Origin of the sequence: Neisseria sicca (assembly GCF_017753665.1) — a bacterium.
In the GTDB taxonomy this organism is placed as follows: Bacteria; Pseudomonadota; Gammaproteobacteria; order Burkholderiales; family Neisseriaceae; genus Neisseria; species Neisseria flava.
The window spans coordinates 1,956,800-2,013,285 of the sequence record NZ_CP072524.1; the positions used below are offsets into that span (position 1 = coordinate 1,956,800).

Consider the following 56,486-nt stretch of genomic DNA (forward strand, 5'->3'; position numbering starts at 1 on the left):
GCTTGGCTTACCCAATTGACCAGTTGCGTTTTGCATACGTAAGCCAAATTGAGCTTTCAACAAGTCCAACAAATCTGCATTTAATTGCTCAATAGATTTGTCTTTCAATTCATTTGCTTTCATTATTGACCTACCTGTCTTACTACAAAGGTCGTAGGAATAGGCAATTTGGCAGCAGCCAATTCAAATGCTTCACGAGCCAAAGCCTCTGGAACACCGTCCATTTCATACAACACTTTGCCTGGTTTGATTTCGGCAATGTAATATTCCACGTTACCTTTACCGCCACCCATACGAACTTGAATAGGTTTTTCAGTAATTGGTTTATCAGGGAATACACGAATCCAAATACGACCACCACGTTTAATGTGACGAGTCATTGTACGACGAGCAGCTTCGATTTGGCGGGCAGTCAAACGACCACGACCAACGGCTTTCAAACCGAACTCACCGAAACTTACTTTGTTACCGCGAGTAGCAATACCAGTATTGCGACCTTTTTGTTGCTTGCGGTATTTCAGTCTAGTTGGCTGCAGCATTACGTCCACCTGCCTTTCTTTGTTTCTTTTCATGCTCAGGTTTAGCTGAAGTCTTTACATTACCTTCAGTATAGACCCAAACTTTCAGACCCAGCACGCCATAAGTGGTATGGGCTTCGCTAGTCGCATAATCTACGTTGGCACGCAAAGTATGCAGAGGTACACGACCTTCACGATACCATTCGCTACGAGCAATATCTGCACCATTCAGACGACCTGAGGTCATAATCTTGATACCTTTTGCTCCTGAACGCATAGCATTTTGCATAGCGCGCTTCATAGCACGGCGGAATTGAACGCGTTTTTCCAATTGCTGAGCAATACCATCAGCAATAATTTGTGCATCCAATTCAGGTTTACGGATTTCTTCGATATTCACATGAACAGGCACGCCCATCAAGGCTTGCAAATCACGTTTCAGAACTTCGATATCCTCACCTTTTTTACCAATTACTACTCCTGGACGGGCAGAGTGGATGGTAATGCGTGCAGATTTTGCAGGACGTTCAATAACTACGCGACCAACAGAAGCATTCGCCAATTTTTTACGCAGGTAGTTACGAACATCAATGTCTTGTTTCAAAACAGCAGAAAAGTCGGTGCTTTTAGCAAACCATTTTGAAGCCCAGTCTTTAGTTACCGCCAGGCGAAAGCCTGTAGGGTTAATCTTTTGTCCCATAGCTTTTCCTTAGTTGCCCACTGTCACATTGATATGACAAGTTTGTTTTTCAATGCGGTTACCGCGACCTTTGGCACGAGCTTGGAAACGTTTCAAGCTTGGACCTTTGTCAACAAAGATAGTGACCACTTTCAACTCATCAATGTCGGCACCGTTATTGTGCTCGGCATTAGCAATAGCTGATTCCAATACTTTTTTAATCAGTTCAGCACCTTTTTTAGGGCTGAAAGTCAAAATATTCAAAGCTTGGGCAACGTCTTTACCACGAATCAAATCAGCTACCAAACGAGCTTTTTGGGCTGAAATACGGGCATTTTTATGTTGTGCATTTACTCTCATGATTCACCTTATTTCTTTTTAGCCTTTTTATCAGCCAAATGGCCTTTAAAGGTACGGGTCAATGAGAATTCACCTAATTTATGACCAACCATGTTATCACTGATAAACACCGGCACATGAGTGCGGCCGTTGTGTACAGCAATGGTCAGACCGATAAAGTCAGGCAGAATGGTAGAACGACGAGACCAGGTTTTAATCGGGCGTTTGTCGTTGCTTGCACGAGCAGCATCTACTTTTTTCAGCAAATGCAGGTCTACATATGGGCCTTTTTTCAATGAACGAGCCATACTAATTAACCTTTATTTGAGTAACGACGACGAACAATCATGTTATCCGTGCGTTTGTTATTACGAGTGCGGTAGCCTTTAGCAGGAGTACCCCATGGGCTAACCGGTTCGCGAGCTTCACCGGTACGACCTTCACCACCACCATGCGGGTGATCGACAGGGTTCATGACAACACCACGAACGGTCGGACGAATACCGCGCCAACGATTGGCACCAGCTTTACCGATTTTCTTCAGGCTTTGCTCTTCGTTACCGACTTCACCGATGGTTGCACGGCAATCTACGTTGATTTTACGAACTTCGCCAGAGCGCAGACGGACTTGAGCGTATGCACCTTCTTTAGCCAACAATACTGCAGAAGCACCGGCAGAACGCGCAATTTGTGCACCTTTACCAGGTTTCATTTCGATACAGTGGATAGTCGTACCAACGGGGATGTTGCGGATCGGCAGGGTGTTACCTACTTTGATGGCAGCTTCAGCACCGGAAACCAATACAGCACCGGCTTGAATACCGCGAGGAGCGATGATATAGCGACGCTCACCGTCTGCATAGCACAACAGTGCAATGAAAGCAGTACGGTTAGGATCGTATTCGATACGCTCTACTTTTGCAGGGATACCGTCTTTGTTACGTTTAAAGTCTACAACACGGTAATGGTGTTTATGACCGCCGCCTTTGTGACGAGTGGTGATATGACCATTATTGTTACGACCGGCAGTAGAATTTTTCTTTTCGAGCAAAGGTGCATAAGGCGCACCTTTGTGCAAACCTTCTGTTACCACGCGAACCATGCCGCGACGGCCTGCAGAAGTTGGCTTCATTTTAACGATTGCCATTTTGTTTATTCCTTATCTGCAGCTGCAGCAGCGGCTTCCAAATCCAACTCTTGACCGGCAGCCAAGCTTACATAAGCTTTTTTAACATCGCTGCGGCGGCCCAAAGTACGACCAAAACGCTTAGTTTTACCTTTAGTGGTAACGGTAGTTACAGAAGCAACTTGAACACCGAACAGCAGCTCAACAGCAGCTTTGATTTCAGGTTTGGTTGCATTTGCCAAAACTTTAAACGTCATTTGGTTGCGTTTTTCAGCCAATACGTTGCTTTTTTCAGAAACGATAGGTGCCAAAATCACTTGAGTCAAACGTTGTTGATTCATACCCATTGCTCCTCTAATTGTGCAACTGCATCTTTAGTGATGATTACTTTTTTGTAACGCAGCAAGCTGTAAGGATCAACTTGTTGAGCTTCCAAAACCAACACATTTGGCAAGTTGCGTGAAGCCAAGTAAACATTCTCATCGAGCTGTTTGATTACAAACAGCACTTGCTCCAGACCCAGATTTTTCACTTGTTCGGCAAAAACTTTGGTTTTAGGAGTTTCAGCAGTCAACGCTTCGATAGCAAACAAACGCTCGTCACGAGCCAATTGGGACAGGATAGTCGCCATACCGGCACGGTACATTTTACGGTTTACTTTTTGAGTGAAGTTTTCGTCGGGTTTGTTCGGGAACGCACGACCACCTTTACGCCACAGCGGAGAAGAAGTCATACCGGAACGGGCACGGCCGGTACCTTTTTGACGCCATGGTTTTTTGGTTGAGTGTTTTACTTCGGCACGGGTTTTTTGAGCGCGGTTGCCAGAACGGGCGTTTGCCAAGTAGGCATTTACCAGCTGATGAACCAACGCTTCATTGTATTCGCGAGCGAACAAAGCATCAGAAACAGACAGACTGCCTGAAACTTGTCCTTTAGCGTCAATTACTTTCAATTCCATTACGCACCTACTTTCACGCTAGGACGAACTACAACATCGCTGTTGACCGCACCCGGAACAGCACCCTTAACCAACAGCAGTTGGCGTTCTGCATCAACACGGACAACTTCCAGTTTTTGGACAGTTGCTTTGGTGTTGCCGTATTGACCGGCCATGCGTTTACCGGGGAACACGCGACCTGGGTCTTGCGCCATACCGATAGAACCTGGAACACGGTGAGAACGGGAGTTACCGTGGGAAGTACGTTGGGCACCGAAGTTATGACGTTTGATCGTACCGGAGAAACCTTTACCTTTAGAGGTACCGGTTACATCGACCAGTTGACCGACTTCAAACATAGAAACGGTGATTTCGTCACCGGCTTTCAATTCAGCCAGTTTTTCTTCAGTCAAAGCAAACTCGATCAAACCACGACCGGCTTCAACACCTGCTTTTGCAAAGTGTCCGGCTTCGGCTTTGTTGACACGGTTAGCTTTTTTCTGACCAAAGGTAACTTGAACGGCAGTATAGCCGTCAGTATCTTTGGATTTTACTTGTGTAACGCGGTTGGCAGACATATCCAAAACGGTTACCGGAACAGAAACACCCTGTTCGTCGAACACGCGGGTCATACCAACTTTGCGTCCAACCAGACCTAAAGTCATGATTATTTTCCTTTTAAAGTAAAGGGGCGGGCTACGATTGGCCTACCTTCGGACAATGATAAAACTTGGCACAAATGCACCAAGTCCGCCATTATAATCGACAAATCAAGCAAATACCAATCTTTTTTTAACACAGGGGCTTACTCGTGCTTTTTATCCCTATAAATTGATATTTCGCCGTCTATATACCCGAGGGAAGCGGCGTGTTGTTTACACACAAATCACCCTCCATATTTAACAAAAGGTCGTCTGAAACCCACAATCATAGGTTTTCAGACGACCTTTTATCCTACCGATACATTCAAACGGCGGACTGCTTCGCTTTGTCACCGTTCCAAGGTGCAACTTTAAACAGCAGCAACATACCCGGAATCCCTAACATGAAACACAGCCAAAAGAAATTAACGTAGCCCATCGCTTCAATCAGAAACCCTGCTGTCGCATTCATAAACGTACGCGGTACAGCGGATAGGCTGGACAGCAGCGCAAACTGTGTGGCGGTAAATGCGGTATTGGTTTGTTGCGCCATATACGACACAAATGCCACCGTACCCAAGCCGACACCTACTGCCTCGGCAGCAATGACGACTGCCAACATGGTTCGTTCTGATGCACCCACATGCTCGAAATGTCCGAAACTTGCCAGCCACGCAAAACCTAAAATCGTAACCCATTGCACCAAACCAAAAAGCCACAATGCACGGTTCACGCCTAATTTGTTTACCCAAATGCCGCCGATAATCCCGAAAATCACCGCCGGCCACAGTCCCGCGTTTTTCGCAATCAGGCCCATGTCAGTTGGTGAGAAGCCCATATCGATATAAAACGGGTTTGCCAGCGCAGTTGCCATACTGTCACCCAGTTTATACAGCACGATAAAAGCCAAAATAATCAACGCCTGTTTAATGCTTTGACGGGTAAAGAAATCGCGGAACGGCTCAACAACGGTATTTTTAAACCCTTTTGCACCTACGGGTTGTTGTGCCGGTTCTCGCGCCACGAATAAAGTGGCAAGCAACCCCGGAATCATGAATAGCGCGGTAATGATGAAGACGGACGACCAAGGCATCCTATCGGCTAAAATCAGACTTAATGAAGCGGGAATCAACGAGGAAATACGATAGGCATTCACATACAGCGAGTTACCCAAAACCAACTCTTCATCGGATAACACTTCTCGGCGGAAAGCATCGATCACAATATCCTGACTGGCGGAAAAAAACGCCACTACCAAAGACAGCCCCAAAATAATGGACAAGTGTTCTTGCGGGCGGACAAACGCATAGGCAGCCAAAAGCAGCAAAAGCGCTATCTGCATCACCAGCATCCAGCCGCGCCGCAAACCTAAAAACGGCAAGCGTACAGAGTCCATGAGCGGAGACCAGATAAATTTCCAAGTGTAAGGAAAACCAATCAGGGCAAACAGCCCGATGGTTTTCAAATTAACCTCGTTGAGGCGCAGCCACGCAGGAATCAGGCTGTATAGGAAATAAAGCGGCAGCCCCGATGTGAAGCCCGTAAAAATACAAATCAGCATATTGCGCGAAAAAATCCGCTGCATCGTGCTTGGTTGTGAAGCAGTCATAATGGGTGAGCAACATCAAAAAGAAAGGCGCATTGTAACAAATCCTGTTTAAACAAACTTTAAACTATGCATAATAATCAAAAAGGTCATCTGAAAACCGTTTTTCCGTTTTCAGACGACCTTTGTGCTTGGCTTGGTGTTTAAGCGGGTTACGCCGTTTTCTTCTCGCGTATCGGCAGGTTCAGCAAAGCCGCCGTTCCCGCCAACACTGCATCGGCATACCACATCCAGCCATAATCGTTGAATTGATAAATCACGATGCCGCCGATATACGAGCCTAAAAAGCCGCCGATTTGGTGGCTCAACATCGTCAGTCCGAACAGCGTCGCCAGATAGCGCGTGCCGAACAGCTTGCCCGTAATCGCGGCAGTCGGGGCGACGGTGGCGAGCCAAGTGAAGCCCAGCGCGGCGGCGAAAATGTAGAAATTGACGTCGGTTCTCGGGGCGGCCAGGTATATCAGCACCATCGCCACACGCGAGGCGTAGAGTCCGAACAAAACGTATTTGCCCAAAAACCGCCCCGTACACCAGCCCGAAAAAATGCAGCCCGCGATGTTCGCTAAGCCGATAATCGCAATCGAAGTCGAAGCGACCGAAGCGGGCAGGCCGCAGAGCGCGATCTCGTTGGGCAGGTGGGTTACCAAAAACGCAATGTGGAAACCGCAGGTAAAAAAGCCTAAGTGCAGCAGGATGTAGCTTCGGTCTTTAAACGCCGCTTTGACCGCCTGCCCCAGCGTTTGCCCGTTTTCAGACGACGTGTGGTGCGTGGCGACAGCGTTTTTGCCGCCCGCCAGCCACCACGAAATCGGCAGGATCAAAAGTGCAATGCCGCTCCAAACGTAAAACGTTCCCGTCCAGCCGACGGCAGGCAATATCAACAAACCCTGCACTAGCGGCGCAAACAGAAACTGCCCTGCCGAACCGCCCGCGTTGACCAGCCCCGAAGCCAAACCACGTTTGTGCGGCGGCACTTTCGCCGCGACCTGTCCCATGATGATGGAGAAACCGCCCGCGCCTGTTCCGAATGCAAAAAGCAGCCCGATTGCCAGCATCAGCCCCCAATAAGTCGGCATCTGCGGCACCATCAGACAGGCAGATGTCAACAGCAGCGCGCCGCCACCCAACACCTTAAATGCGCCGAAGCGGTCGGCAAGCGCGCCGGAAAGCGGCTGGGACAAGCCCCACATCAACTGGAAAACGGCAATAATCAGGCTGAACTCTTGGATACTCAGCTCGGTAGAGTCGACGACCGGACGGACAAACAGCCCCATAGTCATGCGCATACCGATGGTAATCAGTAGGATGGCGGCGGCAGCGGCGGTCACCAGCCAAAGGTTAGGGGATTTTTGCTGTGCGTGTGTCATGGTTATGGTTTGTTTCTATTGAAAAATGCCGTTCAATCAACTGGCAAAACGACGGATTCTAGCAAATTAGGTTGATATCGGCTAAATAACTCCTGATGCTTTGGATATAGCCAAAACCTCTATCCGCAAGACTTTGTCCGTTTTTTCTATCTGCGCGGCAAATTATGGAATAAGAGTCAGGATAACCATATATGAAAAAACGTCGTCTGAAAACCTGAAACCTTATTTTCAGACGACCTTCGACCGCAAACACCTAACCAATCCGTGCCTTCGGCTCGAAATAACGTTCTCGGACAGATGATTGTTGATTAAGAAGGAGCAGCATGAAAATAATCAGGGATATTGCACTATGGATAGTGATAACGGTTTGGATTAATTTTTATCCCGACCGTTACCGCTACGACACCGTTCCGCAAGGACGACACGGATACTGGCACATCGATCATCCGTGGTATCCCTATGCCCGTTTTTTGTTGCCGCTGCTTCTTGCTGTCTGGATTGCCTATAAACATTTCAAAAAAAGAAAATAGGTAGGACTGCATACAAAAAGGTCGTCTGAAACCCAAATTTCGGTTTCAGACGACCTTTTTATCGATTCGGGTATCTTAACGATGCCCTTTTCTTTCAGCCTTTAGTCTTTGCTCGTTTCCACCAAGACCATTTCGGCAGCGGCGACGGGTTCGGCTTCGACTTTCGGCACGTCCGAGCGGCGCAAGCCGGATTCGGGTTCGGGCTGAACCTGTTCGGCAAAAGCGGCGACGGCTTCGGGATTGGTTTCGACAAACACCAAACCGCCTAAGTCGGGCATCGCGGCAACGGCAGGGGCAGTTTCTTCCGGTTCGGTCGCTTCCACTTGGCTTGCTTCCGGCGCAGTTTGCGGCTCCGATTCTGCTGCTTGGGCGGCTGCGGCGGCAAGGGCTTCGATGGCGGCGGCAGCTTCGCGTTCGGCTTTCCAAACGACCAGCTCTTCCTCCATTTCGGCAACGGCTTCGACCTGGCCTTCAGCCGGGACGGCGGTCATCGGTTGGTAGCCGTCTTCGGTTTCGATGGCGAATACGGAAGTCGAAGTTTCTTCGACGCTGCCGATGGCAGAGTCGATGATGCTGCATTCGTCGTCGGTGCTGTCTTCGATCAAGATGTCGCTATCCACATCTTCGCCTTCGATGGAGAAAACGAATGCTTCTTCAGCAACGGTAACGGGTTCGGAAACCACGACAACCAAAGGCTCAGCACTATCCTCGGGAGCGGGGATGGTTACGGCAAACGGTGCTTCTTCGACAGGCTCGCCCATGACGTGCGCGGCGGCGAAGCGGACTTTGTCGGAGGTATCGTGAATATTCAGGTACTGCTCAATTTTGGCGGCAGACGGAATATTGCGTTTTTTACCGTTTTGACGGCGGTCGCGCTGATTATTGCGTTCGCGGCGGTCGCGTTGGTTGTTGCGCTCGCGTTGGCGGCGTTCGTTGCCTTTCGGTGCATCGGCCTCGGCGGTTTGCACGCCCTCTTCCGCCACGTTGTCCACTGTTTCGGACAGGGTTTCTTCCGCACGGATTTCCGCTTGTTCGCGGTTGCGTTCGTTGCGGTTGTTGTTGCGGCGGCGTTTGTTGCCTTGCTCCTGCTCTCCTGAACGGGATTCGTTTTCAGACGACGTTGTCGCGGCAAATGCTTGAACTTCGAGGTTTTCAGCTTCCGCTGCGGCGCTGCGCTCGTTTTGACGGTTGCGGCTGCGGCGGTTGTCTTTGGCGTTGCGGGTTTCGTTTTCCGCTGTCTGATTGTCCGCTGCTTTGTCTTTGAAGTCCGCCACTTCGCGCACTTCTACCTTACTGCCGTCGTGCCTATTGTTGCGGCGCGGGTTTTGGCGGCGGTTGTTTGCGCGGCGGTTGCCGGAATTGCCGTTGCGGTTGTTGCCGTTTGAAGTGCGTTTTTCTGCCACCTCGGCAACAGGCGCGGTTTCGGCTGCGGTGTTGCCGCCGAAAATGCGTTTGAGCCATGCTTTGAAGCTATCCCACCATGAACCGCTCTTCTGCTCGGATACGGTCGGGGCAGGCTGGGTATGGCGCACGCCTTTGACGGCGGGTTCGGGACGGGCGGCTTTGGCTCTTTCGCTGCCGAAAGGTTTGGCGGATTCGTCTTCTTCCGGCTCGGCAACGCGTTTGTAGCTCGGTTCGCCGTCTTCTTCTACGTCGTCGATGCGGATGCGGTTGATTTCGTAGTGCGGATTTTCCAAGTGGATATTCGGAATCAGGACGACGTTGACGTCCAAACGCTCTTCCATCGCAAACAGCTCGGCGCGTTTTTCGTTCAACAGGAAGGTAGCGACATCGACGGGCACTTGGGCGTGTACTTCGCCGGTATTGTCTTTCATCGCTTCTTCTTGAATGATGCGCAAAACGTGCAGGGCGGTCGATTCGATGCCACGGATCACGCCGGTACCGGCGCAGCGCGGACAAGCGACATGGCTGCTTTCGCCCAAAGCGGGTTTCAGGCGTTGGCGGCTCAATTCCAAGAGACCGAAGCGGGACAGCTTGCCCATTTGCACGCGGGCGCGGTCTTTTTTGAGCGCGTCGCGCAGGACGTTTTCAACATCGCGCTGGTGTTTGGGGTTTTCCATGTCGATGAAGTCGATGACGACCAAACCACCCAAGTCGCGCAAACGCATTTGGCGGGCGACTTCTTCGGCAGCTTCCATATTGGTTTTGAACGCGGTATCTTCGATGTCCGAGCCGCGGGTGGCGCGGGCGGAGTTGACGTCGATGGAAACCAAGGCTTCGGTATGGTCGATCACAATCGCGCCGCCGGAAGGCAGGCTGACGCTGCGGGCGAACGCGCTTTCGATTTGGTGTTCGATTTGGAAGCGGGAAAACAGCGGCGTATGGTCTTGATAGAGTTTCAGACGACCTACGTTGCTCGGCATGACGTAGCTCATAAACTCGGCAACTTGATCGTAAACCTCTTGATTATCCACCAGAATTTCGCCGATGTCGGGACGGAAATAGTCGCGGATGGCGCGGATGAGCAGCGAGCTTTCCATGAAGAGGAGGTAAGGGTCGTGATGCGCTTTTCCTGCTTCTTCGATCGCCTGCCAGAGTTGTTTGAGGTAGTTCAAATCCCATTCCAACTCTTCCGCGCTGCGGCCGATACCGGCGGTGCGTGCGATGATGCTCATGCCGTTCGGAATGTCGAGTTCTGCCATAGCGGCTTTGAGTTCTTGACGCTCTTCGCCTTCGATACGGCGGGATACGCCGCCGCCGCGCGGGTTGTTCGGCATCAATACCAAATAGCGTCCGGCAAGGCTGATGAAGGTGGTCAGCGCCGCGCCTTTGTTGCCGCGTTCGTCTTTTTCGACTTGAACGATGACTTCCATGCCTTCTTTGAGCACGTCTTGAATGCGCGCCCTGCCGCCTTCGTAATCGCGGAAATACGAACGCGATACTTCCTTAAACGGCAAAAAGCCGTGGCGGTCGGTTCCGTAATCCACGAAACACGCTTCCAGCGACGGCTCGATACGGGTGATGATACCCTTGTAAATATTACCTTTGCGCTGCTCTTTACCCAGCGTTTCGATGTCCAAATCCAAAAGGTTTTGCCCATCGACAATGGCAACGCGCAGCTCTTCCGCTTGCGTTGCATTGAACAACATTCTTTTCATAATAATTACCTCGCACAGGCGGGCAGCCTTTTTCAGACGACCTGCCTGCTCTGTCAGACACTCTGCGAGGCGGACGGGATTGGGCATAGCCCGCGCCCCTTTTCGGCGCGGGATGCAGAAACCCGGATGAGCAATCAGTTTTTGAATTGAAGTCCGCAAGGTTGCACGCCGTCCAAAACAATGCGGCCGTGTGCGGAAGGGTACGGATAAAGAAGGCAATAAAGAACAATGCGGCGGAACGCTCCGTCCGCCACCGAAGTCCGGACGGTACAGGTCCGGCTTGGAAAACAGGTAGCCGACATCTTCTTATTATCGTTATGCCGGAAGTTTCGAACGGTGCGGCGCGGCAGGTTTGTCAAACACCCGCCCCTCGTCTTATGCCCGGTCAAATCGGCAAAATCAAATCAAACTTAATTACGTTCCTGCGTTTACGGGCTTTGGCATAAACGCAGGGAAAATGCTTTGCAGAGTGCGTTTTTAATATAAAATCTCGTTTTAACAATACCATCCGTCCCATACGGCCTGTTTGTACAGGTTTCTGCCGAAACGGATGTTCGGGATTATAGATGAAAACGCACGCAATAAGCAAAGATTCAGTCAGCCTGATTACCGTCGCCGAGCACGAAGCCGGCCAACGCCTTGACAACTATCTGATAAAAATCCTCAAAGGCGTACCCAAAAGCCATATCCACCGCATTATCCGCGCCGGCGAAGTGCGCCTGAACAAAAAACGCTGCAAACCCGACAGCCGCATCCAGACAGGCGACTTGCTTCGCATCCCGCCCGTGCGCACCGCCGAAAAGCAAAGGTCGTCTGAAAACCGCGCCCAAGCCGTACCCGCGCGCGAATTTACCATCATCTACGAAGACGACGCGTTACTCGTCATCGACAAACCAGCAGGCACCGCCGTCCACGGCGGCAGCGGCGTGAGCTTCGGCGTCATCGAACAAATCCGCCGCGCCCGCCCCGAAGCCCGCTATCTCGAACTCGTCCACCGCCTCGACAAAGACACCAGCGGCCTCCTGATGATCGCCAAAAAACGCAGCGCGCTTATCAAACTGCACGAAGCCATCCGCAACGACCACCCTAAAAAAATCTACCTCGCGCTGGGCGTAGGCAAACTGCCGAACGACAGCTTCCACGTCAAACTGCCCCTGTTCAAATACACCGGCGCACAAGGCGAAAAAATGGTGCGCGTCAGCGAAGACGGCCAATCCGCGCACACCATCTTTCGCGTGCTCAACCGCTTTTCAGACGACCTCCTGCACCAAGTCGGTCTCTCGCACCTCACCCTCGTGCAAGCCACCCTAAAAACCGGCCGCACCCACCAAATCCGCGTCCACCTCCAATCGCAGCAATGCCCCATCGTCGGCGACGAACGCTACGGCGACTACCAAGCCAACAAACGCCTCCAGAAACTCGGTTTGAGACGAATGTTCCTCCACGCCGCCGAGCTGCACCTCGACCACCCGCTGACAGGCGAAAAACTCATCTTAAAAGCCCCGCTGCCGCAAGACTTGGCACAATTTGTCCTGATGCTGGAAAACGCAGGAAAGGTCGTCTGAAACCCGTAGCGTGGGCTTTGCCCACGACACGAGTGCAAAGACAACAGACAAATCCGGATTGTCAGACAACAAGTTTCGTGGGCAAAGCCCACGCTACAACTCCACTGCCCTGAGAACCTAATCCCTTAATAACCCCACGCCTTTCAGACGACCTTTTTTTCCGCTACCATAACGCCCGACACAACACGGACAAACACCATGACCCCGACACAGCAACTCCAAGCAGGCATACAGGCATTAGGTTTGGACCTATCCGCAGAACAGCAAACCCATCTGCTCGCCTATACCGACCTGCTCAAAAAGTGGAACAAGACCTACAACCTCACCGCCCTGCGCGACGAAGCGCAAATGGTCAGCCACCACCTGCTCGACAGCCTGACCCTGCTCCCCTACCTCCAAGGTGCGCACACCATGCTGGATGTCGGCTCCGGCGGCGGACAGCCCGGCATTCCCACTGCCATCTGCCGTCCCGACCTCAACATCACCCTTCTGGACGCCAACACCAAAAAAACCGCCTTCCTACAACAAGCTGTCATCGAACTCGGACTCGCCAACGTCCGCGTCGTCAGCGGCCGCGTCGAAGCCGTTCAAGACTTCCAAGCCGACATCATCACCAGCCGCGCCTTCGCCGAACTCGCCGACTTCGTCAACTGGACGGCACATCTGCTGAAAGACGGCGGCCGCTGGGTCGCCATGAAAGGCGTGTACCCCGAAGAAGAAATCGCCAAACTTCCCGACACCGTCGCCGTCGAACGCGTCGAAGCCCTCCACGTCCCCGGTTTGGATGCAGAACGGCATATGGTGGTTTTGAAAAAAGTTTGAGCCTTCCGAACATTGAGTCTGAATATTGAAGAAGATCGTCTGAAAACCCGAAACAGGCATTTCAGACGACCTTTGTATGTATGCGGAAGCATAAGCGTAGGCATTTTGCCATTTCAGTCCGCCATAAAAAACCGCCCTACTTGCAGGGCGGTTTTTTGATTTACCAAATATCGGATTTGATTTTGCGTTTCAAACCCGGATGTTCGGAAAGTTTGAAGACGGGGTCTTTGCCCATTTTCAGTTTCGACGTGTAGTCCCTCAACAGCAGGAAGGCAAGCGGAGAGAGGAGTAAGATGGCGACCAGGTTAATCCATGCCATCGTACCCATCGCCATATCCGCCATATCCCAAACCAGCGGCACGTTGGCGACTGCGCCGAAATATACCCAGCCCAATACCATCATACGGAACAAGGCGGTCAGCAGCCAATGGCTTTTGATGAACTGCACGTTTGATTCGGCATAGGCATAGTTGCCGATGACGGTAGAGAAGGCAAACATAAACAGAATGATTGCCAAGAAATCCGCGCCCCATGCGCCGACCTGGCTGACAATCGCAGCTTGGGTCAACTCTGCGCCGCTCAAATCACCGTAAGGTTGTTGGTAAACCAAAACGATAAACGCCGTGCAGGAACACACAATAATCGTATCGACGAATACACCCAACATCTGAATCATACCTTGGGAAACAGGATGTTTGACTTCGGCGGCTGCGGCAGCGTTAGGCGCAGAACCTTGACCTGCTTCGTTAGAATACAGACCGCGTTTAATACCGATCATCATGGTTTGCGAAATCAAACCGCCGAGCAGGCCGCCACCGGCAGCCTCAAATTTGAACGCGCTGCTAAAAATCTGACCGAAAACATGCGGAATCAGGCTAATGTTAGTAATGATGATGTAGAGCGCCATCAGCAGATATAAAGTTGCCATCAGCGGGACAAGCATTTCGGCGAAGCGGGAAACGCGGCGGATACCGCCGAAAATAATCGGTGCAGTCATGATGACCAATGCGACGCCGACCGCATGTTCGTCCCAGCCCCACGCAGCTTTGGCGGTTACGGCGATGGTGTTGGTTTGAACGGCTTCATAAACGAATCCGAAGCAGAAAATCAAGCTCAATGCAAATACGATGCCCAACCATTTCTGACCCAAACCTTGAGTAATATAGTAAGCAGGACCGCCGCGGAAATGATGGTTGTCGTAATCGCGGATTTTGAACAACTGCGCCAGCGAAGATTCGACAAACGCCGAGCTCATGCCGATTAATGCGGTAATCCACATCCAGAATACTGCACCCGGACCGCCGACGCTGATGGCAATCGCCACGCCCGCGATGTTGCCCACGCCTACGCGGCTGGCAAGTCCGGTAACGAAAGCCTGAAACGGCGTAATACCGTGCGGATCATCGCCTTGTTTGCGGCCGCCGAGCATTTCTTTGATACTGCGTCCGAGCAGGCGGAATTGTACGAAACCGGTGGCAAGTGTGAAGAACAGACCTGCACCCAACAATACATACACCAGCCCTGTCCACATCGGATCGTTGATTTTCTGAACCCATTGGTGCAGCAATTCGGTAAAGTTATCCATAAAAAGCCTTTCTAGATACGGCTCTCCGAAGGGATAATCCTGTCAAAGTGCCGCAAAGCTGTTTTCAGACGACATTGGGACAACACCCAACGCCAAAACGCGCTATTCTAGCAGACTGTTGACAAACTGAAAAAACTTTACAGTTTCAGTATTGGCATAATCTTGATAAATATCATAGAGTTTCCTTGCATTACACGACACAGGCTCCGATTTGGGCAAGCAAAAAAGGTCGTCTGAAAGCATATTGCAGCTTTCAGACGGCCTTGCTGTTTTACGGTCCATAAAAAACGGCATGGCAAAAGCCATACCGTTGTAGGAAATATATTGTCGACTAAGCTTTCCGATATGGGTTTTCCACACCTTCAATCAAGGCTTGCAGGTATTCGCGCAACTGTTTTTCACTGCAGCCCATCAGAAGCGCGTCTTCAAATGCGTCTTGTGCTGTTTGATAAAGCTCGGTCATGTTTTCCGTCATGACTTTCACTTTTTCAGTGCAGGATACGATTTGCCCGTCGTCGTCGTACCATTTTGGCATTTCAGGCATACTCACGTTGTTGCTTTCCTAAACTTAATTGAGAAAACGGGACGGATCGTTTTTCTTCACGCGGCGTGCAAAGGCGTATTTGGCGTTCCAGTATTTGTTGCTGAGGCTAGTGATTTCAATGCGTTTGCCGGTACGCGGAGCGTGGATGAAACGATCGTTGCCGATGTAGAGTCCGACATGGGAAATCCTGCCGCGTCCCATCGTGCGGAAAAATACCATATCGCCCGGCTGTAATTCGCCGCGGGATATGCCGACGCCCATTTTTGCCTGTTCGGCGGAGGTACGGGGGAGGTTCAGCCCCATTGAGCGTCTGAAGATATGCTGCATAAAGCCGCTGCAATCGAAACCTGTGGATGCTGATGTGCCGCCGTAACGGTAGGCAACACCCAAAAGCCCCATCGCGCTGCCGATGAGTTCGTCGGCACTGTCTGAACTTCTCGATGCACGGACGGGTACTGCCGAAGCTGAAGGAATGGAATGTACAACGGGAGTTGCCGCGCGCGCGGGTTGGAAATTTATCTGCGGAGCCTGTGCGGGGACAGGCTGTTTTGCATCTTCAAATTGGTTTAAAACCTGCTGCCTGTTTTTGACGAACGAATCGAGATCGTCGGCGCTTGCAAAATGAATGCCGGACAGCATACAGGCCGAAACCAATAGTGCCGCCAGCCTGGATAAGGCTTTCATGTTTGACTGATTCCATTTTCAGACGACCTGTCTGCCGCCTGCTATTATGTTATTCTGTATCTGAGATATGCAGGCGATTGTATATAAAAAACAGGATGTTTGGCAAAAAAGCGTCTGTTATATTGCGTTAAAGCGTTGTTTATAAAAAAATTTGCAAAGATACTCAACCGATGATGATACCCACTCTGCTCGCTATGCGCGACTTTTCCAGAATGCGCGAAATTATTACCGTACTGACGAAATACGGCTTGGGCGGCTTTGTTCAGCGTATCCGTTTGGGCGCGGCGGGCGGAGACGAAGTGCATCCCGACAGCCGTTATATGAGTACGCCGCGACGCTTTCGCAAAGCGTTTGAAGAGTTGGGTCCGACCTTCGTCAAACTCGGTCAGGTATTGTCCACGCGGGTCGATATTTTCGGGGCGGAGTGGATTGAAGAGTTCGAACAACTGCAAAGCAACGTCGCGCCGATACCGTCGTCTGAAATCTATACTTTGGTCGAAGCCTATTTGGGCAAACCCGTTTCCGAAGTGTTCCGCAGCATAGACCCGAAACCCGCAGGCAGCGCGTCGGTGGCTCAGGTACACCGCGCCGAACTTTTAGACGGAACTGCCGTCGCCGTCAAAGTCAAACGCCCCGACATCGAGCCGGTCATTCAGGCGGATCTGCGGATTTTGAACCACCTCGCCAGACTGATGGAATCCGAAATCCCCGAAGTGCGCCGTTACCAGCCCGTATTGATGGTCGCCTATTTTGCCAAGAGTCTGGCGAAAGAAACCGATTTATCGGTGGAGCTGCGTTATATGCAGCGCTTCGGCCAGACCTTTTCAGACGACCCCTTGGTCCGCATCCCCGCCGTCTATCCCGACATTTCCAACCGGCACATCCTCGTACAAGACTACATCGGCGGCACGCTCCTGAAAGACGCCGACCTCGACACCATGCCCCACTCCTTGCGCAGCGGACTTGCCGGACGGATTACCGACACCCTCTTCACCATGATGCTGCGGCAAGGTTTTTTCCATGCCGACCCCCATCCGGGCAACATCTTCATCAACGACAACGGCGGCATCACCTTCATCGACTTCGGGCTGGTCGGACACCTCGGCAACACCCGCCGCCGCGAAATCCTCAACCTTATCAACGCTCTGACCAAAAACGACGCGCTGCTCATCCAATACGTCCTCAGCGACTGGGCGCAGGGCGATTTGCCCGACGAAAACCTGCTCGGCGCCGATGTTTTGGAAATGCTGCTCAACTACGAACACACGCCCATCCGCGACCTGCGCGTCAGCCAAGTCATCAACGACATCACTTCCATCATGCGCCGCCACGGGCTGACCCTGCCCGGCGACCTCGTGATGCTCTTCAAAACCCTCATCACCCTCGAAGGCGTCGTCAAACGGCTCGACGGCAGTATCGAACTGCTCGAACGCGCCAAACCCATCACCGAAGCCGCCGTCAAAGAACAAGCCTCCGCCGCCCACATCGCCCGCAACGCCAAAACGCAACTGCGCACCCTATTTCAAATGGCGGAGTCGCTGCCACAAGACTTCTTCAGGCTGACCAGAATGCTGCAAAAAGGCAAATTCGGCATCACCCTAGACCTCAAGCAGTCAGACCGCATCAGCCATCAAATCGACAGCGCCGCCAACCGCCTGACCATGGGCATCGTCACCGCCGCCCTCATTATCGGTTCGTCCATCGTCATGAGTATAGACACCGGCCCCAAGTTTATCGGCTTCGTCGGCTACCTTATCGCCTTCGCCAACAGCCTGTGGATTATCTGGTCGGTGTGGCGGTCGGGGAAACACTAGCCGCACGTTTGCTCAAATCGAGACCTTTGCAAAAAAGCCCTTTCCCCGACAGCCGAAACCCAAACACAGGTTTTCGGCTGTTTCTGCCACTAATTGCTCCTGATTTTACCCAAATACCCCCTTAATCCTCCCCGGATACCTGATAATCAGGCATCCGGGCCGCCTTTTAGGCGGCAACAGGCACACTTAGCCTGTTAGCCGCTTTCAACAGGTTCAAACACATCGCCTTCAGATGGCTTTGCGCACTCACTTTAATCAGCCCAAAATAGGCTGCCCGGGCGTAGCGGAATTTACGGTGCAGCGTACCGAAGCTTTGTTCGACCACATAACGGGTCTTCGACAAATATCGGTTACGTTTGGTTTGCACTTCCGTCAGCGGACGGTTGCGGTGGGCTTTGCGCATAATGCCGTCCAGCAACCGATGGTCTTTCAGATGTTGCCGGTTTTCCGCACTGTCGTAGCCTTTGTCGGCATAGACGGTTGTGTCTTTGGCTATTCCTTCCAGCAAAGGCAACAGGTGGTTACACTCATGGGTATTGGCGGGGGTGATGTGCAGTTTCTCGATATAGCCTTCCTCATCGGTACGGGTATGTTGTTTGTAACCGAGTCTGTAGAGGCCGTTTTTCTTTGTCCAACGGGCATCTTTGTCCTTACTCGGTGTGGTTTGGCCGCTGACTTGTCCTTCTTCATCGACTTCTATAGCCTGACGCTGTTTGCTGCCGGCAGTTTGAATAATGGTGGCGTCAATGACGGCGGCGGATGCTTTCTCTACTTTTAGGTTTTTTTCGGTCAGTTGGCAGTTAATCAGTTCCAGCAATTCGGACAGGGTGTCGTCTTGCGCCAGCCAGTTGCGGTAGCGGCATAAGGTGCTGTAATCGGGGATGCTCAGTTCGTCAAAGCGGCAAAACAGGTTGAAATCGATGCGGATGATGAGGCTGTGTTCGAGTTCGGGATCGGAGAGGCTGTGCCATTGTCCGAGCAGGACGGCTTTGAACATGGACAACAGGGAATAGGCGGGACGGCCGCGGTGGTCTCGGAGGTAACGGGTTCTTTGACGATTCAGGTACTGTTCGACCGGCTGCCAATCAATCACTTGATCCAACTTCAATAGTGGGAAGCGGTCGATGTGTTTGGCAATCATGGCTTGTGCGGTTTGCCGGAAGAAGGTGCTCATGAGAAATCCCCTAAATGTCTTGGTGGGAATTTAGGGGATTTTGGGGAATTTTGCAAAGGTCTCAAATCATCAATCAGTTCAAAAACAAAAAGGTCGTCTGAAAACCAAGGGCGCAGGTTTCGCCAAAACGTTTTCAGACGACCTTGATTTCCCTGCGGACGCAACCATATAGCCGTCAACCCGTCATCCAGATATAACAGAGGAATTTATGCCGCAAACCCAAATCAACCACGCCGACATCCGCACCCGCTTCATCTTCGACGATATGCCCGTTCGCGGCCTGCACGTCCGCCTTGAAAACGTATGGAAACACATCGTCGGACAAAAACACTATCCCCCCGCCATCCGCCGTGCCTTAGGCGAACTCCTTGCCACAGGCGCGCTCCTGTCCGGCAACCTCAAAACCGACGGCACGCTCATCGTCCAAGTTCAAGGGCAAGGTCGTCTGAAAATGCTCGTTGTCGAAGCTACTTCCGACCAAACCGTCCGCGCCACCGCACGTTGGGACGAAACCGCCGACATCAACGACGACGAAAGCCTGACCGACCTTCTCGGCAGCAACAGCGTCTTCGTCCTTACCCTTCAGCCCAAAGACGCAGAACCTTGGCAGGGGGTCGTCCCGCTCGAAGGCGGCAGCATCGCCCAAATGCTTATCAACTACACCAAACGCTCCGAACAGCTCGATACCCAAATCGTCCTTGCATCATCAGACGATGCCTGCGGCGGACTCTTGGTGCAACGCCTGCCTGAGACAGAACCTGACGCGGCATCATGGGAACATGTCAGCACGCTGGTTCAAACCCTGACTCCCGAAGAACTGACCGGGCTGGACGCACAACACGCTCTCTACCGTCTCTTCCACGAAACCCCTCCGCGTGTCTTCGATCCCGAAAATATCGAATTCGCCTGCACCTGTTCGCGCGGAAAAGTCAGCGATATGCTGCTTATGCTGGGTGGCGAAGAAGTCGGCGGCGTGGTCGCAGAACAAGGCAGCATCCAAATCGACTGCGACTTCTGCCATGCCAAATACGTCTTCGACGAAACCGATGTCAACGCCCTCTTCGGTGCCGATGTCGTCAACGCCGTCCTAGACGAAGCCAAGCGTCTGCAATAAACATCAACGCTTAATATTAATTAAGCAAAGGTCGTCTGAAACCGATTTTAGGTTTCAGACGACCTTTCATTTTTTATCGGTGCGGGTTTTAGAAGAAACAAGCCCGTAACGTGTGTTTCCCATAAGTCCGAACCTTATCGCCTGCTTTAAAATCAAAGGCAAACGGATACAAAAAAGGTCGTCTGAAACGGCATATTAGGCTTCAGACGACCTTTTATTTCAAATCTTCAAAAGATTAGATTATTTTTTGTTCAAAGAGTCGCGGATTTCGCGCAACAGCAATACTTCTTCGCTAGGCTCTGCAGGTGCTTCTTCAACAGGCGCTTCGGCTTTTTTCATGGAGTTCAATGCTTTGATAACGGCAAAAATCGCAGCAGCAATGATCAGGAAGCTGATAACGGAGTTGATGAACAGGCCGAGGTTCAGGGTAACAGCACCGGCTGCCTGGGCTGCTGCCAAGCTGGCATAACCGCCTTCCGGATCAGCTTGCGCGCCGTCTTTCAGGGTAATGAACAGGTTGGAGAAGTCAACGCCGCCGATCAACAGACCGATAGGGGGCATGATTACGTCGTCAACCAAAGATTTAACGATGCCGCTGAACGCAGTACCGACGACCATACCGACTGCCAAGTCTATAACGTTGCCGCGCATAATAAACTGTTTGAATTCTGAAGCAATAGACATAAATGTCCTCCTGTATGTTTGTGGATAATAGAGTGAAATTTTTAAAAAAGCGCATCCGAAGCGACGGACGGACTTTTCCAAACCGGCAGGCATGGTATCGTGTTATTCGTTAAACAAATTTTATAAAAGTTAAAATTTGTTTTTATGACAAAATTCCCGAAATATGCCGCCTTTTATATGAAAAAAGAACCGTCTGAAATCGGAGTGTAACTTTTTTACACCACTTATTCAGACGGATTTTTGCGTAATAAGTTGTCTTTTTCTACAAAATATTACAAATAATTACGCCTCTTCGTCGTTCAGGGCGTTGATGCTGTAACCGCCGTCAACGTAAGTGATTTCGCCGGTAATGCCTGAAGAAAGTTCGGAGAGCAGGAAGGCGGCGGTGTTGCCCACTTCATCGATGGTTACGTTGCGGCCGAGCGGGTTGTGGGAAGCGACGTGTCCCAAGAGTTTGCTGAAATCGGCAATGCCGGAAGCAGCGAGGGTTTTGATCGGACCGGCGGAAATGCCGTTGCAACGGATGCCTTCTTTGCCCAAGCAGGCGGCGGTAAAACGGATGCCTGCTTCAAGGCTGGCTTTCGCCATACCCATGACGTTGTAGTTGGGAATCGCACGAACCGCGCCCAAGTAGCTCAGGGCGACGATGGCGGAGTTCCTGCCGCGCATCATCGGACGGGCGGCTTTTGCCAATGCGGGCAGGCTGTATGCGGAAATTTCGTGTGCGGTGTTAAACGCTTCGCGGCTGATGCTATCGAGGAAGTCGCCGCTCAAGGCTTCTTTCGGTGCGAAGCCGATGGAGTGGACGAGGCCGTCCAAGCCGTCCCAATGTTTGCCCAAATCGACGAAAACTTGGTTGATTTCGTCGTCGCTGGCGACATCGCAGCGGAACACGAGTTCGGAACCCAATTCGGCGGCCATTTTGCGGACGCGCTCTTCCAGTTTGTCAACAACGTAGGTAAATGCCAAATCCGCGCCTTGTTCGCGGCAGGCTTTGGCAATGCCGTAAGCGATGGAGCGCTCGGAAATCATGCCGGTGATCAGGATTTTTTTACCTTGCAGAAAACCCATTTTTTGTCCTTTAAAGTGTGGTATTGCGGTTTGATGAAACTGGGCATTATAGCAAACTGGGGCGGTTTCGGTATAGAAAACAAGAGATAACCTGTCGTCCTGACGGAAAACGAAGGTCGTCTGAAACCTTTTCAGACGACCTTTGCACATCAAATCCCTTATAATGCTGCCCATTGTTTTCAACGGAAAAGGCTGTCTGAAATGACCCAAAACGCAAGCAACCTCTGCTGGCTCGATATGGAAATGACCGGGCTTGACCCCGAGCGCGAACGCATCATCGAAGTTGCCATGATTATTACCGACTCCGATTTGAACGTCTTGGCGCAGTCCGAAGTTTATGTCGTCCACCAAAGCAACGAACTGCTCGACGGCATGGACGCGTGGAACACCGCCACCCACGAGCGTACAGGATTGACCCGGCGCGTGCGTGAATCGCAACTCACCGAAGCGGAAGTGGAACAAAAACTGCTGGACTTTATCGCGCAATGGATTCCCGAAAAAGCCACGCCGATGTGCGGCAACTCCATCCATCAAGACCGCCGCTTTATGGTCAAATACATGCCGCGCCTCGAAGCGTATTTCCACTACCGCAATCTGGACGTGTCCACCCTGAAAGAACTCGCCAAACGTTGGAATCCGCCCGTTGCCAAAGGCGTGGTGAAACGCGGTTCGCATCAGGCTTTGGACGACATTCTCGAAAGCATCGAGGAAATGCGCTACTACCGCGAAAACTTCTTGAAACTGCCTTAAATCCTTGCCAATACAAGCAGCAATACAAAAAGGTCGTCTGAAAGCCTCAAATCCATTTGAACTGGACCCCAAATCTTGGACACTCATAAAAGCCTTTTCAGGCGCTCTGTGTAAGCTGGGTTCTGTATGCGACAGGACTCAGCTTTTTCAATTTCAAACTGCAACGCTCCCGGTTGTAGTAATCCATATAATCATCTATCTGTTTCATCAATTCGTCCACCGTCAATTCTCCTGCACGGTAGAAACACTCCGTCTTCAGCACCGCAAACTTCAGCACCGCAAAGAAGCTTTCCATCGGTGCATTGTCCCAACAGTTCGCCTTTCGCGACATGCTTTGCACCATGGAATGCTCCGCAAGCAATTCCCTATACCCCGCCGTACGGTACAGCACACCTTGGTCGGAATGCAGCATCGTTCCCTTATCAGTCAGACGGGGTGCGGCTTTTTCGAGCATTTCCTTCACCATTTCACTGTTAGCATTGCGGCTCATGGCGTAGGCGACGATTTCGCGGTTGAACAAGTCCAAGATTGGCGAGAGGTACAGTTTGCCGTCGCTCCCTTTGAGTTCGGTCACGTCGGTCAGCCATTTTTCGTTGGGCTTTCGGGCTTTGAACCGGCGTTTGAGGAGGTGTTCCGATATTTCGCCCATGGCGGGATGGCGGTAGGCTTTTTCGCCCGTATAAGGGCTTTCAGCCCCAACTGCTTCATCAACCTCGCTGCTTTTTTGCGGTTCCAATCCAATGCTGCGGCAATGCGCCTTTGCCCGTAGCGTCCTTTATGCCGTTCGTAGATTTCGGCGATAAGGGCTTTGTCGGCTGCATCGGGGTCGGGCCGGTCTTGGTGATGGTAGTAAAAGCTGCTTTTGGGCAGGTTTGCGATGTGCAGCAGGTATTTGAGCGGGTGTTGCGCCCTCAGTGCTTGGACGGTTTGGCTTTGTCCTTTGCGGTCTGCTTTTGGCTGAGGGCTTTCAACTCCTTTAGGTAGGCGACCTTTGCGCGCATATAGCACAACTCTTCGATAAGCTCTGCCTGTGTTTTTTCTTGGTCGGGTTTGTCGGCGATGAAGGGGTTTTTGCGGTGGTCGGTCATGGTTTTGGATTGGGGATGTTCGAGTGCGCCGATGCCGCCTTCCTGATAGGCGCGTATCCATCGCCGCAGGTGGGTTCGTGAGATGCCGTAATGGTCTGCGGTACGCTGTTGGCTGCGTATGTGCAGGTAGTGGAGTACGGCTTGGTATTTGAAGTGTAATGTATATTTGCTCATAAAAAAACTGCACCTTGTGAGTTGGAGGGGATGTGTCCAACTTTTGGGGTGCAGTTCAATTCTTTCAGACGACCTTTTTATATTTTGAAAGTCTGTGTAGCGCGCTTACGTCAGTCATACACCCTCCCGAAATCTACGCATCTCCTGCCAAATGCTACCGTATCAATGCGGCAAACCGACAAAAATACCGGTTCCAAATTTCAAGATTCTGAACAAACGCTGACACACAATTACAGAAAACAGTATAATACACTACTCAAAATGCCTATTCCGATGCCATGACCATCATTCCCAAACGATTATCGCTGCAAGATATCGTCCCGACAGAACCCCCTTTCGAGGGCAATCTTCGGGACTTTTTGCCTTTGCGGCAAATCATGGAAGACGGGAACGAAGAAGCGGTATACCGTATGTGCGGCATGTTGCTTGGCGGCAAGGAAAACCGTAGGGTATTATCAGGCATAGAATACATCGCATCCGGAGGGTTTCCGGATAAGGCATACAGGTTGCTGCATTGGAGCGACCGTTTCGGGCTGGCTGCCGACAAACTGCTGGCTGCCTACGCAGATTTCGGCGAACGCGGGTTCTCAGCGGCGCAAACCGCACTGATGCGTTATTACGCAGAACGCAACGACCTGCAATTTCTCTATTGGGCACAATGCGCCGCCCCGCAATCCCCTGAAGCGCAATACCTTATCGCGCGGCAGTATGCCTTGGCGGATAATTGGGAAAAGGCGCTAAATTGGTACAACCAGGCAGCCTCCCAGGGCTGGTCGCAGGCATGCCTGCAATTAGGGAAATCCTTCCTTTACGGCTGCGGCGTTTCTGCCGATTCTGCGCAGGCAGAAGTCTATTTGGAATATGCCGCCGAACACGGCTGGGTCGAAGCACAAATCCTGCTGGCAGATTTATTGGCTGCAAAAGGAAACCAAGACGCCCTGTCTTGGTACAGGCTTGCCGCCGTTCAGGGCAATGCGGCGGCGCAAACCGCCCTGGCACGGCAATATCTGACCGGCAAGCTGACCGACCGCGACCCGTTACAGGCATTCAAATACGCCAGAACCGCCGCAGACAGGCAGTTTCCGGACGCGTTATGCCTGATGGGCGACCTCTGCCGCTACGGACTGGGCATACGCCCCGACTTATCCGCCGCGCAACAATACTACCGCCACGCCGCCGCATTGGGCAGCATGGCCGCCGTACAGAAGCTGCTCAGCGAGGCCGCCCTGCACCAACCCGAACATTACGAAAAACTCAAATCCGAAGCCTTGCAGCGTCAGGAAACCGAGCAGCTTTGCCGCTCTGCCACCGCCTGCCTTGACGGCATCGGACAAAAAAAAGACTACGCGCGCGCACGACGGCTTTATCTGGAAGCCGCCGTCTGCAATCATGCCGATGCAGCAGCCGGGTTAGGCAAAATCTATTATCACGGTCTGGGCATTCCTGCCGATGCCGGTTCGGCGGCGTACTGGTTCGGCATAGCGGCGGAACAAAACCATCCTGAAGCGCAATATTATTCGGCATTCCTCCTCTACCACGGACAAGGTACCGCCATGAATGTTCCCGCCGCCTACGATTACCTTCAGGCGGCAGCAGACAACGGATATGGCAACCCGCAGGAACTCAGGGCAATATTGGAGCAATGGCAGTGCGAACGTTGAAGATACGCCGCCGTTGATTTCCATCCGGCAATAATAAAAGGTCGTCTGAAAACTTTCAGACGACCTTTTGTCTTTTGCCGAACTCTTTTAATCGGACAATTCCGCTTTCGATTCTTTATCTGCTTTCGCCGACCAATAAGATGCGAGCAGCGAGCCAGAAATGTTGTGCCACACGCTAAACAGCGCGCTGGGTACGGCGACGACAGGGGCTGCGGCAAAATGCGCGGCCGCCAATGCCGCACCCAAACCGGAATTCTGCATACCGACTTCGATAGCGAGCGTTTTTTGCGCATCGTACGGCAGCTTGCAGATTTTGGCTGCAAAGAAGCCGAGCAGGTAGCCGATGCCGTTGTGCAATACCACGACACCGAAAATCAACAGCCCGCTCTCAATAATTTTGCCTTTGCTCGCGCCGACGACCGCACCGATAATCAGCACAATGGCAACGACAGAAACCAAAGGCAAGGCAGCGGTAGCGCGTTCGGTCTGTTTGCGGAACACAGTATGTGCAACCACGCCGAGCGCGATGGGCAGCAACACCATTTGAACAATGGAAACAAACATCGCCTGCGCATTGATGTCGAGCATTTCACCTGCCAAAAGCAGGAAAATAGCAGGCGTCAGCAGCGGAGCCAGCAAGGTGGAAGCCGATGTAACTGCGACGGACAAGGCAACGTTGCCGCGCGCCAAAAAAGTCATCACATTGGAGGCCGTACCACCCGGACAGCAGCCGACCAAAATCACGCCCACGGCAACTTCAGCAGGCAAATTTAACAACTTGACCAAAAAATAGGCAGTCAGCGGCATAATGATAAACTGCGCTGCCACGCCGATAAGGACGGCTTTTGGATGACTGGCGACAATTTTAAAATCTGACGGCGTCAGCGTCAGCCCCATGCCGAACATAATGATGCCCAAAAGCCAAGTGATGTAAGGCAGTACCCACTTGAACAATTCGGGATCGAAGAAAGCAACGGCGGCGCACAATGCCGCCCAAAATGAGAAGGTTTTGCCGACAAAGTGGCTGATTCGTGCAATAGTGTTCATAAATAGTATGTGCGGTATCGGTTGATAAAATTATTGATTAGGAGGACAGTGAAATAAAGTAACACACAAACATCAAAATCTGTTTGGCCGTTGATATTTGTTTCACATCCGTCTAAACGCGAAGCATACACGGCTTTGTAACGGGATGTAAAGAAAAGGTCGTCTGAAAGCGTTTCAGACGACCTTTAAGCCATTCTGCCCTCACTCAAACAACCTGCCCTGCGCCAGCAACGCCTTCACGGGTGCGAAATCTCGGCGGTGTTCGGGCAGTACGCCGTATTTTTGCAGGGCGGCGAGGTGTTGCGTCGTGCCGTAACCTTTGTGTTGGTCGAAACCGTATTGCGGGTAACGTTCGGCAAGCGCGTACATTTCGGCATCACGCGCGGTTTTGGCGAGGACGGAGGCGGCGGAGATTTCGATGATTTTGCTGTCGCCCTTGACGACGGCTTCGGCGGGAATGCCCAAATCTTTCGGAACGCGGTTGCCGTCTATCAGCACCTTATCCGGCACGACCGCCAAACCTTGGACGGCGCGGGTCATCGCCAGCATGGTGGCGTGCAGGATATTGAGTTCGGCGATTTCTTCGGGCGACGCGGAGGCAATGCTCCACGAAACGGCTTGTTCTTTGATCAACACTGCCAGAGTATCGCGCTTTTTCTCGCTGAGTTTTTTCGAATCGGTCAGGCCGGGCAGGTCGTAACGTTCGGGCAGGATAACGGCGGCGGCAAACACGCTGCCGACCAACGGCCCGCGCCCTGCTTCGTCCACGCCCGCAAGGAGGATGGGAGACATATAGTTTCAGTGATAAGGTTCGGTTAACGGGAGAGGTCGTCTGAAAAGGTTTTCAGACGGCCTTTTGAATGATATGGCGGGTGCCGTTGTCATTTCTACCTGCGTGGAAGCAGCGTCGGTCTTGTAGGGTGGTTCAAGCCCGCCCTGCCCTATTTTTATGCTGTGAAACGGTTTTCGTGGGCAAAGCCCACGCTACAAAAATGGGCCTGTCAATTTCGGTGGGCATTCATGCCCGACAAGCCATATGGCCGATTCACTTAATTTTTGATGCTGCACCTATCGCCCCCGCCGTCATTCCCACACAGGCGGGAATCCAGTCCTCAACCATTCAGAACTATTTAAAGATTGTCATCATTTCAAACTTCTAGATTCCCGCCTGTGCGGGAATGACGGCGCGTGGTTTTCTGATTTGAATTTACTGCAAAACCATCAGATTCAGCCCGCAGGTCGGACATGCTCTTTATCAGGCAATAAGTATCAGAGGTCGTCTGAAAGCGTAGCTTCAACGAAGTGAAAACGAGTGCAGCGGGTTTCGCTAAAAGCCTGCTTCGGACAATACGGCTTCAGCCGCCAACGCATCGGTATCCTTGCGCAGCAGCAAATGCAGTTCGCGAAAATCCTGTTTCAGGGCAGCGGCGGCTTCGGGGTGGTCGTACCAATAAGCAACGGCGGCGGCGAGTTTTTCCGGCTCGGCATCGTGTTGCAAAAGCTCCGGTACGGCAGCTTTGTCCAACAGGATATTGGGCAGGCCGACATGCGGCACTTTGACTTTGTGTTTCACATAAAAATAGGTCAGCGGTGAAATTTTGTAGCTGATGACCATCGGTCGTTTGCACAAGGCAACTTCGAGGGTGGCGGTACCGCTGGTTACCAACACGACATCGGCGGCGGTGCAGACGGTATCGGACTGTTTGTCGGTGATGGTAACGGGAATAACGGAAAATTCGGGCTGCGCCAGAATTTCACCGATGCGCCTGCGGGTGGCGGCGGTAGCGGCGGGGAGCAGGAATTGCGCCTGCGGATAGCGTTTGAGCAGCAATAAGGCCGTCTGAAAAAACAAAGGAGCCATATAGTCGATTTCACTGACACGGCTACCCGGCAGCAAGGCGAACACGACAGCTTCGTCGGCCACACCCAACTTGGCGCGCGCGGCGGCACGGTCGTCATCCAGCGGCATGGTTTGCGCCATCGGATGACCGACAAACTCGGCTTTGCCGCCCGCGTCGAGGTAAAGCTGCGGCTCCATTGGGAACAGGCACAGCACGCGGTTGACCTGATGCACGATTTTGTTCACCCGTTCACGCCGCCACGCCCACACCGACGGGCTGACATAATGGACGGTGGGGATGCCCGCCTTTTTGAGTTTTTCCGCCACGCCCAAATTGAAATCGGGTGCGTCGATGCCGACAAAGACATCAGGCTTGATGCGGATGAGGTCGTTCACCAGCCCTTTGCGGATTTTTAGGATTTCGGGCAGGCGTTTGACCACCTCGACAAAGCCGCGCACCGCCAGTTTTTCCTGGTCGTACAGGCTCTCAAACCCTTCCGCCTTCATGCGTTCGCCGCCGATGCCGATGAATTTCGCATCGGGGCGGCGTTGTTTGATGGCGCGGATAAGGTGCGCGCCGAGCAGGTCGCCGGAGGCTTCGCCGACGCTGATGGCGATAACGGGGGAATGGTTCATCATCGTTACAGGAAAATAGATTGAGGTCGTCTGAAAAGGTTTTCAGACAACCTTAATAAGATTATTCGGCAGGAATCTGCTCAAATTCGGAAGCGGATTGCGGGAACGGTTCGGCAAAATCGGTTGCCGCAGGCGCATCGCTGTCCACCAATTCGTCGATGTCGATATTGTCATCCTCGCCTTGCGGTAATGTCCCGCCGGTTTGGCGGCTGCGCACTTTCATGTAAAGGTCGCGGGTGTAGCTGTATTTGTCGATGGCGGCGTCTTCCAAACCGTCGGTCAGGTCGAGCAGTTCTTCACGGGTGTTGATGGCCTGCAGGCCGATTGTGCCCCAGCGTCCTGCTCTGGTGTGGAAGACGGCGTTTTTAACTGGGTAGACGGTGGTAACGGCGTTGCCAATGGTATCGCGTACGGTAGATGGGCCGAACAGGGGGACAACGAAGTAGTTGCTGTTTTTCCAGCCCCATGTGGCGAAGGTGTCGCCGAGGGTGTTTTTATTGCTGGGTACGCCGCCTGCACCGGCTACGTCGATTAAACCGCCAAGGCCGAAGGTGGTGTTGATGCCGACGCGGACGAGGTCTTCGCTGGCGCGTTTGACGTCAAGGCGCAGAACGTTGCTGCCGAAGCTGACGACGTCGCGCAGGTTGTTGAAGAAGTTGATCACGCCGGTACGCACCGGTTTGGGCGTTACTTTGCGATAGCCGCGTGCGACAGGGGAAAGGACGTATTGGTCGGCCTTGTCGTTGAATTTGAAGACGGCGCGGTTGTAGCCTTCGTAAGGGTCGGCGGGGTTGGTTTCGGCAAATGCGGGTGTTGAGGCAATGCCGATGAGGAGTAGGAGTGAAGCGGTGGTTTTTTTCATGGTTTCAACCAGTCTTTGATTTCGTAAAGCTCGGACAGGGTGCGCACGGATTCGGGTATGCCTTGCAGGGTGATTTTCCCGTCAGGGCGGCGCAGTGCGTCAAGCAGCAGGGACACGCAGGCGGAATCGGCGCGTCCGACGCCGCTCAAATCGACCGCGTGGGTGTCTTTCAGACGACATTGCTGCCTGAAGCGGGTAAAGGCGTCGGCGGTCAAGGTTTTGACGGTAATGTCGCCGCTGATGTGAAGCGTGCCGTCGCGAAGTTCGGTTTGCATGGCTGTCTTGTCAACTTAATCTTGGATGATAAAACCTGAAGGTTATTGTGTGCGAAAGCCATGTCGTCTGAAAACGGACGGCATGGCTTGTCTTTGCATTATTTGCTGCCGTTTTTGGCTTTCAGCTCGGCAATCAGTCCGTCCACGCCTTTTGCTTTGATGGTTTCGCCGAATTGGTTGCGGTACACGGTTACCAAGCTCGCGCCTTCGATGGCGACGTTGTAGGCACGGTATTTGTTGCCGCTTTGGTAGGTGGTAAAGTCCATGTTGACGGGTTTTTGACCGGGTACGCTGACTTCGGCGCGGACGATGATTTCTTTGCCGCCTTTATTGACAACGGGGTTGTCTTTGACGTTGACGTTGGCGTTTTTGAATTTCAACATGGTGCCGGAGTAGGTGCGGATCAGCAGGGTTTGAAATTCTTTGGTCAACGCTTGTTTTTGCGCGTCAGACGCGGTACGCCAAGGGTTGCCGACTGCCAGCGCGGTCATGCGTTGGAAATCGAAATAGGGAATCGCGTAGGCTTCGGCTTTTTGGCGGGCGGTGTTGGCATCGCCGTTTTTTAAGATGCTCAATACTTGAGTGGCGTTTTGACGGATTTGGTTCACTGCGTCGGCAGGGGCGGCAACCGCCATGCTGATGCTCAAGATGCCGATGCTCAGTGCGCTGATGAAAGAAGTTTTTTTCATGATTAAGTGTCCTAGTTTGAATATGATGGTGTACGTTTATTCGGTTGTTTTTGCCGCATCGTCGCTGCCTGCCGCGTTTTTCTCGGCGAAGCTGGTCATGAATTTACCGATCAGGTTTTCCAGAACCATGGCGGAGCTGGTAACGGAAATGGTATCGCCCGCGGCGAGGGGTTCAGTATCGCCGCCTTGTTGCAGGCCGATATATTGTTCGCCCAACAGGCCGGAAGTCAGGATTTGCGCGGAAACGTCGCTGCTGAACTGATATTTGCTGTCCAAATCGAGGCGGACTTTTGCCTGATAGGATTTCGGGTCAAGCTCGATGGAACCGACGCGTCCGACCAATACGCCCGCGGATTTGATCGGCGCGTTGGCTTTCAGGCCGCCGATGTCGCTGAAATCGGCATATACGGTATAAGTCTTGCCGGAATTGCCGAACGCCGCGCCGCCCGCCACGCGGAAAGCGAGAAAGCCGACCGCTGCCACGCCGAGCAGGACAAACAGTCCGACCCAAAATTCCAATACATTCTTTTTCATTAAAGTTCCTTGAATATCCAATGTTCTTTGTTTCGTTTTCAGACGACCTGTCAATCCGTAAACATCAATGCGGTCAACACAAAGTCAATCGCCAAAATCGTCAGGGCGGACGAAACCACCGTGCGCGTGCTGGCGCGCAAAATACCTTCCGAGGTCGGAACGCAGTGGAAGCCCTGATGCACGGCAATCAGCGTTACCGCCACGCCGAATGCGGCGGATTTGATCAGACCGTTGATTACATCGTAATGGATCGTGATGTTGTTCTGCATTTGCGACCAGAAAATGCCGCTGTCCAAGCCCAGCCAGGTCACGCCGACCAAATACGCGCCGTAAATCCCCGCCACGTTGAAAATCGAAGCCAAAAGCGGCATGGAAAACACGCCCGCCCAAAAGCGCGGCGCAACCACGCGGGCGACAGGGTTGACCGCCATCACGTTCATCGCTTCGAGCTGTTCGGTCGTTTTCATCAAACCGATTTCGCTGGTCATCGCACCGCCCGCGCTGCTGGCAAACAGAATCGCCGCCAACACCGGACCCAGTTCGCGCAACAACGAAGCCGCGACCATATAGCCCAAAATATCGGCGGATTTGAATTTCGACAACTGCGTATAGCCCTGCAAACCCAAAACCATGCCGACGAACAGCCCTGAGACGGCAACAATCAACACCGACAGCACGCCGGCAAAATACACTTGGCGCACGCTCAGGCGCGGACGGACGAAAGCCGTACCGGATTTCGCCAGAATGTTCAGCAGAAACAGCGTAATACTGCCGAGAGATTGAATAAAGCCGAGGGTTTTCGCCCCGACGGAACGGATAAAATTCATAGGTTTCCATTACGGATTAACGGGTTTCAGACGACCTTGTAGGATGATGGTGATGGGTCGTCTGAAAAATAATTTCGGCTTCAGGCAACAACGGTACAGACGTTTCAGACGACGTCTGCAAACCGAGGTCGTCTGAAAACTACCCAAGCAAATCTTGCTGCAACGACGTTTGCGCGGGATAGCGGTATGCGACGGGGCCGTCTGCCAGCCCGCCGACAAACTGGCGCACCCAAGGCGAATCCAGTTCGCGCATTTCCTGCGGCGAGCCGGAGAACATAATTTCGCCGTGCGCCAAGAAAATCACTTGATCGACGATTTCCAAAGATTTTTCAATGTCGTGTGTCACCATAATGCTGGTCGAACGCAAAGCCTTGTTGACGCGGCTGATCAAGTGGGCAATCACGCCCAAGGAAATCGGGTCGAGGCCGGTAAACGGCTCGTCGTACAACATGATTTCAGGGTCGAGCGCGATCGTACGGGCAAGCGCGACGCGGCGCGACATCCCGCCGGACAACTCGGACGGCATCAGGTTTTCCACGCCGCGCAGACCGACCGCGTTCAATTTCAACAAAACCAAATCGTGGATAACCGCTTCCGGCAGGCGCGTCAGTTCTCGCATCGGAAAAGCGATATTGTCGAATACTGACAAATCGGTAAACAGCGCGCCATGCTGGAACAACACGCCCATGCGGCGGCGGTGTTCGTACAATTCATCAGCCGAAAAACCCGCCAAATCACGTCCTTCAATCAAAATCTTACCCGACTGAGGATGAATCTGACCCGTAATCAGCCGCATCAGCGTGGTTTTGCCGCTGCCCGAACCGCCCATCACGGCGGCAAAGTTTCCTTGGGGAATGCTGAAATTGATATTGTTCAGAATCGGACGGTCGCCATACGCGAAGGCAACGTCTTTCATTTCGATGAAGGGTACGGAACTCATGAAAGGGAAGATAAGGCGGGATGTATTTTAATTACTTGCATTGTAAAGCTTATCAAGGTGTCGGGCAATTTTCAGACGACCTTATCAAGAAAACGTCTGTTAAGAAGCGTGAAAATCATGTGTTTGGCAGAAATTTTAAGACCATTGGAATGGTTAAGATTGAAGTCTTGCAACCTGTTGTCTTCATTTCAGAACGGGGCGCGTTACAGAACTTAATAATCCTAAACATACCGTTTTTCGCCAGCGCGTGAAATTTTAAATTTATGGCAAGATTTTGTAGGCAAAGACACAACATTCTATAGTGGATTAAATTTAAATCAGGACAAGGCGACGAAGCCGCAGACAGTACAGATAGTACGGCAAGGCGAGGCAACGCCGTACTGGTTTAAAGTTAATCCACTATACAAACAAAACTTACATTTCAAATCAATTTGTGAAAGTCCTCCCATTTAAAACAAACCGGTCTGCCTGCAAAACAAAGTTTGTTTCACAGACAGACCGGTGATTGACTACGTCAATTAAGCAGCGATTTTTTCGCACTCTTTGATGCAGGCAAGGCAAGACTCATAGCATTGTTTGCATTCTGCATGATGACCTGCGTGTTGTTTGCACGCTGCGGCACATTGTTTGCACGCTTCGACGCAGACTTTTGCCAAAGAAGGGGTCAGCGGAGAGTTTTGGGCGGCAAGGTTTTGCAGCGCGCCGCACAAAGCCAGCATTTGGTTGACGCCTGTTGCGCAGTCTTTCATAGAAGTATCGCCTTGGCTCAGCAGTCGGATGCAGTGTGCCAAACAGATTTGACCTGCTTCAACACAGTGGGCAGCCGCTTTTCTGGCTGCTTCATAGGTTTTGGACGCAGCAGCAGGAGCAGCGTGGGAATGACCTTTATGGCTATGATTTCCGTGAGCGCGGGCGAATGAGGCGGCGGCTGCCAAAGAAACGGCTGTACCACCCAAGAATTGACGACGGTTCATACTGTATTTCCTTATATAATCATTGATATGCAGTTAAACATAACGAATCGCCAAAATCGAAGACAGTGGCTTTCTGCGCATCATTGATGTCGTCTGAAATCAGCCGCTTATTCGGATTTTGAGCGATTACACTACACTTACCGACGCAATCCTATCATTCAGCCGTTCGGCAGACAATAGGTCGAAAGTCGAGACTATACTTAATGAAGTATAAAAAGGCAAAGCCTCCAATATTCTAAACTATAAAAAGCCTGCCAACGATGTGGCAGGCTTTTTTAACAGAATGAATTATTTGTCCGAATTATTTTGACGACGCAAAATAGCCGGAATTTCAAAATCGTCTAAAACGGATTGGTTACTGAAATCCGCGGCAGTCAAATTCATTGAGCGGATACCTCTGTTGGTACGAACCAAGCCATCCACATTACCAGCTTGCGCAGAGTGAGCTGCTTCGGCATTTCCGCTAACCAATTTTTGTGTACGGACTGCCGCACGCATTTGGTTTTCGCTGCCGTTTTCTTTCAGACCAGTCGCAATAATGGTTACGCGAATAGCGTCTTCGCCCATATTGTCGTCTTCGGCAGTACCGTATTTACATTCAGCTTCAGGATGTGCATTCTCGTTAACCACTTTCATGATTTCACGATATTCGGACATTTTCAGGCAATCCGGAGCGGTAGTGATGTTCACCAATACGCCGCGCGCACCATCCAAAGTTACATTATCCAATAACGGGCTGGAAATCGCTTGTTCGGTTGCCAAACGGGCGCGGTCGATGCCTTGTGCAAAACCAGAACCCATCATGGCGATACCTTTGATGCCCATTACGTTTTTAACGTCGGCGAAGTCAAGGTTGATGAAACCGGGACGGGTAACTACTTCGGAAATACCAGCTACGGCATCACGCAGGACGTTGTCCGCAGCGCGGAACGCTTCACGCATGGTCACGTCTTCGCCCAATGCAGTCATCAGTTTATCGTTCGGGATGATAATCAATGAATCGACCTGACCTTTGAGCTGCTCCAAACCTTCTTGGGCGATGTGTACGCGTTTACCTTCGTAGCCGAACGGACGGGTAACAACCGCAACGGTCAGAATACCCATTTCTTTGGCAATCTCGGCAACCACAGGAGCCGCACCGGTACCGGTACCGCCACCCATACCGGTGGTGATGAACAACATATTTGCGCCGCGAATAGCATCTTCGATGGCTTCGCGATCTTCTTGTGCCGCAGCACGGCCGATTTCAGGATTGGCACCTGCGCCCAAACCACGGGTCAGGTTGGTACCCAACTGGATGCGTTTTGCCGCATTATTTTTGCCCAAAGATTGGGCATCAGTATTGGCACTAATAAATTCAACACCTTGGATGATGTTGGCAATCATGTTGTTAATAGCATTGCAACCACCGCCACCCAAGCCGATTACTTTAATGACCGCAGGGCTTGCGGCTGATTCAGCTACGTCGTAAACAAATTCCATTCAAATGACTCCTGCGCGCCCTGCATCGAGGACGGTCCAAAAATTAGATATTATCCGTATTATATAAGAAGTATTCCGACGCTGGCAAAATACTTCTTATTCATTCACCATTGCCGTCATTTTTTTACTACATTTTTTAACGAAAGCATACAGGTTCTTAATTGTTGAAAGTAGTTTCATTCCGACAACAACTCATTTTCCCTGTAAGCAAAGTAACGGAACGATCAGAAATTGTCTTTAACGAATTTCATCAGTTTTGCCCACAAACTGATTTTTTCAGTCTGATCATGAACCACAATCGCACCGGTCACCGGCGCGCCGTCTTCCTCACCTCTTGCCGCCTGCAAAAGACCGATGGCGGTTGAGTAGCGCGGATTGCGGATGCGTTCGGATACACCACCCATTTCTTGAGGCACGCCGATGCGTGCAGGCAGGCCGAACACTTCTTCGGCAAGCTCAACAATACCGGTCAGCATAGATGCGCCGCCGGTCAGAACGATACCTGACGTGAGGACTTCTTCAGGGAAGCCGGAACGGCGCAATTCGTTCAGGGTCAATTCCAAAATTTCTTCAACGCGCGGACCGATGACGCTTGCCAAAACGCGGCGTGAAATCTGACGGGGCTGACGGTCGCCGACGCTAGGGACTTCAACCATTTCGTCCAAGCCTTCCATATCAGGAATCGCGACGCCGTAGTGGATTTTAATGTATTCGGCAGCGCTGTGCGGGGTGCGCAGTGCTTGTGCCAAGTCTTTGGTAATCAAATCGCCCGCCACGGGAATCACGGCAGTATGGCGGATGGCGCCGTTGGTATAAACGGCAATATCGGTCGTACCGCCGCCGATGTCGATGACACACACGCCCAAATCTTTTTCGTCTTCAGTCAAAACAGCCTGACCGCTCGCCAAAGGCTGAAGCATGATTTGATCCATTTGCAAACCGCAACGATGGATACATTTTTGGATGTTTTGCAGGGCGGTATTGGCACCAGTAATGATATGTACGCGGGTATCGAGTCGGACGCCGCTCATACCGATAGGTTCTTTGACACCGGGTTGGTTGTCGATAATGTACTCTTGTACCACGGTATGCAGGATATTGTGATCCGGCGGGATATTGATGGCTTTGGCGGTTTCAATGGCGCGGTCGATATCGGCTTGCGAAACTTCCCCGTCCTTAATTTTGACAACCCCTTGCGAATTCAAGCTGCGGATATGGTTGCCTGCGATACCGGTTGTAACGTGGCTGATTTTGGTGTCCGCCATCAATTCTGCTTCATTGACCGCCTGCTGAATGGCTTGGGCTGTTGCGTCGATATTGGTTACCATGCCTGCTTTCAGGCCGCGAGATGGTGCCTGCCCGAGTCCGACAATATGGATTTCGTTGTCGTCTTGTACTTCGCCAATCAGGGCGATGACTTTGGATGTGCCGATATCGAGGGCACTGATATATTTACCTTGTTGTTCCATTATATTTGCTCGTTATTTCGCTGGAGTTATAACTATTTGTCTGTATTGGCAATAGTTGCTTCACGTTGTTTGTTTGGCTTTAGTCGTCTGAAACATTTTCAGACGACGTCTCTGATGTGTAACGCACGGAAAATCCGTCTTTATACCGCATATCAACGTAGGATAACCGATTTTGATTTTTACGCAACAGCGTTGGCCAAATTTCGGCGAAAAGCTGTAAGCGTTTGATTTCGTTTTCCCTTCCCAGTCTGACGGTAATCCCATTGTCTAAGACCACCAACCAAGCGGAGCGCGGCGTATAAATCAGTTCTTTAATCGCCAAATTTTGCCGGCGGAGGATGCCGGAAAATTCTTCGTAGTGTTTGACCATGTCCTTGCCTGTACCCGGCTGTCCTTCAAAAACGGGCAACTTGGCTTTGAGCTTGGCGTCAAACACATTGCCTTTGGTATCGACCAAACCGCCGCTGCGCCAATGGGCAACAGGCACGCGCTCGGTCAAATGGATTTCGACGGTATCGGGGAAGCGGCGGCGCACCATAGCGGAATCCACCCACGGCAGCTTTTGAAAGGCCGCCTGAATACCGTCCAAATCGGCACGGAAAATATTGCCGCGCGTATGCTGTTGAGCGGCGCGCTGAAGGGCTTTTCCGTCAGAATAAGTCAGCTTGCCCTGTATGGACACTTGTTTGACGGGAAAATGATTGGAGTTGTATAGCCAGGCTATGCAGGTACCGATGAGCATCAATGCCATCAGCAGCAACAGCCAGCGGGTCAGCCGACCCAGTGCGCTTGCGTCATCCCACATGTGCGGTTTTCAAAATTTCAATACATAAATCGGCAAAATCCACGCCGGTATGGGCGGCGGATTTCGGTACTAAACTGTGGCTCGTCATACCGGGCAGCGTGTTGATTTCCAAGAGGTAAAGTTTACCGTCGGTATCTTTGAGGAAATCGACGCGCACGCACCCATCTGCCCCGATTGCCTGCGCCCCGCGGACTGCCAGAGAGCGCATCAGGTTTTCTTCAGCCTCGCTCAAGTCTTCGGACGGACATTGATAAATAGTGTCGTCACGGTTGTATTTGGCTTCGTAGTCATAGAACTCAGTCGCTGGGATGATGTGTATGCTGGGCAGGCCTTTACCGTTCAACACGGGACAGGAGTATTCGCCGCCGCCGATGAATCTCTCGGCAATAATTTCGCCTTGAAGGTGTTTCAATTCTTCGTAAACGCTTTTCAGACGACCTTTTTCTTTGACTTTCACAACGCCGACACTACTACCTTCGGCTGCCGGTTTAACAAACATAGGCAAGCCGAGTTGCTGTTCGACGGCATCGAAATCGGAGTCTTCGTGCAAGACGGCAAACTCAGGAACAGGCAGCCCCAAGGCTTGCCAAATCAGTTTGCAGCGGTATTTGTCCATGCCGATGGCGGAAGCGGCGACACCGCTGCCGGTATAAGGAATGCCCAACAATTCCAACGCGCCCTGAACGGCACCGTCTTCGCCGTAAGTACCGTGAAGGATATTGAAAGCAGTTTGGAAACCTTGGGTTTTCAATTCCGCCAAGGGTGTTTCTTTAGGATCGAAGGCGTGTGCGTCTATGCCTTTGCTTTTTAAGGCATTCAAAATGGCAGCACCGCTATCCAGCGAGATTTCGCGTTCGCTGGAAAAGCCGCCCATCAATACGGCTACTTTGCCAAAATTCTGCATTGTTTTTGTTCTTTCTTGATTGCTTCATTTTTTGATACAGGTCGTCTGAAAACAAATCGGGTTTTCAGACGACCTTAATCTTGTTTATTCGCCTGATGGAACATCGCTTCATCAGGCAATTATCGCGGCATCACGCTAAAAGTTTGCGCCTCAGGCTTTTTTCGACAACTCCAACATCGCGGCAGGCACGCGGTTGATACTGCCTGCACCCATGTTCAACACAACATCGCCGTCCTGCAAAACGTTCAACAGCATTTCGGGCAAGTCGGCGACGTTTTCGCAGTAAATCGGCTCAAGTTTGCCCAATACGCGGATGGCGCGGGCAAGGGCGCGGGAGTCGGCGGCGGCAATCGGTTCTTCGCCGGCGGCATAAACTTCAGTCAACACCAGCGCATCAACGGTATTGAGGACTTTGGTGAAGTCTTCGAACAAATCGCGCGTGCGGGTATAGCGGTGCGGCTGGAAGGCAAGCACCAAACGTTTTTCCGGATACGCGCCGCGTGCGGCGGAGAGGGTCGCCGCCATTTCGACGGGATGGTGTCCGTAATCATCCACCAAAAGCGCGGTTCCGCCGTTGGGCAGCTTGATTTCGCCGTATTTTTGGAAGCGGCGACCAACTCCTTCGAAACCGAGCAAGCCGCGCTGAATCGCTTCGACGGATGCGCCGACTTCCAGCGCCACGCCGATGGCTGCCAAGGCATTGAGGACATTGTGTCTGCCGGGCATGTTCAACACAACTTCAAACGGCGCTTGTTCAGATCCTTTCATTTGGACATGAACGGTAAATTTCATTTGCGCGCCGACGCTTTCGATGTCGGTCGCGTAAATATCGGCGGTATCGTCCAAGCCGTAAGTGGCGTAAGGTTTGCTCACTTTGGGCAAAATCGCACGGACATGTTCGCTGTCGATACACAAAAACGCTTTACCGTAGAACGGCATACGGTGGATAAAATCAACAAACGCCTGATGCAGTTTTTCGACGCTGTGTCCGTAGGTATCCATGTGGTCTTCGTCGATATTGGTGACGACGGACATAATCGGGGTCAGATGCAGGAAGGACGCATCGGACTCGTCGGCTTCGGCGACGATGTATTCGCCTTTGCCCAAACGGGCGTTGGTACCTGCAGCATTGAGTTTGCCGCCGATAACGAAAGTGGGGTCGAGACCAGCCGCACCGAGAATGGAAGCGGTCAGACTGGTGGTCGTGGTTTTGCCGTGCGTACCGGCGATGGCGATGCCGTCACGGAAGCGCATCAGTTCCGCCAGCATCAGGGCGCGGGGAATGACGGGGATTTGCTGCTCCAGCGCAGCGACGACTTCGGGATTGTCTTTTTTGACGGCGGTAGAAGTTACGACAACATCCGCGCCGTTGACGTGTTCGGCGGTATGACCGGGATAAACTTGAATACCCAAGCTGCTCAAATGCTCGGTAACCGCATTTCGCGCCTGATCCGAACCGGAAACTTTAAAGCCCAAATTGTGTAAGACTTCGGCGATACCGCTCATGCCGACGCCGCCGATACCGACAAAATGGATGTTGGTAACTCGATTTTTCATCATGATGTTGCGTTCCGGTGGATTTTCGATGCGTAAAGGCGTTATTTTAAAGGGCTATCCGCTTCTGCGCCATAGTTTTCTTGTAAATTAAAGATGTTTTGGCATACAGGATTTCACATTGGTGGCAATACGGGTGAAAAAGAGGTTTCGTTCAGCGGTGAATTACCCATTTTTAAACTCGACTTCAGCTACCAAAATACCAGCAAAAACAAAACATAAGGTCGTCTGAAAACCGTTTTCAGACGACCTCTCGTTTATCAACTTGACGGCACTTGTATCCTCATCAAGCGCATATCCAATTTGCGCCGTCCCCACGCGGTCGCATACACAAGGCGCAAGAGCCACGGATAACGTGGTTTGCAGACGCTGCTCAAGCCCGCTTCTTCAATAATTTCCACACCCGGCATCAACCGTCGGATGTCGTCCGTGCCGCTTATCGCCCAGCAGAACTCAGGTGGTTTGTCCATTTTACCGAGTGCGTCGTGGCGTTTGCTTTGTCCAATGTAGGCCTTGGGGATAGTGTCGAAAGCAAGTTGGACGTTCGGCAGGCGGCGGGCAACCTGTTTGAAAAAGCCCTGCACCTGCGCCTCTTCGAAATACATCAACACGCCTTCGATCACGAGCAACACGGGTTTGCCGTGCGCGGCGACGGTGTTCATCCATGTTTCGTCGAACATGGACGCGCCCAGATAATGATTGTCCGATTCGGGCAGCAGCATGCGCCGCACTTCAATCACTTCCGGCAAATCCAAATCATACCAATCGGTAATGCGCGGCTTGCCCAAACGTTCGTAACGCGCATCCAGCCCCGCGCCGATTTGCACGACGACGGCGTCGGGATGTTCGGCGATAAAGTGCCGGGTCATATCGTCCAACAGCTTCGCCCGCCCGCAACAGCCGACCTGCGATGCTTTGACTTTGGCAAACTTGCTGAAGTCGTAGTCAATCTTATCCAACATCCGCACGGCTTCGTCATCGCGCAAAAGCGGCTGCGCCCTACCCTGCTCCACAGCCTTCGCCCACAGGGGAATCAGCATGGTACTGGACAGGGCGGAAACGGTTTCGGGAGAGATTTTTGCAGACATGGCAGCCTCCAATGAGAGAGATTCCTATTTACATCATACTCCCGCACAATAAGGCTGCCAAGTTGCAAAAAGGTCGTCTGAAACCTGTTTTTGGGTTTTCAGACGACCTCTGTTTCGTTCATCACATCATGTCATCATGCCGTACACGCGATGGCGGCTTCCGCCACATCGTCCGCGCTGTGCGGCAAAGCCAGCGTGCGGGCATTTTCTGCCCATTTGAGGCATTTTTCCCGGTTTAAACCACCGAGGATTTCGGCGAGTTTTTCCGCTGTCAACTGACTTTGCGGCAACAGCAATCCCGCCTCCGCCTGCACCATAAAACGCGCATTGGCAGTTTGGTGGTCATCGACGGCGTAAGGATACGGCACCAGCAGCGCGCCCAGCCCTGCTGCCGTCAACTCGGCAATCGTCAGCGCGCCGGCACGACAAATCACCAAGTCTGCATCGCGGTAGGCGGACACCATGTCGGTAATAAATTCCACGCATTCGGCTTTCACGCCCAGCGCGTCGTAATCCGCCTGCAAGCTGCCCAGTTTGCCTCGACCCGATTGGTGATACATCTGCGGGCGCGCATCGTCGGGCAGCAAAGCCAAAGCCTGCGGTACGGTTTTGTTCAAAACGTCTGCACCCAAACTGCCGCCGACCACTAAGATTTTCAGACGACCTTCACGCCCTTGGAAGCGTTCGGCAGGCTCAGGCAGGTTGGCAATATCCGCGCGGACGGGGTTGCCGACCAAACCGCCTTCGTGACTGAACGCTTTCGGAAAAGCGTATAACACCCGCTTCGCCCAGCGCGAGAGTTGGCGGTTGGACAAACCTGCCACGGCGTTTTGCTCGTGAATCACAATCGGCACGCCGCACAGCTTCGCCGCTAAGCCGCCGGGGAAGGTAACGAAGCCGCCGAAACCGATGACGCACTCGACGCGGTGTTTGCGGATAATCCGCTGCGCTTCGCGGACGGTTTTATACAAAGTAAACGGCAGCATCAGCTTACGTTTGATACCGTTGCCGCGCACGCCTTTAATCGCCAGCGTTTCGAGCAGGATGTCGTATTGCGGCACGATGCGCTCTTCCATCGAGCCTTCGCTGCCCAGCCAAATCACATGATGGCCGCGCGCGCGCAATGAATCCGCCACCGCCAGCGCAGGGAAAATATGGCCGCCGGTACCGCCCGCCATCAACATGAAAGTTTTACCGCCCATGATTTACTCCACTTGGTAACCGCGCATTTTTTTGCGGTTTTCATAATCGACGCGCAACAACAAAGTGATGCACACCAGCATGACCACAACCGCCGAACCGCCGTAAGACATCAACGGCAACGGCAGCCCCTTGGTCGGCAAAATGCCGATGTTGACGCCGATATTGAAGAAACTTTGAATACCTATCCAAACACCGATGCCGTTGGCGACATACGCGCCGAACGTCAAATCCAAATCGCGCGCCTGCCGTCCGATGGAAAAGGCGCGGACGACCAGCCAAACATAGCAAGCAACCAAAATACACATACCCAAAAAGCCGAATTCCTCGCCGATAACGGCAAAGATAAAGTCAGTATGCGCCTCGGGCAGGTAGAAACGCTTTTCCAAACTCGCGCCCAAACCCTGACCGAACCATTCGCCGCGCGCAATCGCCATCAACGAATGCGTCAACTGGTAGCCTTTGCCCAAAGGGTCCGCCCACGGATTCAAAAACGCCGACACGCGCGCCATGCGGTAAGGCGCAAGCATAATCGCCGCTGTCATGAATGAAGCCAGAATCATCCCCATCATGATGAAATACTTGGCAGGGAAACCCGCCAAAAACACCATAGCCATCGTAACGCCGACAATGACGACGAACGAACCGAAGTCGGGCTGGAACATAATCAACACCAAACCCGCGGCAATCAGCCCGCCCGGAAACATAATCTTCTTCACGCTCTGCAACACTTCCGCCTTGCGCGTGAACAGGCTGGACAAATACAAAACGACGGCAAGCTTGAACAACTCCGTCGGCTGGATATTGACCGGTCCCGCGTGAATCCAGCGGGTTGCCCCGTTAATCTCCCGCCCCAAAAACAAAACCAGCAGCAGCAAAAGCCCCGAGAAGCCGAAATACCAGGGCATAAGCTTTTTCCAAGTGTTCATGCTGATAAAAGACAGGCCGATGCACACAGAAACACCGACCGCGACAAACAAAGCCTGCTTGCCGACAAAAGAAAACTGCGTACCACCCTCCGCCGCCGCGTAAGCAATCGAAGCGGAATAAATCATCACCAGGCTGAACACGGTCATCAACACCGTCATCCACAAAAGCGATGTATCGAATTTCTGACCGCTGCGGGAAATCGGGCGGTCGAGAATTTTGGAAAGACTAATCATGAACAAACATCCGTTACGGAACAAACGTTTCAGACGACCTTTTGGATATACGGGTCGTCTGAAAATATCGAAAATCAGAAAAACGTCATTCTAAAGGTTTCTTGCCAAAGCAACAATTCAGATTCTTTAAAGACAGTCGGATTCCGGCGTTCTTTGCGCCCTACCCTGCTCTTTGATACCGATAAAAGGTCGTCTGAAAACGTTTTTATGTTTTCAGACGACCTTTTATGAATCTTTTCTTCGATCAAACAGACCGCTTTTTATCAAATGCAAACCCTAAACCACCTGCGGTATTTCCACCCACGGCTGTATCTGTTCCAACTGCGCGGCGAGGCTAAGCAGCGTGTCTTCGCGTCCGTGTGCGGCGGCGAACTGGGTGCCGACGGGCAGCCCGAGACCTTTGCAAAAAAGCCCTTCCCCCGACAGCCGAAACCCAAACACAGGTTTTCGGCTGTTTTCGCCCCTAATTACGCCTGATTTTACCCAAATCCCCCCCTTAATCCTGCCCGGATACCTGATTATCAGGCATCCGGGCCGCCTTTTAGGCGCAAACAGGCACACTTAGCCTGTTAGCCGCTTTCAACAGGTTCAAACACATCGCCTTCAGATGGCTTTGCGCACTCACTTTAACCAGACCAAAATAGGCTGCCCGGGCGTAGCGGAATTTACGGTGCAGCGTACCGAAGCTTTGTTCGACCACATAACGGGTCTTCGACAAATAGCGGTTACGTTTGGTTTGCGCTTCTGTTAGCGGGCAGTTGCGTTGGGCTTTGCGCATAATGCCGTCCAGCAACTGATGCTCTTTCAGATGTTGCCGGTTTTCCGCACTGTCGTAGCCTTTGTCGGCATAGACGGTCGTACCTTCGGCTATCCCTTCCAGCAAAGGCGACAGGTGGTTGCACTCATGGGTATTGGCGGGGGTTCGGTGTGGTTTGACCGCTGACTTGTCCTTCCTCATCAACTTCTATGGCCTGACGCTGTTTGCTGCCGGCGGTCTGAATAATGGTGGCGTCAATGACGGCGGCGGATGCTTTCTCTACTTTTAGGCCTTTTTCGGTCAGTTGGCGGTTAATCAGTTCCAGCAATTCGGACAGGGTGTTGTCTTGCGCCAGCCAGTTGCGGTAGCGGCATAAGGTGCTGTAATCGGGGATGCTCAGTTCGTCAAAACGGCAAAACAGGTTGAAATCGATGCGGGTGATAAGGCTGTGTTCGAGTTCGGGATCGGAGAGGCTGTGCCATTGTCCGAGTAGGACGGCTTTGAACATGGATAGCAGTGGATAGGCGGGACGGCCGCGGTGGTCTCGAAGGTAACTGGTTCTTTGACGGTTCAGGTACTGTTCGATCGGTTGCCAATCAATCACTTGATCCAACTTCAATAGTGGGAAGCGGTCGATGTGTTTGGCAATCATGGCTTGTGCGGTTTGCCGGAAGAAGGTGCTCATGAGAAATCCCCTAAATGTCTTGGTGGGAATTTAGGGGATTTGGGGGAATTTTGCAAAGGTCTCAGCCCGTGATGCCGGTAAAGCGGCACGCTCATGGCTGGGTTGCCGCTCATGTTCAGCGGCGATGTATAGCCGACGTATTGCAGCGCGGCGGCGGCTTCTTTTTCTAAAAACGGGTTGTTTTTCAAAAGAAAACCCAAACGCAGCGTGCCAAACAGCAGGCGCATGGCTTTTTGTGCGGCGGGCGGCGGCATCAGCTCGGATTGATAAACACACGTTTTGTCTGTCAGGCATAGCTGCCCGCCGCCTCGCCGTTCGCCCGCATAGGCAATTTTTAAGAAACAGTAACACCGGATAAAGGAAAAGAACAAGTTTGCCGTTGATGCAAAAAGGTCGTCTGAAACCGCCTTAACGTTTTCAGACGACCTTTGAGGCAATGGCGCACAAGGTTTACGGTAAAACCAACCCTCTTTTCATGTTTCAGACGGCCTCACAAAGCCTTAAACGCTTCAATAAACACTTCCGAACGGTGCGCATAGCCTTTGAACATATCAAAGCTCGCGCAGGCGGGACTGAGCAGCACAATATCGCCCGCTTCGGCTTGGGCGTATGCCGTCTGCACCGCTTCTTCCAAAGTAGCACAGTCAGTCATATTCAAACCGCAGCCGTCCAAATCACGGTGGATTTGCGGCGCATCGACGCCGATTAGGAACACACCTTTTGCCTTGCCGGCAAGTGCGTCGCGCAGGGGCGTGAAGTCCTGCCCTTTGCCCATGCCGCCCAAAATGACGAAGAGCGGATTTTGCAAACCGGCAATCGCGGCGGCGGTCGCGCCGACGTTCGTGCCTTTGCTGTCGTCGATAAACACCACGCCGTTTTTCTCGCCGATTTTTTCCACTCGGTGCGGCAGGCCTTGGAAGGTTTTGACGTGTTCGAGCAATGCTTCGCGCGGCAAACCGACGGCTTCGCACAAGGCGACGGCAGCCATGACGTTGGCAGCGTTGTGCAAGCCTTGCAGCGGGATGTCTTGCGTGGCAATCAAATCTTCATCGCCTTGTTTCAGACGACCCGTCTCGCGTTCCAGCCAAAAATCGGCTTCGTGTTCCAACGAAAACCATTTCACCTCGCGCCCGGCGCGCTTCATGGCGCGGCAGAACACGTCGTCTGAATTCAAAACCTGCACACCATCGCCACGGAAAATCTTGGCTTTGGTATGCGCATAGTCGAGCAAGTCGTCGTAGCGGTCGAGATGGTCTTCGGAAATGTTCAGCACCGTCGCCGCAGTCGGGCGCAGGCTTTCGGTGTTTTCCAGTTGGAAGCTGGAAAGCTCCAACACCCACACGTCCGCCTTTTTGCCTTCGCGCTGCAATTCCGCCTCCAAAACCGGCGTGCCGATATTGCCCGCGATAACGGTATCCAGCCCGCACTTGATGCAAAGATAGCCGACCAGGCTCGTTACCGTGGTTTTACCGTTGCTGCCGGTAATCGCAATCACCTTGTCGCCGCGGCGGTTCACAATGTCCGCCAGCAATTCAATGTCGCCCAACACGCGCCCGCCGTTTTGTTTGAACGCCTCGATATCCGGCTGACGCTCGCTGATGCCAGGACTGAGCGCCAGAATATCGAACCCGTTGTCCAACGCATCTTTCAGACGACCCGTGTAAAACACCAGCCCGTCAAACATCTTGCCGATTTGCGACACGCGCTCCGGTTTCAGCTCCGCATCATAAGCGGCAACCTCCGCGCCGTTTTTGCGCAGATAGGCAATCATGGAAATACCCGTGCCGCCAAGTCCGGCGACGAGGATTTTTTTGTTTTGGAAAGTCATTGTGGTTTTGTCCTAAGTTTTTTCAGACGGCATTTAGAAAAATTCAATATCCTGCCTGATTCAATTTTCTATAAGCATCACAACCTGTTTGGAATCCATTATCACAAGCCTTACCAAACCACTCTTTGGCAATCTTATAGTTCTGACGAACTCCTTGCCCATTGGCATACTTCACACCCAAATTAAATTGGGCTTCTGCAATCCCTTGTTCTGCCGCCTTGCGATACCACTGCACTGCCTGTATATAGTCCTGACGAACTCCTTGCCCATTGTTGTATATCAAACCCAAATTATATTGGGCTTGTGCGATCCCTTGTTCTGCCGCCTTGCGATACCACTGCACTGCCTGTATATAGTCCTGACGAACTCCTCGCCCATTCTCGTACATCACACCCAAATTAAATTGGGCTTGTGCAAACCCTTGTTCTGCAGCCTTGCGATACCACTGCACTGCCTGTGTATAGTCCTTACGAACTCCTTGCCCATTGTCGTATATCACACCTAAATTAAATTGGGCTTGTGCGATCCCTTGTTCTGCAGCCTTGCGAAACCACTTCACTATCTGTACATAGTCTTGACGGACTCCCTGTCCGTTGTAATACATCAAACCTAAATTAAATTGGGCTTCTGCAATCCCTTGTTCTGCCGCCTTGCGATACCATCTGACCGCTTCAACATAGTCTTTGCGGACACCTTGTCCTTTTTCATACATCACACCCAAATTATATTGGGCTTTAGCATTCCCTTGTTCTGCCGCCTTGCGATACCAATGCACAGCCTGTGCATCGTTTTGACGGACTCCTTGCCCGTTGTTGTACATCAAACCCAAATTAAATTGGGCTTTAGTATGCCCTTGTTCTGCCGCCTTGCGATACCACTGCACTGCCTGTGCATAGTCCTTACGAACTCCTTTCCCATTGTAGTACATCCCACCCAAATTATATTGGGCTTTAGCATTTCCTTGCTTCGCAACTTGAAACGTTTCCTTAAAATCCGGCACATTATCAGCCCAAGTTGCTTGCCCTATGCCCAAAGCCAGCAAAGCAACCATCATTTTTTTCAACCATGTATTCATTTCAAACTTCCCTGATGTATAGTGGATTAAATTTAAACCAGTACGGCATTGCCTCGCATTGCCGTACTATTTGTACTGTCTGCGGCTTCGTCGCCTTGTCCTGATTTTTGTTAATCCACTATATGTTTCATAAAAAATCACGACATTTTCAGACGACGGCCGAGGTCGTCTGAAAATGTCGTAATTCTATCCTGACTGCATTTAAAATGCTATTTTGCCACTTTGCCTGACTGTTACCGGCAGAAATATCGTTATTGGGATTCTCCGCCATTGATTGAGTGCAACGGCTGCAACTTTACAGCAGCAGCCCTTTTATCAAACAGGAAAAACGGGAAGGGATTCGCTTTTTTCAGACGACCTCAAGCCGGGAAGGTTGGGAAATAACCGTCCACGCCGTATTGCTTTAAGACGTTTTTCAGCTCGGGAATGCGGATTGCGGGATCGACCGCCATCGGCGGCATGGGCGGGTCTACGCCTTCTTCGTTTTGGTTGCGCATCCAGTCCGCCATCGCAAAAATTCGGATAAGGACGGGCTCGGCGAGGTCTTTGCTGATTTCCAGTTCGTTCATGGCTTGGGCGAAGCAGGCGACCCATTCGTCGCGCACCTGCATATTCACGGCAAAGGGCATGTGCCGCGCGCGCAGCATGGGATGGCCGTATTTCTGCTCGAACAAGGGCGGGCCGCCGAGCCAGCCGCTGAAAAATTCGTAGAGTTTTTCGCGAATCAGCGTCATGTCTTCGCCGTGCATCTGGCGCAGGGCGCGGTATTGCGGCTCGAGTTCCATCAAGTCGTAAAAGCGGTCGGTCAGGTTGCGTACGCCTGCCGCACCGCCGAATGCGTGATACATAGTGTTCTTTCTTTAAAGGTCGTCTGAAACGGTGATTTTAATAGACCGGGCCGCCTGCGTCATGCACGAGATCGTCTGAAAACGCGGCCTGGGCAAAATCAAACCGGCAAACGGGTTTTCAGACGACCCCAAGGGCGTTATGATTCAATTATTAACAAAGATTCATAAACCGCCCGTCTGCAAAGCGGCAAACCATAGAGGAAACCCGACCCATGCACACCATACGCGCCTTGCTCGTCCTGCTCGGCTGCCTCGCACTCGGCGAAACCGCCGCCTACCTTACGGGCATCAAATTGCCCGGCAGCATCATCGGCATGGGCATTCTGTTTGCCATGCTTCAGGCGGAGTGGGTGAAAGCCGAGTGGTTGCAGCAGCTTACCGACGCGCTGATGGCAAACCTGACGCTTTTCCTTGTGCCGCCTTGTGTCGCCGTCATCAGCTATTTGGATTTGATTGCCGACAGTTGGCTGTCGATACTCGTCTCCGCCGCCGCCAGTACCGTGTGCGTCCTGTTGGTTACGGGCAAAGTGCATCAATGGATACGGGAGAAAATCTGATGGACGGCATCCTTTCCCTGTGGCAACAGCCCAGCGTCCTGCTTTTCCTGACGCTGGCAGTTTACGCGCTGGCACTCATCCTCCGCGCGCGGACGGGCTATCTGCTGCTCAACCCCGTCTTAATCAGTACCGTTACCCTGATTGCCTACCTCAAAATCCTCGACATCGATTACGCCGTGTACCACGATGCCGCGCAGTTTATCGACTTCTGGCTCAAGCCCGCCGTCGTCGCGCTCGCCGTCCCGCTCTACCAAAACCGTCAAAAAATCTTCAGCCAGTGGCTGCCCGTCATCGTCTCGCAGCTCGCCGGCAGCGTGACCGGCATCATCACAGGCATGTATTTCGCCAAATGGCTGGGCGCGGAGCGCGAAGTCGTCCTCTCGCTCGCCGCCAAATCCGTGACCAACCCCATCGCCATCGAAATCACCCGCACCATAGGCGGCATCCCCGCCATCACCGCCGCCACCGTCATTGTCGCCGGGCTGGTCGGGCAGATCGCCGGTTATACCGTACTTAAAAACACAGTCGTCATGCCCTCGTCTGTCGGCATGTCGCTCGGCACCGCCTCACACGCCATGGGCATCGCCGCCTCACTCGAGCGCAGCCGGCGCATGGCGGCATACGCAGGGCTGGGGCTGACCCTCAACGGCGTGCTGACCGCCGCCATCGCCCCGATTATCATCCCCGTATTAGGATTCTGAACACTTTTCAGACGACCCCGATGAACCAAAAGGTCGTCTGAAAACCAAATCAAAAACAACCCCAAACAAAGGAGCAGCAAAATGGCAGTCAACCTTACAGAAAAAACCGCAGACCAACTACTGAACATCGACGGCATCCAACTCTTCACCGCCCGCGCAGGCATCAAACAAACTGACCGCGCCGACCTCACCCTGATGGTACTTTCCGGCGGCAACACCGTCGGTGCCGTCTTTACTACCAACCGCTTCTGCGCCGCCACCGTCCACATCGCCAAATCACACCTCTTCGACGAAGACGGCGTACGCGCCATCATCATCAACACCGGCAACGCCAACGCCGGCACAGGCGCGCAAGGCAGAATCGACGCCATCGAAACCTGCGCCGCCACCGCCGAACAAACCGGCTGCAAACCCTCCCAAGTCCTTCCCTTCTCCACAGGCGTCATCCTCGAGCCCCTGCCCGTCGGCAAAATCGTCGCCGCCCTGCCCAAAATGCAGCCCGCCGACTGGGCGGATGCCGCACGCGCCATCATGACCACCGACACCGTGCCAAAATCCGCCTCGCGCGAAGGCAGCGTCGGCGAAAAACACACCGTCCGCGCCACCGGCATCGCCAAAGGCTCCGGCATGATCCATCCCAACATGGCGACCATGCTCTCCTTCATCGCCACCGATGCCAAAGTTTCCCAACCCATCCTCCAACTGATGACCCAAGAAATCGCCGACGAAACCTTCAACACCATCACCGTTGACGGCGACACCAGCACCAACGACAGCTTCGTCATCATCGCCACCGGCAAAAACAGCCAAAGCGAAATCGACAACATCGCCGACCCGCGCTACAAACAGCTCAAAGACCTGCTCGGCAGCCTCGCTCTCGAACTCGCCCAAGCCATCGTCCGCGACGGCGAAGGCGCGACCAAATTCATCACCGTCCGCGTCGAAAACGCCAAAACCCGCGACGAAGCCCGCCAAGTCGCCTACGCCGTCGCCCACTCGCCGCTGGTCAAAACCGCCTTCTTCGCCTCCGACCCCAACCTCGGCAGACTGCTCGCCGCCATCGGCTACGCAGGCATCGCCGATTTGGACACCGACACCGTCGAAATGTATCTGGACGACGTACTGGTTGCCGAAAACGGCGGCCGCGCCGCAAGCTACACCGAAGAACAAGGGCAGGCAGTAATGGCTAAAGACGAAATCACCGTCCGCATCAAACTCCACCGCGGACAAGCCGCCGCCACCGTCTATACCTGCGATCTGTCGCACGACTACGTCTCCATCAACGCAGACTACCGTTCGTAAGGACAGATTGTAAGTTTTGGGTTTTCAGACGACCTTTGTTTTTCCGAAAACAATCCGTGGGCAAAGCCCACGCTACGGCTGTTTGTTTTTCAAACTGTAATGCGGGCTTTTCCCACAAAAACAGCCCATCAATTAAACAAAAATCCTCCATGCCGTCATTCCCGCGCAGGCGGGAATCCATTTTTGAATTTCAGCAACCGTTTTATAGTGGATTAACAAAAATCAAGACAAGGTGACGAAGCCGCAGACAGTACAAATAGTACTGCAAGGCGAGGCAACGCCGTACTAGTTTAAATTTAATCCACTATACAAACATTTGATCTCAGACTTACAACGTAGCGTGGGCTTTGCCCACGAATAAAGATAGCGAAAAATACTCTTTAGAGCAGGCTCTATATTTTCGCTATCGTCCGTAAAGACTAGATTTTCAGACGACCTTTTGTGATGTAAATAACGCGGTTATCTTTACACCTGCGCGTCATCAAACCCTGTCTGTGGACAAAGCCCACGCTACGGCCGGCTGTTTTGCAAACACCCGTTGCATAGGATTTCCAGTGGATTCCCGCCTGCGCGGGAATGACGGAATGTAATCTTTACCATCATCTCGGCGCGTGTGCCGTCCGCAAAACGTCTCCGCTGAAAAAATGCAAAAAGGTCGTCTGAAACCCTATTCCCAAGTTTCAGACGACCTTTGTTCCAATCAACCCTACAACACAGCCGCCGCTTTCTTCAACACCTGCCAGGCATATGCCTTCAGGCGCGGTTGGCGCAGCAGGCGGGCGGGGTGCGGGATGGTGAAATACGGTATGCCGCCACACAATTCGTCCATGACCGCCATCATTTCTTTCTGTTCGAAAATCTGACCTAAAAACAATACCGCACGGGCTTGGGACGATTCCAATTCATGCTTCAGTGCAGGCAATTCGGCATGGATTTGCGCTTCCGAGGGATGCGGGCTGAACACAGGGGCGGCTTTCACCCAACTGGTTTTGTGCGCCTGCTCCGGGCTGAGTCGGATGGCGGCGAGCATATTGTCCAGCAGGACGCCGGTTTCGCCGTGGAACAATTCGCCGTGCAGCGTGTCTTCGGTCGAAGGGCAGATGCTGACCACCATCAGGTGCGCAGTTTTGACTGTGGCGGACAGGCGCGGGAGGTCGTCTGAATGGTGCGGAGCGGCAGGCAAATCTGCCGTGTTTTGGATGCTGCGGGTTTGTTTGTCCGCAGGCGTTTCCTGCTTGGGTTTTGCCTCGGACTGACGGGCTGCTTCGACAGCCGCGGTTTGCGGGGATGGCATTTCGCGCTCGGGTACGTCCTGTTGGTTTCCGCCGTGTACGGCTGCCATTGCCGACAGACGCGCCTGATGCGCCCCTGCCGACAGGGTGCGTTCCTGACGGGGGATGGTCGTCTGAACCGACGCTGCCGCGGGTTTGGGCATACCGGTTTTGGGAGCGGTCAAAGCAGCGGGAATGGTTTTTGCCCCGCGCTTGAGCCACATCGGCCCCAGTCCCAAGGCTTCGTGCAAATGGAGGTAACGGCTGCTTAACATGGTTTTTCCATCAAAATTGCGTCTTCATATCCGCCCTCGGGCAGGGGATAATAATTTTTCCGCAGGCCTGTTTCGATAAAACCGTATTTGCGGTAGAGGCCGATGGCGGCGGCATTGCCTGCGCGAACTTCCAACAACAGGCGAGATACGCCTTGGCTTGAGGCCGTCTGAAACCAATATGCCAAAAGTTTTGAGGCGATGCCTTGTCGGCGGCACGCCGGGGCGGCGGCAATCAGGTGCAACTCGGACTCGCCGCAGATTTCGCGCCAGACGGCAAAACCGCAGATTTCGCCTCCGCGTTCGCAGACGCAAACGGTATCGGCAGGATTTTCTACCGCTTCGAGAAACTGCCGCTCCGACCAAGGCGAGGGATTGCCCGCCGCATCGATTGCGGTCAGGGCGGCACAGTCATCAGAGTTTGCCCGACGGATGTTCATGGTTTCGCCTTCCTTTCCGCCTGCTCTTTTGCCGTCAGGGCGATCTTGTCGCGGACGTATAACAATTCGGCATGTGCGGCGTCTGCCGCAGGATAACGCCCGCTCAGTGCCAGCTCGAGAAAATCGGCGGCAGTCGGCATGGACGGTATGCCGTCGAAAGGCGGTTTGTCAGCCAAGGCAAAGGCGTTGCCCACACCCGCTCCGAAGGTTTGTCCTTTCGGCAAAACGATTTCCGAAGCCTTGCCGACATGATAATCGCCCAAACGCATATGGGATTGCGTGTCAAACCACGCATAAAACACTTCGCCCATACGCGCATCGGTCGCCGCCAATACGCAAGGGCAGTCGGGAACCAGATAAGCCGCCGCATCCAAACTCGGCACGCCGACAACAGGCGTGTCGAAAGGGGTTGCCAAACCCTGCACGACACCCGCCCCGATACGCAATCCGGTGAACGCGCCCGGTCCTTGCGCATAAACGATGCCGCCCAAATCCGACGCGCCTATGTCCGCCTGTTCGAACAACACGCGAATCTGCGGCAGGATGAGTTCTGACTGGCGCGTACCGACGTTTTCATGATACAGGCGCACCTCGCCGTCCGCACGCAAAGCGAGTGAGAGAAAAGACGTACCGGTATCGACGGCAAGAATGGGACGTGAAGTATCGATGAGCATGGAATCTGTCCGTAATGTGTTGAAACGGCATTATAACATTGCCCGCAGAAGCAGTTGCTTGGTATAGTTTGCCCGTTTTCAGACGACCTATCCCCAAAGGTCGTCTGAAAACCCTGCCGCAACGCAGTTAAAACGCACACGGCAAGTCCCGCCCAAACCGATTTCCAACAACCCGCCCCAATCCCAAAACCATGACGGCACCCCTACCAACCGACTATATCGGACGCTTCGCCCCCAGCCCCACCGGCCTGCTCCACATCGGCTCGCTGCTGACCGCGCTTGCATCCTACGCCGATGCGCGCGCAAACCGGGGCAAATGGCTGGTCCGTATGGAAGACCTCGACCCGCCGCGCGAAATGCCCGGTGCCGCCGCGCATATCCTGCACACGCTTGAAGCCTTCGGTTTCGAATGGGACGGCGAAGTCGTTTGGCAGAGCCTCCGCCATTCGCTGTACAGGGACGCCTTGGGTCGTCTGAAAGAAAAAGGCCTGCTCTATCCCTGTTATTGCAGCCGCAAAGACTGGCAGGCGGCCGCCGCCCAAGGTGCCGACGGATTCGTTTACAACGGACGCTGCCGCCGCCCCGAAGACCGCCCCCACACCGACAAACCACCCGCATGGCGCATCCGCGTCAATGACGAAACCATCGGATTTGACGACGGTATCGTCGGACATTACGCCCAAAACCTCGCCCGCGACATCGGCGACTTCGTCCTCTTGCGCGCCGACGGATTTTGGGCGTACCAGCTTGCCGTCGTTGCTGACGATGCCGACCAAGGCATTACACACATCGTACGCGGGCAAGACCTGCTCGTTTCCACCCCGCGCCAAATCTACCTGCAACGCAGCCTCGGCTTCGCTACCCCGCATTACGCCCACCTCCCGCTTTTGGTCAACAAACACGGGCAGAAATGGTCGAAGCAGACGCTTGCCCCCGCCTTGGACGAAAACCATAAAGAACAATTACTCCGCCAAGTCCTGCAATACCTCAACCTTCCGCCCGCACCCGAAGTTTCCCGCCCGCAGGCGCTTTTATCTTGGGCGATAGAACACTGGCAGCCGCATAAAATACCAATACATGATATAGTTACGGAGTAGATTGGCGAGATTGCAACAAATTACTCGAGATATTATTCGAATGTAATTATTTTTTTACATAACCTGCACATTAATACTTCATATTTACTATAATCGCCGTAACCAAATGCATAACGGGAAGACGGCTATTTGTGCCGACTTTTCACCCGACTGTCAAAAACTTAAAAATAACAAAAGAAAATCATTATGTTAAGTGTCATTATTGTTGAAGACGAAGTGCTCGCTGCAGAACGCCTGCGCATCTTGCTCGAAGAGTGCAACGTCGTGATTCTCAACGTATTCCACCACGCACAACCCGCTTTGGACTGGTTGAGTATGCACGAAGTCGATATCGTATTTGCCGACATCGGGCTGCCCGAAATTACCGGACTCGAGCTGGTCGAACGCATCAAACGCGTCGCCAAACGCCAGCCCGAAATTATCTTCACCACCGCCTACGAAGAACACGCCTTGCGCGCCTTCGAACTGGCGGCAGCCGACTATCTGCTCAAACCCATCCGCTCAACCCGCCTACAAGCGGCATTGGACCGGGTCAGCGAAAAATACCGCGAAAAAGCCGACGACTTTACCCATTTCCAAGTCTTCAGCCGCGACCGCATGATCGAAATCCCATGGCAGCAGGCGCGTTATCTGATGGCGGAGCACAAAACCGTCTATCTGGTTACCGGCGACAGACAAAGCTACGAACTGCCCAAAACCCTGGTCTATTGGGAAGAATTGTTGGGCGAAAAAATCATACGCCTCCACCGCAACGCCCTCGCCTTCCGCCACACCTTAGACTACCTGATACGGCTGGACGACGATGACGACAGCGATTCTGCCTGGGGTGCGCAGATATTGGATATCCCCAAGCCCCTGCCCGTCAGCCGCCGCCAGCTTTCCGCCATCCGCAAAATCCTCAAAAGCAAGGTGTAGATTTGCCGATAACCCCCGAACCCTGCCTTTCATGCGCAGGGTTTTGTTTTTCAGGTTCAACCTGCTGTTCATCAGGTGCATTCATTAAAGTAAAAAAAATCGTAAGCCAAAATGAAAACAGGACATTTGCCGACCGTCATACCTGCTCAGGCGGGAATCTAAATCTCGGCATTTCGAAAATAT

Annotated in this window: 58 protein-coding genes and 4 pseudogenes (1 of these 62 cut by a window edge); 13 read left to right on the plus strand and 49 right to left on the minus strand. The window is 52.6% G+C overall.

Translation table 11 applies throughout. The annotated features are described in order from the left end of the window. From rpmC to J7445_RS09275, 11 genes are all read right to left on the minus strand, one after another. Positions 1-123 carry the 5' portion of a 50S ribosomal protein L29 gene (gene rpmC, locus J7445_RS09225; RefSeq protein ID WP_003675882.1) on the minus strand. Its footprint begins 69 nt before the window's first position, so only the first 123 of its 192 coding nucleotides appear in the window; the start codon lies at positions 121-123; the stop codon falls past the left edge of the window. Continuing rightward, positions 123-539 carry a 50S ribosomal protein L16 gene (rplP, locus tag J7445_RS09230; RefSeq protein ID WP_003675880.1) on the minus strand — a complete coding sequence of 139 codons (417 nt, stop codon included), beginning with the start codon at positions 537-539 and terminating at the stop codon, positions 123-125. Before rplP ends, rpmC begins: the two co-directional genes overlap by 1 nt. Then, positions 523-1,218: a 30S ribosomal protein S3 gene (gene rpsC / locus J7445_RS09235; protein ID WP_003675878.1), complete on the minus strand. Its 696-nt coding sequence runs from the start codon at positions 1,216-1,218 to the stop codon at positions 523-525. Before rpsC ends, rplP begins: the two co-directional genes overlap by 17 nt. Before the next feature lie 9 nt (positions 1,219-1,227). Continuing rightward, on the minus strand, positions 1,228-1,557 hold the full coding sequence (gene rplV, locus J7445_RS09240) for a 50S ribosomal protein L22 (RefSeq protein WP_003675877.1): 330 nt from the start codon (positions 1,555-1,557) through the stop codon (positions 1,228-1,230). An 8-nt stretch (positions 1,558-1,565) separates the two neighbouring features. Continuing rightward, positions 1,566-1,844, minus strand: coding sequence for a 30S ribosomal protein S19 (gene rpsS, locus J7445_RS09245; protein ID WP_002215422.1), 279 nt, complete (start codon positions 1,842-1,844; stop codon positions 1,566-1,568). Positions 1,845-1,849: 5 nt separating this feature from the next. Then, on the minus strand, positions 1,850-2,683 hold the full coding sequence (gene rplB, locus J7445_RS09250) for a 50S ribosomal protein L2 (RefSeq protein ID WP_003742892.1): 834 nt from the start codon (positions 2,681-2,683) through the stop codon (positions 1,850-1,852). 5 nt (positions 2,684-2,688) lie between these two features. Continuing rightward, positions 2,689-3,003: a 50S ribosomal protein L23 gene (rplW, locus tag J7445_RS09255; protein ID WP_002231529.1), complete on the minus strand. Its 315-nt coding sequence runs from the start codon at positions 3,001-3,003 to the stop codon at positions 2,689-2,691. Then, positions 3,000-3,620 carry a 50S ribosomal protein L4 gene (gene rplD / locus J7445_RS09260; RefSeq protein WP_019271029.1) on the minus strand — a complete coding sequence of 207 codons (621 nt, stop codon included), beginning with the start codon at positions 3,618-3,620 and terminating at the stop codon, positions 3,000-3,002. Before rplD ends, rplW begins: the two co-directional genes overlap by 4 nt. Further along, positions 3,620-4,264, minus strand: coding sequence for a 50S ribosomal protein L3 (gene rplC / locus J7445_RS09265; RefSeq protein WP_002215400.1), 645 nt, complete (start codon positions 4,262-4,264; stop codon positions 3,620-3,622). Before rplC ends, rplD begins: the two co-directional genes overlap by 1 nt. 301 nt (positions 4,265-4,565) lie before the next feature. Continuing rightward, the gene (locus tag J7445_RS09270) at positions 4,566-5,849 is read right to left on the minus strand and encodes an AmpG family muropeptide MFS transporter (RefSeq protein WP_425326068.1); all 1,284 of its coding nucleotides are present in this window, start codon (positions 5,847-5,849) and stop codon (positions 4,566-4,568) included. A gap of 149 nt (positions 5,850-5,998) precedes the next feature. Further along, entirely contained in the window at positions 5,999-7,213 is a 1,215-nt protein-coding gene (locus J7445_RS09275; protein WP_070656366.1) for an MFS transporter, read from the minus strand. A gap of 323 nt (positions 7,214-7,536) precedes the next feature. Here J7445_RS09275 and J7445_RS09280 point away from each other — a divergent pair, with 323 nt between their 5' ends. Beyond that, positions 7,537-7,743 (plus strand): hypothetical protein, encoded by a 207-nt coding sequence (locus J7445_RS09280; protein WP_070656364.1) that lies wholly within the window; start codon positions 7,537-7,539, stop codon positions 7,741-7,743. A gap of 101 nt (positions 7,744-7,844) precedes the next feature. Here the strand turns inward: J7445_RS09280 and J7445_RS09285 are convergent, their stop codons facing one another. Continuing rightward, the gene (locus J7445_RS09285) at positions 7,845-10,862 is read right to left on the minus strand and encodes an Rne/Rng family ribonuclease (RefSeq protein WP_209283374.1); all 3,018 of its coding nucleotides are present in this window, start codon (positions 10,860-10,862) and stop codon (positions 7,845-7,847) included. A 566-nt stretch (positions 10,863-11,428) separates the two neighbouring features. On the opposite strand from J7445_RS09285, the gene J7445_RS09290 reads away from it, so the two are divergent. After that, positions 11,429-12,427: an RluA family pseudouridine synthase gene (locus J7445_RS09290; RefSeq protein WP_209283017.1), complete on the plus strand. Its 999-nt coding sequence runs from the start codon at positions 11,429-11,431 to the stop codon at positions 12,425-12,427. A gap of 198 nt (positions 12,428-12,625) precedes the next feature. After that, the gene (gene rsmG / locus J7445_RS09295; protein WP_019271022.1) at positions 12,626-13,249 is read left to right on the plus strand and encodes a 16S rRNA (guanine(527)-N(7))-methyltransferase RsmG; all 624 of its coding nucleotides are present in this window, start codon (positions 12,626-12,628) and stop codon (positions 13,247-13,249) included. A gap of 160 nt (positions 13,250-13,409) precedes the next feature. On the opposite strand, the gene J7445_RS09300 is transcribed toward rsmG, so the two are convergent. The 3 genes from J7445_RS09300 to J7445_RS09310 form a co-directional block, all read right to left on the minus strand. Beyond that, positions 13,410-14,834 (minus strand): alanine/glycine:cation symporter family protein, encoded by a 1,425-nt coding sequence (locus tag J7445_RS09300; protein WP_019271021.1) that lies wholly within the window; start codon positions 14,832-14,834, stop codon positions 13,410-13,412. 331 nt (positions 14,835-15,165) lie between these two features. Beyond that, positions 15,166-15,384 carry a hypothetical protein gene (locus J7445_RS09305; protein ID WP_070859898.1) on the minus strand — a complete coding sequence of 73 codons (219 nt, stop codon included), beginning with the start codon at positions 15,382-15,384 and terminating at the stop codon, positions 15,166-15,168. A gap of 18 nt (positions 15,385-15,402) precedes the next feature. Further along, complete coding sequence (locus J7445_RS09310) at positions 15,403-16,062, minus strand: C40 family peptidase (RefSeq protein WP_070859899.1); 660 nt, start codon at positions 16,060-16,062, stop codon at positions 15,403-15,405. 170 nt (positions 16,063-16,232) lie between these two features. Between J7445_RS09310 and J7445_RS09315 the strand changes: the two genes are divergently transcribed. Continuing rightward, complete coding sequence (locus J7445_RS09315) at positions 16,233-17,876, plus strand: ABC1 kinase family protein (protein ID WP_070859901.1); 1,644 nt, start codon at positions 16,233-16,235, stop codon at positions 17,874-17,876. Between the two features lie 166 nt (positions 17,877-18,042). Here the strand turns inward: J7445_RS09315 and J7445_RS09320 are convergent, their stop codons facing one another. Next, a complete protein-coding gene (locus tag J7445_RS09320; RefSeq protein WP_209282970.1) occupies positions 18,043-19,050 on the minus strand; it encodes an IS5 family transposase in 1,008 nt (335 codons plus the stop codon). Positions 19,051-19,258: 208 nt separating this feature from the next. Here J7445_RS09320 and hslO point away from each other — a divergent pair, with 208 nt between their 5' ends. Continuing rightward, a complete protein-coding gene (gene hslO / locus J7445_RS09325; RefSeq protein WP_070859903.1) occupies positions 19,259-20,164 on the plus strand; it encodes an Hsp33 family molecular chaperone HslO in 906 nt (301 codons plus the stop codon). 240 nt (positions 20,165-20,404) lie between these two features. On the opposite strand, the gene mscL is transcribed toward hslO, so the two are convergent. After that, a complete protein-coding gene (mscL, locus tag J7445_RS09330) occupies positions 20,405-20,848 on the minus strand; it encodes a large conductance mechanosensitive channel protein MscL (protein ID WP_070859905.1) in 444 nt (147 codons plus the stop codon). Positions 20,849-21,130: 282 nt separating this feature from the next. Beyond that, complete coding sequence (gene fabI, locus J7445_RS09335) at positions 21,131-21,919, minus strand: enoyl-ACP reductase FabI (protein ID WP_019271015.1); 789 nt, start codon at positions 21,917-21,919, stop codon at positions 21,131-21,133. Between the two features lie 201 nt (positions 21,920-22,120). On the opposite strand from fabI, the gene orn reads away from it, so the two are divergent. Then, complete coding sequence (orn, locus tag J7445_RS09340) at positions 22,121-22,669, plus strand: oligoribonuclease (protein ID WP_070859907.1); 549 nt, start codon at positions 22,121-22,123, stop codon at positions 22,667-22,669. A 97-nt stretch (positions 22,670-22,766) separates the two neighbouring features. Here the strand turns inward: orn and J7445_RS09345 are convergent, their stop codons facing one another. The 3 genes from J7445_RS09345 to J7445_RS09355 are packed head-to-tail and all read right to left on the minus strand — an operon-like array spanning position 22,767 to position 23,931. Continuing rightward, positions 22,767-23,318: an IS3 family transposase gene (locus J7445_RS09345; RefSeq protein ID WP_209283018.1), complete on the minus strand. Its 552-nt coding sequence runs from the start codon at positions 23,316-23,318 to the stop codon at positions 22,767-22,769. After that, positions 23,249-23,677: an IS3 family transposase gene (locus J7445_RS09350; protein WP_209283019.1), complete on the minus strand. Its 429-nt coding sequence runs from the start codon at positions 23,675-23,677 to the stop codon at positions 23,249-23,251. The genes J7445_RS09345 and J7445_RS09350 overlap by 70 nt, the downstream gene beginning before the upstream one ends. Then, the gene (locus tag J7445_RS09355) at positions 23,581-23,931 is read right to left on the minus strand and encodes a helix-turn-helix domain-containing protein (RefSeq protein WP_240600356.1); all 351 of its coding nucleotides are present in this window, start codon (positions 23,929-23,931) and stop codon (positions 23,581-23,583) included. Before J7445_RS09355 ends, J7445_RS09350 begins: the two co-directional genes overlap by 97 nt. Before the next feature lie 377 nt (positions 23,932-24,308). On the opposite strand from J7445_RS09355, the gene J7445_RS09360 reads away from it, so the two are divergent. After that, positions 24,309-25,592 (plus strand): tetratricopeptide repeat protein, encoded by a 1,284-nt coding sequence (locus J7445_RS09360; protein WP_244969475.1) that lies wholly within the window; start codon positions 24,309-24,311, stop codon positions 25,590-25,592. 87 nt (positions 25,593-25,679) lie between these two features. On the opposite strand, the gene J7445_RS09365 is transcribed toward J7445_RS09360, so the two are convergent. The 9 genes from J7445_RS09365 to J7445_RS09405 all read right to left on the minus strand — a co-directional run bounded on the left by J7445_RS09365 (position 25,680) and on the right by J7445_RS09405 (position 33,242). Beyond that, complete coding sequence (locus tag J7445_RS09365) at positions 25,680-26,639, minus strand: bile acid:sodium symporter family protein (RefSeq protein WP_049225424.1); 960 nt, start codon at positions 26,637-26,639, stop codon at positions 25,680-25,682. A 201-nt stretch (positions 26,640-26,840) separates the two neighbouring features. Continuing rightward, on the minus strand, positions 26,841-27,431 hold the full coding sequence (rnhB, locus tag J7445_RS09370) for a ribonuclease HII (RefSeq protein WP_070656332.1): 591 nt from the start codon (positions 27,429-27,431) through the stop codon (positions 26,841-26,843). 535 nt (positions 27,432-27,966) lie between these two features. Further along, positions 27,967-29,115: a lipid-A-disaccharide synthase gene (gene lpxB / locus J7445_RS09375; RefSeq protein WP_396954298.1), complete on the minus strand. Its 1,149-nt coding sequence runs from the start codon at positions 29,113-29,115 to the stop codon at positions 27,967-27,969. Positions 29,116-29,176: 61 nt separating this feature from the next. Beyond that, entirely contained in the window at positions 29,177-29,977 is an 801-nt protein-coding gene (locus J7445_RS09380) for an MlaA family lipoprotein (protein WP_070538724.1), read from the minus strand. Next, positions 29,974-30,252, minus strand: a complete 279-nt coding sequence (locus J7445_RS09385) for an STAS domain-containing protein (protein WP_003742849.1) — start codon at positions 30,250-30,252, stop codon at positions 29,974-29,976. Before J7445_RS09385 ends, J7445_RS09380 begins: the two co-directional genes overlap by 4 nt. Positions 30,253-30,350: 98 nt before the next feature. Continuing rightward, positions 30,351-30,941, minus strand: a complete 591-nt coding sequence (locus J7445_RS09390) for an MlaC/ttg2D family ABC transporter substrate-binding protein (protein ID WP_045075293.1) — start codon at positions 30,939-30,941, stop codon at positions 30,351-30,353. 36 nt (positions 30,942-30,977) lie between these two features. Then, on the minus strand, positions 30,978-31,475 hold the full coding sequence (gene mlaD / locus J7445_RS09395) for an outer membrane lipid asymmetry maintenance protein MlaD (RefSeq protein ID WP_070538725.1): 498 nt from the start codon (positions 31,473-31,475) through the stop codon (positions 30,978-30,980). A 50-nt stretch (positions 31,476-31,525) separates the two neighbouring features. Then, positions 31,526-32,302: a lipid asymmetry maintenance ABC transporter permease subunit MlaE gene (gene mlaE / locus J7445_RS09400; protein ID WP_003760565.1), complete on the minus strand. Its 777-nt coding sequence runs from the start codon at positions 32,300-32,302 to the stop codon at positions 31,526-31,528. A 139-nt stretch (positions 32,303-32,441) separates the two neighbouring features. Then, the gene (locus tag J7445_RS09405) at positions 32,442-33,242 is read right to left on the minus strand and encodes an ABC transporter ATP-binding protein (RefSeq protein WP_070538726.1); all 801 of its coding nucleotides are present in this window, start codon (positions 33,240-33,242) and stop codon (positions 32,442-32,444) included. A gap of 291 nt (positions 33,243-33,533) precedes the next feature. On the opposite strand from J7445_RS09405, the pseudogene J7445_RS12600 reads away from it, so the two are divergent. Beyond that, a pseudogene (locus tag J7445_RS12600) lies at positions 33,534-33,647 on the plus strand (IS5/IS1182 family transposase); the annotation flags it as partial. A 113-nt stretch (positions 33,648-33,760) separates the two neighbouring features. Here the strand turns inward: J7445_RS12600 and J7445_RS09410 are convergent. From J7445_RS09410 to J7445_RS09480, 16 genes and pseudogenes are all read right to left on the minus strand, one after another. Continuing rightward, positions 33,761-34,216: a four-helix bundle copper-binding protein gene (locus tag J7445_RS09410; protein WP_049230819.1), complete on the minus strand. Its 456-nt coding sequence runs from the start codon at positions 34,214-34,216 to the stop codon at positions 33,761-33,763. A 288-nt stretch (positions 34,217-34,504) separates the two neighbouring features. Beyond that, on the minus strand, positions 34,505-35,698 hold the full coding sequence (gene ftsZ, locus J7445_RS09415) for a cell division protein FtsZ (RefSeq protein WP_019271552.1): 1,194 nt from the start codon (positions 35,696-35,698) through the stop codon (positions 34,505-34,507). Between the two features lie 224 nt (positions 35,699-35,922). Then, positions 35,923-37,167, minus strand: coding sequence for a cell division protein FtsA (gene ftsA, locus J7445_RS09420; RefSeq protein WP_019271553.1), 1,245 nt, complete (start codon positions 37,165-37,167; stop codon positions 35,923-35,925). Positions 37,168-37,246: 79 nt separating this feature from the next. Next, positions 37,247-37,972, minus strand: coding sequence for a cell division protein FtsQ/DivIB (locus J7445_RS09425; protein ID WP_070656324.1), 726 nt, complete (start codon positions 37,970-37,972; stop codon positions 37,247-37,249). Then, the gene (locus J7445_RS09430) at positions 37,962-38,876 is read right to left on the minus strand and encodes a D-alanine--D-alanine ligase (protein ID WP_070538728.1); all 915 of its coding nucleotides are present in this window, start codon (positions 38,874-38,876) and stop codon (positions 37,962-37,964) included. Before J7445_RS09430 ends, J7445_RS09425 begins: the two co-directional genes overlap by 11 nt. 150 nt (positions 38,877-39,026) lie before the next feature. Then, on the minus strand, positions 39,027-40,436 hold the full coding sequence (gene murC, locus J7445_RS09435) for a UDP-N-acetylmuramate--L-alanine ligase (RefSeq protein ID WP_070538729.1): 1,410 nt from the start codon (positions 40,434-40,436) through the stop codon (positions 39,027-39,029). Positions 40,437-40,690: 254 nt separating this feature from the next. Then, complete coding sequence (locus J7445_RS09440; RefSeq protein WP_070656322.1) at positions 40,691-41,518, minus strand: class I SAM-dependent methyltransferase; 828 nt, start codon at positions 41,516-41,518, stop codon at positions 40,691-40,693. A 134-nt stretch (positions 41,519-41,652) separates the two neighbouring features. Continuing rightward, a complete protein-coding gene (murG, locus tag J7445_RS09445) occupies positions 41,653-42,720 on the minus strand; it encodes an undecaprenyldiphospho-muramoylpentapeptide beta-N-acetylglucosaminyltransferase (RefSeq protein ID WP_003742831.1) in 1,068 nt (355 codons plus the stop codon). A 3-nt stretch (positions 42,721-42,723) separates the two neighbouring features. Further along, a complete protein-coding gene (ftsW, locus tag J7445_RS09450) occupies positions 42,724-43,881 on the minus strand; it encodes a putative lipid II flippase FtsW (protein WP_003742829.1) in 1,158 nt (385 codons plus the stop codon). Positions 43,882-44,157: 276 nt separating this feature from the next. Beyond that, complete coding sequence (locus tag J7445_RS09455) at positions 44,158-44,322, minus strand: hypothetical protein (protein WP_209283381.1); 165 nt, start codon at positions 44,320-44,322, stop codon at positions 44,158-44,160. Between the two features lie 100 nt (positions 44,323-44,422). Continuing rightward, positions 44,423-45,323: pseudogene (locus J7445_RS09460) on the minus strand (IS5 family transposase). Positions 45,324-45,385: 62 nt separating this feature from the next. Then, positions 45,386-45,583: pseudogene (locus J7445_RS09465) on the minus strand (amidase); the annotation flags it as partial. Positions 45,584-45,813: 230 nt separating this feature from the next. Then, positions 45,814-47,151 carry a UDP-N-acetylmuramoyl-L-alanine--D-glutamate ligase gene (murD, locus tag J7445_RS09470; RefSeq protein ID WP_209283020.1) on the minus strand — a complete coding sequence of 446 codons (1,338 nt, stop codon included), beginning with the start codon at positions 47,149-47,151 and terminating at the stop codon, positions 45,814-45,816. A gap of 43 nt (positions 47,152-47,194) precedes the next feature. Next, complete coding sequence (locus J7445_RS09475; RefSeq protein ID WP_209283021.1) at positions 47,195-48,226, minus strand: SEL1-like repeat protein; 1,032 nt, start codon at positions 48,224-48,226, stop codon at positions 47,195-47,197. 7 nt (positions 48,227-48,233) lie between these two features. Beyond that, positions 48,234-48,341, minus strand: a pseudogene (locus J7445_RS12605) (IS5/IS1182 family transposase); the annotation flags it as partial. Between the two features lie 244 nt (positions 48,342-48,585). Continuing rightward, positions 48,586-49,074, minus strand: a complete 489-nt coding sequence (locus J7445_RS09480; protein WP_070655784.1) for a group II truncated hemoglobin — start codon at positions 49,072-49,074, stop codon at positions 48,586-48,588. 212 nt (positions 49,075-49,286) lie between these two features. On the opposite strand from J7445_RS09480, the gene J7445_RS09485 reads away from it, so the two are divergent. From J7445_RS09485 to argJ, 3 genes are all read left to right on the plus strand, one after another. Then, complete coding sequence (locus tag J7445_RS09485; RefSeq protein ID WP_209283022.1) at positions 49,287-49,631, plus strand: CidA/LrgA family protein; 345 nt, start codon at positions 49,287-49,289, stop codon at positions 49,629-49,631. Further along, entirely contained in the window at positions 49,631-50,332 is a 702-nt protein-coding gene (locus tag J7445_RS09490) for an LrgB family protein (protein ID WP_049227463.1), read from the plus strand. Before J7445_RS09485 ends, J7445_RS09490 begins: the two co-directional genes overlap by 1 nt. Before the next feature lie 81 nt (positions 50,333-50,413). Continuing rightward, positions 50,414-51,634: a bifunctional glutamate N-acetyltransferase/amino-acid acetyltransferase ArgJ gene (argJ, locus tag J7445_RS09495; protein ID WP_209283023.1), complete on the plus strand. Its 1,221-nt coding sequence runs from the start codon at positions 50,414-50,416 to the stop codon at positions 51,632-51,634. A 706-nt stretch (positions 51,635-52,340) separates the two neighbouring features. Here the strand turns inward: argJ and J7445_RS09500 are convergent. From J7445_RS09500 to tsaB, 3 genes are read right to left on the minus strand one after another with little or no spacing between them, the layout of a single operon-like run. Further along, positions 52,341-53,180 (minus strand): uracil-DNA glycosylase family protein, encoded by an 840-nt coding sequence (locus tag J7445_RS09500; RefSeq protein ID WP_070655793.1) that lies wholly within the window; start codon positions 53,178-53,180, stop codon positions 52,341-52,343. Continuing rightward, the gene (gene rimI, locus J7445_RS09505; RefSeq protein WP_070539299.1) at positions 53,174-53,617 is read right to left on the minus strand and encodes a ribosomal protein S18-alanine N-acetyltransferase; all 444 of its coding nucleotides are present in this window, start codon (positions 53,615-53,617) and stop codon (positions 53,174-53,176) included. Before rimI ends, J7445_RS09500 begins: the two co-directional genes overlap by 7 nt. Then, positions 53,614-54,291 carry a tRNA (adenosine(37)-N6)-threonylcarbamoyltransferase complex dimerization subunit type 1 TsaB gene (tsaB, locus tag J7445_RS09510; protein ID WP_070539301.1) on the minus strand — a complete coding sequence of 226 codons (678 nt, stop codon included), beginning with the start codon at positions 54,289-54,291 and terminating at the stop codon, positions 53,614-53,616. Before tsaB ends, rimI begins: the two co-directional genes overlap by 4 nt. Before the next feature lie 191 nt (positions 54,292-54,482). Between tsaB and gluQRS the strand changes: the two genes are divergently transcribed. Then, a complete protein-coding gene (gene gluQRS, locus J7445_RS09515) occupies positions 54,483-55,388 on the plus strand; it encodes a tRNA glutamyl-Q(34) synthetase GluQRS (protein WP_003742814.1) in 906 nt (301 codons plus the stop codon). 186 nt (positions 55,389-55,574) lie between these two features. Beyond that, a complete protein-coding gene (locus tag J7445_RS09520) occupies positions 55,575-56,303 on the plus strand; it encodes a LytR/AlgR family response regulator transcription factor (RefSeq protein WP_003742813.1) in 729 nt (242 codons plus the stop codon). Positions 56,304-56,486 lie beyond the last annotated feature (183 nt).

Coding starts and splice junctions, on each gene's coding strand:
- orn (WP_070859907.1), top strand. CDS start 22,121: ATGACCCAAAACGCAAGCAACCTCTGCTGGCTCGATATGGAAATGACC.
- J7445_RS09475 (WP_209283021.1), bottom strand. CDS start 48,226: ATGAATACATGGTTGAAAAAAATGATGGTTGCTTTGCTGGCTTTGGGC.
- J7445_RS09280 (WP_070656364.1), top strand. CDS start 7,537: ATGAAAATAATCAGGGATATTGCACTATGGATAGTGATAACGGTTTGG.
- murG (WP_003742831.1), bottom strand. CDS start 42,720: ATGGGCGGTAAAACTTTCATGTTGATGGCGGGCGGTACCGGCGGCCAT.
- J7445_RS09290 (WP_209283017.1), top strand. CDS start 11,429: ATGAAAACGCACGCAATAAGCAAAGATTCAGTCAGCCTGATTACCGTC.
- J7445_RS09365 (WP_049225424.1), bottom strand. CDS start 26,639: ATGAACACTATTGCACGAATCAGCCACTTTGTCGGCAAAACCTTCTCA.
- mlaD (WP_070538725.1), bottom strand. CDS start 31,475: ATGAAAAAGAATGTATTGGAATTTTGGGTCGGACTGTTTGTCCTGCTC.
- ftsA (WP_019271553.1), bottom strand. CDS start 37,167: ATGGAACAACAAGGTAAATATATCAGTGCCCTCGATATCGGCACATCC.
- hslO (WP_070859903.1), top strand. CDS start 19,259: ATGCCGCAAACCCAAATCAACCACGCCGACATCCGCACCCGCTTCATC.
- J7445_RS09315 (WP_070859901.1), top strand. CDS start 16,233: ATGATGATACCCACTCTGCTCGCTATGCGCGACTTTTCCAGAATGCGC.
- J7445_RS09500 (WP_070655793.1), bottom strand. CDS start 53,180: ATGTTAAGCAGCCGTTACCTCCATTTGCACGAAGCCTTGGGACTGGGG.
- J7445_RS09390 (WP_045075293.1), bottom strand. CDS start 30,941: ATGAAAAAAACTTCTTTCATCAGCGCACTGAGCATCGGCATCTTGAGC.
- J7445_RS09310 (WP_070859899.1), bottom strand. CDS start 16,062: ATGAAAGCCTTATCCAGGCTGGCGGCACTATTGGTTTCGGCCTGTATG.
- J7445_RS09480 (WP_070655784.1), bottom strand. CDS start 49,074: ATGTATCACGCATTCGGCGGTGCGGCAGGCGTACGCAACCTGACCGAC.
- mlaE (WP_003760565.1), bottom strand. CDS start 32,302: ATGAATTTTATCCGTTCCGTCGGGGCGAAAACCCTCGGCTTTATTCAA.
- gluQRS (WP_003742814.1), top strand. CDS start 54,483: ATGACGGCACCCCTACCAACCGACTATATCGGACGCTTCGCCCCCAGC.
- J7445_RS09440 (WP_070656322.1), bottom strand. CDS start 41,518: ATGTCTGCAAAAATCTCTCCCGAAACCGTTTCCGCCCTGTCCAGTACC.
- J7445_RS09425 (WP_070656324.1), bottom strand. CDS start 37,972: ATGTGGGATGACGCAAGCGCACTGGGTCGGCTGACCCGCTGGCTGTTG.
- rplP (WP_003675880.1), bottom strand. CDS start 539: ATGCTGCAGCCAACTAGACTGAAATACCGCAAGCAACAAAAAGGTCGC.
- J7445_RS09270 (WP_425326068.1), bottom strand. CDS start 5,849: ATGACTGCTTCACAACCAAGCACGATGCAGCGGATTTTTTCGCGCAAT.
- J7445_RS09490 (WP_049227463.1), top strand. CDS start 49,631: ATGGACGGCATCCTTTCCCTGTGGCAACAGCCCAGCGTCCTGCTTTTC.
- J7445_RS09275 (WP_070656366.1), bottom strand. CDS start 7,213: ATGACACACGCACAGCAAAAATCCCCTAACCTTTGGCTGGTGACCGCC.
- J7445_RS09285 (WP_209283374.1), bottom strand. CDS start 10,862: ATGAAAAGAATGTTGTTCAATGCAACGCAAGCGGAAGAGCTGCGCGTT.
- murD (WP_209283020.1), bottom strand. CDS start 47,151: ATGACTTTCCAAAACAAAAAAATCCTCGTCGCCGGACTTGGCGGCACG.
- J7445_RS09320 (WP_209282970.1), bottom strand. CDS start 19,050: ATGAGCACCTTCTTCCGGCAAACCGCACAAGCCATGATTGCCAAACAC.
- rpsS (WP_002215422.1), bottom strand. CDS start 1,844: ATGGCTCGTTCATTGAAAAAAGGCCCATATGTAGACCTGCATTTGCTG.
- rimI (WP_070539299.1), bottom strand. CDS start 53,617: ATGAACATCCGTCGGGCAAACTCTGATGACTGTGCCGCCCTGACCGCA.
- J7445_RS09405 (WP_070538726.1), bottom strand. CDS start 33,242: ATGAGTTCCGTACCCTTCATCGAAATGAAAGACGTTGCCTTCGCGTAT.
- J7445_RS09380 (WP_070538724.1), bottom strand. CDS start 29,977: ATGAAAAAAACCACCGCTTCACTCCTACTCCTCATCGGCATTGCCTCA.
- rpsC (WP_003675878.1), bottom strand. CDS start 1,218: ATGGGACAAAAGATTAACCCTACAGGCTTTCGCCTGGCGGTAACTAAA.
- J7445_RS09520 (WP_003742813.1), top strand. CDS start 55,575: ATGTTAAGTGTCATTATTGTTGAAGACGAAGTGCTCGCTGCAGAACGC.
- rnhB (WP_070656332.1), bottom strand. CDS start 27,431: ATGTCTCCCATCCTCCTTGCGGGCGTGGACGAAGCAGGGCGCGGGCCG.
- ftsW (WP_003742829.1), bottom strand. CDS start 43,881: ATGATTAGTCTTTCCAAAATTCTCGACCGCCCGATTTCCCGCAGCGGT.
- J7445_RS09355 (WP_240600356.1), bottom strand. CDS start 23,931: ATGAGCAAATATACATTACACTTCAAATACCAAGCCGTACTCCACTAC.
- J7445_RS09385 (WP_003742849.1), bottom strand. CDS start 30,252: ATGCAAACCGAACTTCGCGACGGCACGCTTCACATCAGCGGCGACATT.
- J7445_RS09430 (WP_070538728.1), bottom strand. CDS start 38,876: ATGCAGAATTTTGGCAAAGTAGCCGTATTGATGGGCGGCTTTTCCAGC.
- J7445_RS09345 (WP_209283018.1), bottom strand. CDS start 23,318: ATGGGCGAAATATCGGAACACCTCCTCAAACGCCGGTTCAAAGCCCGA.
- rplC (WP_002215400.1), bottom strand. CDS start 4,264: ATGACTTTAGGTCTGGTTGGACGCAAAGTTGGTATGACCCGCGTGTTC.
- argJ (WP_209283023.1), top strand. CDS start 50,414: ATGGCAGTCAACCTTACAGAAAAAACCGCAGACCAACTACTGAACATC.
- mscL (WP_070859905.1), bottom strand. CDS start 20,848: ATGTCTATTGCTTCAGAATTCAAACAGTTTATTATGCGCGGCAACGTT.
- rplB (WP_003742892.1), bottom strand. CDS start 2,683: ATGGCAATCGTTAAAATGAAGCCAACTTCTGCAGGCCGTCGCGGCATG.
- rplD (WP_019271029.1), bottom strand. CDS start 3,620: ATGGAATTGAAAGTAATTGACGCTAAAGGACAAGTTTCAGGCAGTCTG.
- rplV (WP_003675877.1), bottom strand. CDS start 1,557: ATGAGAGTAAATGCACAACATAAAAATGCCCGTATTTCAGCCCAAAAA.
- tsaB (WP_070539301.1), bottom strand. CDS start 54,291: ATGCTCATCGATACTTCACGTCCCATTCTTGCCGTCGATACCGGTACG.
- J7445_RS09300 (WP_019271021.1), bottom strand. CDS start 14,834: ATGGATAACTTTACCGAATTGCTGCACCAATGGGTTCAGAAAATCAAC.
- J7445_RS09485 (WP_209283022.1), top strand. CDS start 49,287: ATGCACACCATACGCGCCTTGCTCGTCCTGCTCGGCTGCCTCGCACTC.
- lpxB (WP_396954298.1), bottom strand. CDS start 29,115: ATGAACCATTCCCCCGTTATCGCCATCAGCGTCGGCGAAGCCTCCGGC.
- ftsZ (WP_019271552.1), bottom strand. CDS start 35,698: ATGGAATTTGTTTACGACGTAGCTGAATCAGCCGCAAGCCCTGCGGTC.
- J7445_RS09410 (WP_049230819.1), bottom strand. CDS start 34,216: ATGAACCGTCGTCAATTCTTGGGTGGTACAGCCGTTTCTTTGGCAGCC.
- fabI (WP_019271015.1), bottom strand. CDS start 21,919: ATGGGTTTTCTGCAAGGTAAAAAAATCCTGATCACCGGCATGATTTCC.
- rsmG (WP_019271022.1), top strand. CDS start 12,626: ATGACCCCGACACAGCAACTCCAAGCAGGCATACAGGCATTAGGTTTG.
- murC (WP_070538729.1), bottom strand. CDS start 40,436: ATGATGAAAAATCGAGTTACCAACATCCATTTTGTCGGTATCGGCGGC.
- rplW (WP_002231529.1), bottom strand. CDS start 3,003: ATGAATCAACAACGTTTGACTCAAGTGATTTTGGCACCTATCGTTTCT.
- J7445_RS09360 (WP_244969475.1), top strand. CDS start 24,309: ATGGAAGACGGGAACGAAGAAGCGGTATACCGTATGTGCGGCATGTTG.